Source organism: Dietzia sp. UCD-THP (assembly GCF_000349585.1).
GTDB lineage: Bacteria > Actinomycetota > Actinomycetes > Mycobacteriales > Mycobacteriaceae > Dietzia > Dietzia natronolimnaea_A.
In genome coordinates this window covers 99,181-156,851 of the sequence record NZ_KB714650.1, presented here as the reverse complement: position 1 = coordinate 156,851, position 57,671 = coordinate 99,181, and the positions used below count along the sequence as shown (strand labels likewise).

Genomic DNA, 57,671 nt, shown 5'->3' with positions numbered 1-57,671 from the left:
CCAGCCGGACGCCCCACCGATGTGCCGGCTTCCACAGGAGATCGTCGACGCCGCCGTCCAGGCCGACCCCGCCGAACTCGGGGTGCCCGACTGGGCCATCAACGAGGTCCGCGGCGCCCCGGACCCGGTGCGACGGCTCGAGGGGCTGATCGCACCCGGCGTCCACAACATCAACCCGCAGGCGGAGCCCGTGGAGATCCTGCGCCAGCTGATCGACTCGTCGACCGAGGCCTACGACGCCACCGGCCTCGTCCCCTCCGCCGAGAGGATCGGGTTGACCCCCTACCAGGTGGTCACGGCGGCGTCCCTGGTGGAGAAGGAGGGAACCCTCGAGGACTTCGACAAGATCGCCCGGGTGATCCTCAACCGGCTCGACGAACCGATGCGACTGCAGTTCGACTCGACGGTCAACTACGCCCTCGCCGACCAGGAGATCGCGACGACCGACGCCGATCGGGCCGCGGTCACGCCGTGGAACACCTACGCCATGGACGGGTTGCCCTACGGTCCGATCGGGTCTCCCGGCCTCGACGCGCTCCGGGCGATGGAGAACCCCGCGGAAGGCCAGTGGAAATACTTCGTCACGGTCGACATGCAGGGGACCACCCGATTCGCCGACGAGTACCCGGAGCACGAGCGCTACCAGAGCGAGGCGATCGCGAACGGGGTCCTGTCCAGTGGGCGATAGCGCCGCGGACCGCTCGCCCCGGTCGGCCGCCGTGCTGGGCCACCCGGTCGACCACTCACTCTCCCCGGTCCTGCACGGGGCCGCGTACCGGGCGCTCGGCCTCGACGGGTGGACCTACGAGCGGATCGACTGCACCGAGGGACAGCTGCCCGCCGTGGTCGACTCGTCCCCCGACCACCGTGTGGGCTACTCGGTGACGATGCCGAACAAGTTCGCCGCCCTCGGGTACGCGACCGAGGTCAGCGACCGTGCCCGGATCGTCGGCAGCGCCAACACCCTCGTCCGGCGGGAGACCGGCTGGTTCGCCGACTGCACCGACGTCGACGGGGTGACCGGAGCCCTCGCCGGGTTCGACGGACTACCCGCCGAACCGACGGCGGTCGTCCTGGGCGTCGGCGGGACCGCCCGCCCGGTGTTGGCCGGACTCGCGGCGGCCGGAGCGACCCGCGTGGTGTTGGCCTCCCGCCGCGACAACGCCGGGCCCGCCGCCGACTGCGGCAGAGCGCTCGGTCTGGAGATCCATACCGTGCTGCTGTCCGATGCGACCCTGCCGGACGAGGTGTCGCGGTCGGACGTCCTCGTCAACACCGTTCCCGAACCGGGGGTCGGTGCGCTCACCCACCTGGTGACGGGCGCCAACCGCCTCTTCGACGTCCTGTACGACCCCTGGCCCACCGCGGCCGCCTCCGCCGCGCTGTCCGCCGGGATCCCCGTGGTCGGCGGCGACGTCATGCTCCTGAACCAGGCCTTCGGCCAGGTGGAACTGTTCACCGGGCGACCCGCACCCTGCCAGGCCATGGCCGCGGCGCTCACGGACGCGCTCGGTCGCTGAGCGCGGCGGCGCCCCCGCCGCGCGGTGCCCGATCCGAGCGTAGCCCGGTGCCCTATCCGACCGTCGCCGCCTCATCCGAGCGACGGGGCGCGACGACCTCGTAGTCGGAGGTGTCCACGGCACGGGTCCGGCGCTGGTACTCGTGGACCAGTCCGGGCCAGTTGGTGGTGACCCTGCCCGAGCCGGCCCGGTACCAGGAGTCGCATCCGCTCCAGACGGAGTCGTCGAGGCGCCGCAGGATCTCGGCGTCGTAGGCGTCGTCGACCTCCCCGCGGACCTCGAGGGCCGCCGGCCGATCCGCACCGGCCAGTCGCTCGACGATCTGGCGGATGTAGCGGGCCTGCTGCTCCATCATCAGGATGATCGAGCTGCTCCCGAGGTTGGTGTTGGGGCCGTAGACGAGGAACATGTTGGGAAAACCCTGCACAGCCATCCCGAGGTAGGCGCGGGCGCCCTCACGCCACTGCTCGTGCAGGTCCCGTCCCCCTCGCCCACGCACGGTCATGGGTGCCAGGAACTCGGTGGCCTTGAAACCGGTGCCGTAGATGATGACGTCGGCGGGGTGCAGCTGTCCGTCCACGGTGACGATCCCGTCGGGGACGACCTCGGCGACGCCGTCGGTCACCACGTCGACGTCCGGCCGGGCGAGCGCGGGGTACCACCCGTTGCTGAACAGCATCCGCTTACACCCGATCGGCTCGGTCGGGGTGAGTGCGGCTCGCAGCTCGGGATCACGGACGGTCAGCTTGAGATTGGCTCTGGCCAGACCGCTCAGGATCCGGGCCAGTGGCCGCGCGGAGGTCAGGGCCAGGCCGATCGCCTCGGTGGTCTCCCAGATGACCCCGCGCATAGCGGGGATGAGGCCGGGAACCCGCGCGAAGGCGGCGCGGTGCGCGTCGGTGTAGGCCCGGTCCGGCTTGGGCACCACCCATGGCGCGGAGCGCTGGTAGACCGTCACATGGGAGGCGACCTCGCGGACGCGGGGGACGAACTGGATCGCCGAGGCCCCGGTCCCCAGGACCGCGATCCGCTTGCCGGTGAGGTCGACGTCGTGACGCCACCGAGCGGAGTGGAACGACGGGCCCGCGAACGTCTCCAGCCCCGGGATGTCCGGGTAGGCCGGTCGGGACAGCTGGCCGACGGCCGGAACCAGGACGTCGGCCTCGAAGCTCTCGCCGGCGTCGGTGAGCACCGTCCACGTGGCGGTGTCCTCGTCGAAGGTCGCCGAGGTCACCTCGGTCCCCGTGCGCACCTTGTCGCGGAGGCCGAACCGGTCCGCGGTCTCGCGGATGTAGGACAGGATGTCGGGTTGCTCGGCGTAGCGGCGGCCCCAGTCCGTCTTGCGGTGGAACGAGTACGAGTAGAGGTTCGACGGCACGTCACACGCCGCTCCCGGGTAGGTGTTGTCTCTCCACACCCCGCCCACGTCGTCGGCCTTCTCGAGGATCGTCACGTCGGCGAGGTCGCCACGGGTCAGTTCGTAGGCGACGCCCAGGCCGCCGAATCCCGCGCCGATGATGAGGGCGCGGGGGCGCCGTCGCGTGGTGTCCGCAGGGGAGGGGGAAGGAGTCATGGTGAGACGGTATGACGCCGGCCCGGCGTGGCCACAGACTTTCCCGGACGGATAATCCATAATTCCGGCCATGAACTCCTGGGAGGATCCCGCCGTCCCGCACTGGGACTTTCCTCGATCGGCCACCGGTATCGGTGTACTGGTCGAGGCCGGCGACGCACTCGGCATCGAGGCGGGGACGATCCTGCGCGGGGTCGGACTGGGTCCCGCCGACCTGTCGAATGCGGACCTGTTGGTGGCACCGGAGAGCGAGCTGGCCGCGATCCGCAACCTCCGGACGGCCGCGGGGCACCGTCCCGCGCTCGCCGCCGAGGTCGGGTCCGCCTATCGCTTGACGACCTTCGGGATCCTCGGATACGCCCTGCTGTCCAGTCCCACGCTCCGCGACGTGATCTCCATGACCCTGCGATTCATCGACCTGAGCTACATCTTCAGCACGATCGCGGTGGAGTCGACCGGGGACCGGATCGAGGTCCGCCTGGGGGGCGGGACACTTCCCGGGGACCTCCGCGAGTTCCTGGTGGACCGGGATCTCTTCGCGATCCACTCCGTTCTCGGAGACCTGGTCCCCGGCGGCCTGCCCTTCACCGAGGTCGTCTTCGGCGGCGGCCGATCCGCGCCCACCCTCGCGGCCTACGGTGAGCGACTGGGACCGGTGGCGTCGTCGTCCGAAGGCGAGGTCGGGGCCACGGCGGTCTTCGACGCCGCCCACCTCGACCGTCCGCTCCCACAGGGCAGTACCGCCACGGTGGCGGTGGCAGAGACGCTCTGCAGGGACCTCGCCGCCACCCGACGGACCCGCGGGCCGGTGAGCAGCCGGGCCCGCGTCGCCATCACCGGACGTCTCTCCCAGGGGGCACCCATGCCGTCGGTGGCCGCCGAGCTGGGGGTGAGTCCACGCACGTTGCGAAGGCGTCTGGCGGAGGAGGGCACCTCCTACCAGCGCCTGCTGGACGACGTCCGGGTCGAGCTGGCACACCGCATGCTGGCTACCGGTCTGCTGTCCGTCGAGGACGTCGCCATCCGGCTGGGATACGCCGAGGCGTCGAGCTTCATCCATGCGTTCCGGCGACTCACCGGTACCACCCCGCACCGGGCCTCGGTAGCCTCGCGCACCCGGACGCCGGCGGCACGGCGGGCCTGATGTGCCGGGTGGAACCCGGACGTGGGATGATCGGCGACGTGCTGAAGTGGACCACCGCCGGAGAATCGCATGGCCAGGCCCTGGTGACGATCGTCGAGGGCGTCATCGCGGGCGTCGAGGTGACGAGCGACCAGATCGCGTCGCAACTCGCCCGTCGCCGCCTGGGCTACGGCCGCGGTGCCCGGATGAAGTTCGAGGCCGACGCGGTCAGGGTGCTCGCCGGCGTCCGCCACGGTCGCACCATGGGCTCGCCCATCGCGATCGAGGTCGGGAACACCGAGTGGCCCAAGTGGGACACGATCATGTCAGCGGATCCCATCGACCCCGATGCGATCGAGGACAAGGCCCGCGCGGCCACCCTCACCAGACCTCGCCCGGGCCACGCCGACTTCGCCGGGATGCTGAAGTACGACTTCGACGACGCCCGCATGGTTCTCGAACGCGCCAGCGCACGCGAGACCGCGGCCAGGGTCGCGGCGGGGACGGTCGCGCGGGCGGTGCTGCGCGAGGTCCTGGGCGTCGAGGTGCTCTCCCACGTGATCTCCATAGGCGCCTCCGAGCCCTACGTCGGGCCGGAGCCCGCGTTCGCCGACCTGCCCGCCATCGACGCCAGCCCCGTGCGTGCCTTCGACACCGCGAGCGGGGAGTCCATGATCGCCGAGATCGAGGCCGCCAAGAGGGCCGGGGACACGCTCGGGGGCGTCGTCGAGGTGGTCGTCCACGGGCTGCCCATCGGACTCGGCTCGCACGTGTCCGGCGAGGAGCGCCTCGACGCCCAACTGGCGGGAGCGCTCATGGGGATCCAGGCGATCAAGGGGGTCGAGGTCGGCGACGGTTTCGAGACCGCGCGTCGCCGGGGCAGCGTCGCGCACGACGAGATGGTGCGGGGCGACGACGGCGTGGGACGCCGGACCAACCGCGCGGGTGGACTCGAGGGCGGGATGACCAACGGGCAGGCCCTCCGGGTCCGCGCCGCCATGAAACCCATCTCCACGGTGCCGCGCGCGCTGAGCACCGTCGACATGGCGGACGGGTCCGGCGCCACCGCCATCCACCAGCGCTCCGATGTCTGCGCGGTCCCCGCTGCCGGGGTGGTCGCCGAATCCATGGTCGCGCTGGTCCTCGCGCGCTCCGTCCTGACGAAGTTCGGCGGGGACTCGGTGTCGGAGACCCGGCGCAACGCGCAGGGGTACCTCGACGCCGTGGCGGCGAGACTGGACTGGGACTCGGATCCGGCATGAACCACCCGGCACGGCCGGTCGCCGTCCTGGTGGGTCCGCCGGGTGCCGGCAAGACGACCATCGGGCGCAAGCTGGCCCGCAGGCTCGACGTGCCGTTCCGTGACGCCGACCAGATGATCGAGGAAGCCGAGGGGCGGTCGATACCCGAGATCTTCGCGGACGCAGGTGAGCCCGCGTTCCGCGCGATCGAGGAGAGGGTCGTGGCCGAGGCGCTGGAGACCTTCAGCGGGGTCCTCTCGCTGGGGGGCGGCGCCGTGCTGTCGGCGACCACCCGCGCCCGGCTCCGCGGCCACCGCGTGATCCATCTGACGATCGGGGTGGCCGAGGGGGTGCGCAGGTCCCGGGGTGCCGGTCGTCCACTCCTCGCCGGGGGCGACGTCACAGCCCGCTACCAGGCGTTGTTGACCGAGCGGGCGCCGCTCTACCGGGAGGTCGCGTGGTCGACCGTCAGTACCGAGCGCAGGAGTTCGGGCAAGGTGGTGACGGAGATCGTCGACAGACTCGAGTCCGGTGACCCGCACGCGCGCAGCACGGCGGACCGATCGTGAGTCCGGCGAGAAGTGAGATCAGTCGAACGATGAGCGGGAGCCCTTCATGAACCGAGACGGAGACACCACCGAGCCCGTGGTGGTGGATGTGCGGTCCGCCGCCCCCTATCCGGTGGTGATCGGCCGCGGACTGTTACCGGAGATCCTCGAGGCGTGCTCGGAGTCGCGCAACCTGGCGATATTCCACCAGCCGCCGTTGACGCAGACCGCCGAGCTGCTGCGGGAGCAACTCGCCGCCGCCGGGGTCAACGCGCACCGCGTCGAGATCCCCGACGCGGAGGCCGGCAAGGACCTCGCCGTCGCGGGCTACTGCTGGGACGTGCTCGGCAAGATCGGGCTGGGCCGCAAGGACACCGTGGTGAGCCTGGGCGGCGGGGCGGCGACGGACCTCGCCGGATTCGTGGCCGCCACCTGGATGCGCGGGGTGCGCGTGGTCCACATACCCACCACACTGCTCGCCATGGTGGACGCCGCCGTGGGGGGCAAGACCGGGATCAACACCGACGCCGGCAAGAACCTGGTGGGGTGCTTCCACGAACCGGCCGCCGTCTTCGTCGACACCGCGACCCTCGAATCGGTTCCGCGCAACGAACTGATCTCGGGCATGGCCGAGGTGGTCAAGTGCGGTTTCATCGCCGACCCGGGGATCCTCGATCTCATCGAGGCGGACCCGCAGGCCGCGCTCGATCCGACCGGGGAGACGATCGTCGAACTCATCCGGCGCAGTGTCCAGGTCAAGGCCGACGTGGTGGGCCGCGACCTCAAGGAGTCCGGCCCCCGGGAGAACCTCAACTACGGTCACACGCTCGGGCACGCCGTCGAGCGCCGTGAGCAGTACCGCTGGCGGCACGGGGCCGCCGTGAGCGTGGGGATGTGCTTCGTGGCGGAGCTGGCCCGGCTGGCGGGGCGTCTGGACGACGCGACGGCGGACCGACACGCGTCGATCCTGTCCTCACTCGGGCTGCCCACCGGGTACCACGATGACGCGTTCCCCCGGCTGCTCGAGCTGATGGCGGGGGACAAGAAGAACCACTCCGGATTCCTCCGGTTGGTGGTCCTCGACGGACTGGCCCGTCCGGCACGGATGGAGGCCCCCGACCCGTCCCTGATGACCGCGGCCTACGCCGCGATCTCGGAGGGCAACAAGCCCAGCGGCGGCGGGGTGCTGCTGTGAGTGACCGGTTGGCGGCCCGTCGGCGCGCGGTCGCCTCCGCGACCGCCGAGGCGGGAGCCACCGCGCTCCTGGTGACCGACCCCAGGAACATCGCGTATCTGACCGGGTTCCGCGGGTCCGGGGGAGCCGTTCTGGTGGAGGACGACGGCGAGGCCGTCCTGTGCACGGATTCCCGGTACGAACTCCAGGTCGTCGAGCAGGCCCCGGATGTCGGGCACGTGATCTCGCGGGAGTACGTCGCGGGGGTTCTCGGACGTCGTCGCGGACCCGCCGACGCTCCGCTGGCGGTCGAGGCGGACGCCGTGACCCTGTCCGCGGCGACCGCGCTTCGGCGGGTGCTCGCCGAGCTCGGGGCCGCGGACGCGCCGCTCGTCGAGACCAGTGGAGTGGTGGAGTCTGTGAGGCGGGCCAAGGACAGCGACGAGATCGGACTCATCGAGCGTGCCTGCCGGGTCGTCGACGACGCCTGGACCCATGTGTTGGCCCACGGCGTGCTCGCCACGGGCCGCAGCGAGCGTGAGGTCGCAGCGGACCTCGAACACGCCATGCGGCGGGCCGGTTCGGACGGCGTCGCGTTCGAGACCATCGTCGCCTCGGGCCCCAACGGGGCGTTCCCTCACCACGTCCCGGGGGACAGGCTGCTCGCCCCTGGCGATCTCGTGGTGGTCGACTTCGGCGCGACGGTCTCGGGCTACGCCTCGGACTGCACCCGCACGGTGGCGTTCGCGGGCGCCGCGGACCGGCTGCTCGACGCCTACGAGGTGGTCAGCCGGGCGCATCGCGCCGGTGTGTCCGCGGTCCGGGAAGGACTGGCCTGTGGGGAGCTCGACGGCGTGAGCCGGGGCATCATCTCCGACGCGGGGTTCGGCGAGCACTTCGGCCATTCGCTGGGTCACGGTGTGGGACTGGACGTCCACGAAGCGCCCGCGGTCTCCACCAGGTCCGCGAGTACACTGTCCGACGGCGATGTGATCACCATCGAGCCGGGGATCTACCTCCCCGGGCTCGGCGGGATCCGAATCGAGGACACCGTGGCCGTCACCGGCGGGAGCGGTAGATCCCTGACCACCACGTCGACGGCGCTGACCGTGCTCTGAGCCGCCGTCCCACAGAACATTCGCGCGGCGCCCGTCCACGGCCGCCCGCCGACGACTCGCGAAGGAGAACCGACCATGGCGTCCACCGCCGATTTCAAGAACGGCCTCGTCCTCAAGGAGGAGGGAAACCTGTGGCAGATCCAGGAGTTCCAGCACGTCAAGCCGGGTAAGGGTCCCGCCTTCGTCCGCACGAAGATCAAGAACGTCGTCTCCGGCAAGATCGTCGACAAGACCTACAACGCCGGGGTCAAGGTGGAGACCGCGACGGTGGACCGCCGCGACATGACCTTCCTGTACCGCGACGGGGAGGACTACGTCCTCATGGACGAGAAGGACTTCGAGCAGATCAACGTCTCTCCTGCCGTGATGGGGGACGGTGCCCGCTTCCTCCTCGAGAACACCAGCGTCCAGGTCTCGATGCACGAGGGCGTGGCGCTCTTCGCCGAGATGCCCGTCGCGGTGGATCTGGTCGTCCAGCACACCGATCCGGGACTCCAGGGGGACCGGTCGACCGGTGGCACCAAGCCCGCCACACTCGAGACCGGTGCCGAGGTCCACGTCCCGCTGTTCATCAACACGGGCGACAAGCTCCGCATCGACACCCGTGACGGACGGTACCTCAGCCGGGTGAACGACTGACCATGGCGGACGAGGCAGATCACCGGCGCCGGGGTTCGAGGTTCCGGGCCCGCAAGCGAGCGGTGGCCCTGCTGTTCGAGGCGGAACTCCGCGACGCCGATGTGGTGGCGCTCGCGGAGGAGCGCCGCCGGATGGGCGAGGAGTCGCAGGAGTTCCACGACGTCGCGACGTACACCATGGACATCGTCACGGGCGTGGCTCAGCGGTTGGACCGTCTCGACTCGATGATCTCCGAGCACCTGCGTGAGTGGACCCTCGAGCGCCTGCCGGCCGTGGACCGGGCGGTGCTGCGGGCGGGAGCGTGGGAGCTGCTGTTCGGGACCGAGGACGTGGAGGCGGCGATCGTGATCGACCAGTCCGTGCTGTTGATCTCGGATCTGTCGGCCGAGAAGTCGGTGCCCTACGTCAACGCGGTCCTCGACCGCATCGCCGGTCTCGCCGAGCACATCCGGGCCGCCGAACGCGCGGTGTCCTCGCTCGATCCGGCGCCGACCGCCGACGTGTCGGAGCCCACCCCTGACCCGCGGGGGTCGGGGGCCGGCGACTGATAGAGTTCGACCCGAAAGCTATCCCTTTAACGAGCCGTCCAGAGAGGCGGACAAGGAGGTGGTGATCGGTGAGCACTGACGGTCCGGAGTCGACCCCGGTTTCACTCTTCACGTCTGACGACGTCGCCAGGACGGTATCCCGACTGGCGCACCAGATCATCGAACGCACCGCCGCGGACTCCCCGGAGTCGGGTCCCGTGGTCCTGCTCGGCATCCCGACCCGTGGCGTTCCCCTCGCGCACCGCCTGGCCGAGCGCATCCGCGAGTTCAGCGGAGCCTCGGTGCACGCGGGCTCGCTGGACGTCACCCTCTACCGGGACGACCTCGCCGGGGGGCCGCACCGCCCCATGGGCCCCACCTCGGTCCCGCCGGACGGGGTCGACGGGGCGACCGTGATCCTGGTCGACGACGTCCTGTTCTCCGGCCGCACCATCCGGGCGGCGTTCGACGCGCTCCGTGACCTCGGCAGGCCCGCGCGCGTCCAGCTCGCCGTCCTGGTCGACCGCGGGCACCGCGAGCTCCCGATCCGTGCCGATTACGTGGGCAAGAACGTCCCCACCTCGCGCGAGGAGGGCGTCTCCGTCCGGCTCATGGAGACGGACGGTGTCGACACGGTGGTCCTGCGGCGGCCGACTCCGGAGGACACCCTGTGAAACATCTCCTCTCCGCTGCCGATCTCGACCGCGACGCGGCGTTGTCGATCCTGGACGAGGCGGGCCGTCTCAAGGAGGCGCTCCTCGGCCGGGAGGTGCGCAAGCTCCCGACCCTCCGGGGCAAGACCGTGCTGACCGTCTTCTACGAGAACTCCACGCGGACCCGGGTGTCCTTCGAGACCGCCGGAAAATGGATGAGTGCCGACGTGATCAACGTCTCCGCGAGCGCCTCCTCGGTGCAGAAGGGCGAGTCCCTCCGTGACACCGCCATGACGCTGACCGCCGTCGGGGCGGACGCGCTCATCGTCCGCCATCCGGCCTCGGGCTCCGCCCTCCAGATCGCCGGCTGGGTGGCCCCCGGCGGGGCCGGCCCCTCGGTGATCAACGCCGGGGACGGGATGCACGAACACCCGACCCAGGCACTGCTCGACGCGATGACCATCCGGGAACGTCTGGGAGGGATCGAGGGCCGCCGCGTGGTGATCGTCGGCGACATCCTGCACTCCCGGGTCGCCCGGTCGAACGCCCTGCTGTTGTCGACCCTCGGCGCCGAGGTGGTCCTGGTCGCCCCGCCCACCCTGCTCCCGGTGGGCGTCGGACAATGGCCGGTCAGGGTGTCCACCGACCTCGACGCCGAACTGCCCGGCGCGGACGCGGTGATGATGCTGCGCGTGCAGGCCGAGCGGATGAACGGTGGTTTCTTCCCGTCCGCCCGCGAGTACGCGGTGCGCTACGGCCTGGGACCCGCCCGTACCTCCCGGCTGCCCGAGAACGCGGTCGTCCTGCACCCCGGACCCATGGTCCGGGGAATGGAGATCGGGTTCGACACGGCCGACGCCCCGTCGTCAGCAATTCTCCAGCAGGTCACCAACGGCGTCCACGTGCGCATGTCGGTCCTGCTCCACACCCTCGTCGGAACGGAAGGAAACCCCGAGTGAGTGCCCTCGAACCCCCGACCCTGCTACTGCGCCGGGTCCGGCCCTACGGGGAGGGCGACCCCGTCGACGTGCTCGTCAGGGACGGGCTGGTCGCCGCGATCGGGCCCGACGCCGGCGCCGACCTTCCCGGTGAGGCGGAGATCCACGACCTGGGCGGCGCCGTCCTACTGCCCGGGTTCGTCGACCTGCACACCCACCTCCGGGAGCCCGGCCGCGAGGACACCGAGACCGTGGCCAGCGGTTCGGCAGCCGCGGCGCGGGGCGGCTACACCGCGGTGTTCGCCATGGCCAACACGCAGCCGCCCCAGGACAACCAGACCGTGACCGACTCCGTATGGCGGATCGGCCGGTCCGTGGGGTTGTGCGACATCCACCCGGTGGGAGCGGTCACCGTCGGCCTCAAGGGGGAGCAGCTCACCGAGATGGGCCAGATGGCCTCTGGCGAGGCCGGGGTCCGGATCTTCTCCGACGACGGCATGTGCGTCTACGACCCACTGGTGATGCGCCGCGCCCTCGAGTACTCGGCGGGCCTCGGCGTGCTGATCGCCCAGCACGCGGAGGAGCCACGCCTGACCAAGGGTGCGGTGGCACACGAGGGGCCCACGGCCGCCCGCCTCGGACTGACCGGCTGGCCGCGCTCGGCGGAGGAGTCGATCGTCGCGCGCGACGCGATCCTGGCCCGGGACGCCGGCGCGCGCGTCCACATCTGCCACGCCTCCACCACGGGGACGGTCGAGCTGCTCAAGTGGGCGAAGGCGCAGGGGATCTCGATCACCGCGGAGGTCACCCCCCACCACCTGCTGCTCGACGACACCAGGCTCGAGACCTACGACGGGGTCTACCGGGTCAACCCGCCTCTGCGCGAGGCCCACGACACCCTCGCGCTGCGTGACGCGCTCGTGTCCGGGGTGATCGACTGCGTCGCCACGGACCACGCCCCCCATGCCGCCCAGGAGAAGTGCTGTGAGTTCGCGGCCGCCCGCCCGGGCATGCTCGGGTTGGAGACGGCGTTGCCCATCGTGGCGGCCCTGCTGGTCGATTCGGGGGAGATGACCTGGCGCGATCTGGCCCGCGTGATGAGCACGCGGCCCGCCGAGATCGCCGGTCTCACCGACCAGGGGCGTCCGATCGCGGTCGGGGAGCCCGCTAACCTCGCCGCCGTCGATCCCGACTCCCCGTGGACCGTCGTGGGGGAGGAACTCGCAAGTCTGTCCGCCAACACCCCCTACGAGGGGATGACGTTCGCCGCCCGGGTCGTGGGCACCGTATACCGGGGCCGCATGACCCACCGCGACGGAGAGGTACTCGCATGACACAGGACATCTGGACCCTGATCGTCGTCATCCTGGTCTTTCTGGGCATACTCGCGTTGATGATCCGGGGGTGGCGCAACCGGACGCGGGCCCAGGCAGGTCTGTTCGACTCCCTGCCCGAGGTGCCCGCCGAGACCGGCGAGGTTGTCCTGGGCCCGCTGACCGGCGTGTACATCGGGAGCACCGTCGCGGGGGACTGGCAGGCACGCATCGCCCGCGCGCCACTCGGGCACCGTTCGGCCGGAACCCTCACCGCGTTCACCGGAGGGCTGCGGCTCGACCTCGCCGACGCCACCGTCTGGATCCCCCGCTCCGACCTCCAGACCGTGCGACGCGCCTCGGCCCTCGCCAACAAGACCGTGCCGGGCGGCGGGATCCTCGTCGCCCGATGGCAGGTCGACGGCCCGGACGGCATCACTGAGATCGACTCCGGCTTCCGGGCCGACGACAAGGACACGTACCCCCGTTGGGAGGCGCTGCGCGGAGACGCCGCACCGACCACCCGGCCGGACACCCCCAGCTCCACCACCGAGGAGAACAAGTGACACCGCACCACGGAACCACCGTCGCACCGGGGGGTCGCCACCCCGCCGCGCTCGTCCTCGAAGACGGCCGCATCCACCGCGGGACATCGTTCGGCGCGACCGGGACGACGCTCGGCGAGGCCGTGTTCACGACCGGGATGTCCGGTTACCAGGAGACCATGACCGACCCGTCCTATCACCGGCAGATCGTCGTCAGCACCGCTCCCCAGATCGGCAACACCGGGTGGAACGACGAGGACGGCGAGTCGCTCCTGGACGGAAGGAACGGCGGCGGTCGGATCTGGGTGGCGGGCCTCGTCATCCGTGACCTCTCACGGCGGGCGTCCAACCACCGGTCCGAGCGCACGCTCGAGGACGAGATGCTCGCCCAGGGAATCGTGGGGATCGCCGACGTGGACACCCGGGCGGTCGTCCGCCACATCCGGGAGCTCGGGGCCATGAAGGCCGGCATCTTCTCCGGTGACGCCGTGGTGGACGACGAGACGATGCTCGCGACCGTGCGCGATCAGGAGCCCATGGCCGGGGCCTCCCTCGCCGGGGAGGTCTCGACGGACACGCCCTACGTCGTCGAACCCGAGGGCGACGTGCGCCACTCGGTGGCCGCGCTCGACCTGGGCATCAAGACCAACACCCCCCGCATGCTCACCGCACGCGGCGTGCGGGTCCACGTCCTGCCCTCCGACTCGACCCTGCAGGACGTCCTCGATCTCGACGTCGACGGGGTCTTCCTGTCCAACGGACCCGGGGACCCCGCCACCGCCGACGCGGCGGTCCACCTGACCAAGGAGGTCCTGAGCCAGGGGATCCCGTTCTTCGGGATCTGCTTCGGCAACCAGATCCTGGGCAGAGCGCTCGGACTCGACACCTACAAGATGAGGTTCGGCCACCGCGGCATCAACATCCCGGTGGTGGAGAAGGCCACGGGGACGGTCGCCATCACGTCCCAGAACCACGGGTTCGCCCTGCGTGCGCCGGAGAGCGAGACCTGGGAGACACCCTGGGGCACCGCCACCGTCACGCACGTCTGCGCGAACGACGGGTCCGTCGAGGGCGTCGCCCTCACCGACGGCTCGGCATTCTCCGTCCAGTACCACCCGGAGGCCGCGGCAGGTCCCCGTGACGCCGCCGATCTCTTCGACCGCTTCGTCAGCCTGCTCGACTCAGCGTCCGGCGACGCCGCCGACGGTTCCGCAGACTCCAGAAAGGGCTCGAACTGATGCCCCGCCGCACAGACATCAACCACGTCCTCGTCATCGGTTCCGGACCGATCGTCATCGGCCAGGCGTGTGAGTTCGACTACTCCGGCACGCAGGCGTGCCGGGTGCTCCGTGCCGAGGGCCTGCGGGTCACGCTCGTCAACTCCAACCCGGCGACGATCATGACCGACCCCGAGTTCGCGGACAGCACCTACATCGAGCCGATCACGCCCGAGTACATCGACAAGATCTTCACCAAGGAAGCGGCCGACGGGCACCCCGTCGACGCGGTGTTGGCGACCCTCGGGGGTCAGACCGCCCTCAACGCCGCCATGCAGCTCGATGCCCAGGGGATCCTCGCCAAGCACGGCGTGGAACTGATCGGGGCCGACATCCCCGCCATCAACCGGGGCGAGGACCGGCAGACCTTCAAGGACATCGTCGCGAGTGTGGGGGGTGACTCCGCGCGCAGCGCCGTGTGCCACACCATGGAGGAGGTGCACGCGACCGTCGCCGAACTCGGTCTGCCCGTCGTGGTCCGGCCGTCGTTCACCATGGGCGGGCTCGGCTCCGGCCTGGCCTACACCACCGAGGACCTCGAGCGGATCGCCGGCGGCGGTCTGTCCGCCTCGCCCACCGCGAACGTCCTCATCGAGGAGTCGATCCTCGGGTGGAAGGAGTTCGAGCTCGAGCTCATGCGGGACAACAAGGACAACGTCGTGGTGGTGTGCTCCATCGAGAACCTCGACGCCCTCGGGGTCCACACCGGCGACTCGGTCACCGTCGCGCCGTCCATGACGTTGACCGACCGCGAATACCAGGACATGCGCGACATCGGGATCGCGATCCTCCGCGCCGTCGGCGTCGACACCGGGGGATGCAACATCCAGTTCGCCATCAACCCGGTGGACGGCCGGCTCGTGGTGATCGAGATGAACCCGCGCGTCTCCCGGTCCTCGGCCCTGGCGTCCAAGGCCACCGGGTTCCCCATCGCCAAGATCGCCGCCCGCCTCGCCATCGGGTACTCGCTCGACGAGATCACCAACGACATCACCGGTGAGACCCCCGCGTGCTTCGAACCGACCCTGGACTACGTGGTGGTCAAGGCACCGCGGTTCGCCTTCGAGAAGTTCCCCGGCGCGGACGACACCCTCACGACCACCATGAAGTCGGTGGGCGAGGCGATGAGCCTGGGCCGTAACTTCCGCGAGGCGCTCGGCAAGGTGATGCGGTCCCTGGAGACCAAGGCCGCCGGCTTCTGGACGCTGCCCGACGAGACGATCGCGCCCGGTCGGTCGACCGACGTCGACGCCGTCCTCGCCGATCTCGTGCGCCCGACCGAGGGCCGGATCTACGACGTCGAGCTCGCGCTGCGGCTCGGCGCGACCGTCGACCAGGTCCACGAGGCATCGGGGCTCGACCCGTGGTTCCTCGAGGAGATCTCCGCGCTGGTCGAGCTCCGACAGGAGATCGTCGACGCGCCAGTGGTCGACGCCGCGCTCCTGCGGCGCGCGAAGCACAACGGACTGTCCGACGCCCAGATCGCGGCCCTGCGGCCGGAGTTCGCCGGCCCCGAGGGCGTGCGGCGCCTGCGTCACCGCCTCGAGGTCCGGCCCGTCTACAAGACGGTCGACACCTGCGCCGCGGAGTTCGAGGCCAAGACCCCGTACCACTACTCGACCTACGAACTCGACCCCGCTGCCGAGTCCGAGGTCGCGGCCCAGACCGAGCGCGAGAAGGTCATCATCCTGGGCTCGGGACCCAACCGGATCGGCCAGGGCATCGAGTTCGACTACTCGTGCGTGCACGCCGCGCTCACGTTGTCCGAGGCCGGGTACGAGACCGTCATGGTCAACTGCAACCCGGAGACCGTCTCGACCGACTACGACACCGCCGACCGTCTGTACTTCGAGCCGCTGACGTTCGAGGACGTCATGGAGGTCTACCACGCCGAGTCCGAGTCGGGCACCGTCGCCGGTGTCCTGGTCCAACTCGGTGGCCAGACCCCGCTGGGCCTGGCGGCGCAGCTCGAGGAGGCCGGCGTTCCCATCGTGGGCACCAGCCCGTCGGCGATCGACCTGGCGGAGGACCGGCGAGAGTTCGGCGAGGTCCTCGTCAGGGCCGGTCTGCCCGCACCCGCGTTCGGGACCGCCATCAACGCCACGGAGGCCACGGAGATCGCGGCCCGCATCGGGTACCCCGTCCTCGTCCGCCCCTCGTACGTCCTGGGTGGACGCGGGATGGAGATCGTCTACGACGAGGACTCGCTGCGGTCGTACATCGATCGCGCCACCGAGATCAGCCCGGATCGTCCCGTCCTGGTCGACCGCTTCCTCGACGACGCGGTCGAGATCGACGTCGACGTGCTGTGCGACGGCACCGAGGTCTACCTGGGTGGCGTCATGGAACACATCGAGGAGGCCGGCATCCACTCCGGCGACTCCGCCTGCGCGCTCCCGCCCATCACCCTGGGGCAGGACGACATCGATCGCGTGCGCCGTTCCAGCGAGGCGCTGGCGCATGGGATCGGCGTCAAGGGACTGCTCAACGTGCAGTACGCGATCAAAGACGACGTCCTGTACGTCCTGGAGGCCAACCCCAGGGCCAGTCGTACGGTGCCGTTCGTCTCCAAGGCGACCGGCGTGCACCTCGCCAAGGCGTGCGCACGGATCATGATGGGTGAGACCATCGCCGAGCTCAAGGCCGAGGGACTGCTGCCGTCGGACCGGGACGGCGGATCGCTCCCGGCGGACGCGCCCGTCGCGGTCAAGGAAGCGGTCCTCCCGTTCAACCGCTTCCGCACACCTGAGGGCAACCCCGTGGAGTCACTGCTGAGCCCGGAGATGAAGTCGACCGGGGAGGTCATGGGCATCGGTCCCGACTTCGCCGTCGCCTTTGCCAAGGGCCAGCTCGCGGCCGAGGGGGTGCTTCCGACGTCCGGGACCGTGTTCGTCTCCGTCGCGAACAGGGACAAGCGCTCCATGGTGTTCCCGGCGCAACGACTGGCCGCGCTCGGGTTCACCGTCCTGGCCACCGAGGGCACCGCGCTCATGCTCCGGCGGTACGGGATCGCCTGCGAGACCGTCGCGAAACTCACCGAGGCCGGGGGTGGGCCGGTCGACGACAAGGGTGACCCGGTCCGGACGATCGTCGACAGGATCAACGCGGACGAGGTCGACCTGATCCTCAACATCGCCTCCTCCACCGGGGGCACCCGGGCCGATGGACACGAGATCCGTTCGGCCGCCATCACCCGGCGGGTCCCGTGTGTCACCACCGTCCAGGGCGCGACCGCGGCGGTCCACGGTATCGAGGCCGTCCGGCGCGGGGACGTCACCGTCAGCCCCCTGCAGGAGCTGCACAGCGGGTTCGCCGCCCGATGACCGACGGGACGTCCCGGGTCTCCTTCGGGGCGCGGCTCCACGGTGCGGTGCGTGCCCGGGGTAACCTCTGCGTGGGCATCGACCCGCACCCGGCGCTCCTCGAGGCCTGGGGGCTGGGTGTGGACGCCGCGGGTCTCCGCGAGTTCTCCCGTCGATCGCTGGAGGCGTTCGGGGATCTCGTGCCGGCGATCAAACCCCAGGTGGCGTTCTTCGAGGAGCACGGATCCGCCGGGTTCGCGGTCCTCGAGGAGGTGCTGGCGTCGATCGTCGAGGCCGGCGCCCTGTCGATCGCGGACGCCAAGCGCGGGGACATCGGTTCCACGATGGCCGGGTACTCCCGGGCGTGGCTGGCGGAGGGTTCACCGCTGGCGTGTGACGCGCTGACCGTGTCCCCGTACCTCGGGGTGGGGTCGCTGGAGGCGGCGTTCGACACCGCGTCGGCGAACGATCGCGGGGTGTTCGTGTTGGCCCGCACCTCCAACCCGGAGGCGGGGGGACTGCAGGGGGCCACCGGGCCCTCCGGAACGGTCGCGCAGATGGTCGTGGACGAGGTGGGCCGACGGAACGCCGCGTCGGAGACCGGGACGCCGGGTTCGTTCGGCGTGGTGGTGGGCGCGACGGTCGCCGACCCTCCGCGACTGGACGCGCTCTCCGGTCCGGTTCTCATGCCGGGGGTGGGGGAGCAGGGGGGGACCTCGGAGGACGTCCGGAGGATCGCCGGGCCCGCGTTGCCCCACACCCTCGTCAACGTCTCCCGGCACGTCCTGCGCTCGGGCCCGGACGTCGGGGCGATGCGGGCGGTGGTCCGCGAGCTGGCCGAGACCTACCGGTTCGCCGGGCCCGACTGACTCGTTAGTAGTCCCAGCGGATGGCTGGAGTCACAGGGGCCCCGTGTGCCGCGCTGATCCGTGACGCGGTCGCGCGATTTCGGGCGGTTCGGTTCGCGATTGCGGACGACCGACGTTAGTCTTCTCCTCACCTCACTCGTCAATGCGCAGTTCAGGCGGGGTGCCACGCCGGGCCCCGCACGAGGACGAGGCCACTCGGCCGCGTACTGTTGCTGAGGTCATCAGGCCCGACGCCGTGCCGGTCTCCCGCAAGGGGGGCGGAATCGCCCGGGTACGGTGAGCACGAGGGAGCGCCCGCTCCCGGACGCGCTCCGCAGCCCGCGGACGCGCCGGGGACGGTCACCGCACACCACACGTGGATGTCCTACGGTGGACACCCGCGTGAGTCATGAGACACACACGAACGAGACGGAGGAATTGTGGCCCTTCCCCAGTTGACCGATGAGCAGCGTGCCGCTGCTCTGGAGAAGGCGGCTGCCGCCCGTCGCGCCCGGGCTGAGCTCAAGGAGCGCCTGAAGCGTGGTGGCACCGACCTCAAGCAGGTGCTCAAGGATGCCGAGAGTGACGAGATCCTCGGCAAGATGAAGGTCTCGGCGCTGCTCGAGGCCCTGCCCAAGGTCGGCAAGGTCAAGGCTCAGGAGATCATGACCGAGCTGGAGATCGCCCCGACGCGTCGCCTGCGTGGTCTCGGAGACCGCCAGCGCCGCGCACTGCTCGAGCGGTTCGACTTCACGGTCGACTGATCGACGTATGAACACACCGTCGTCCGGGGACTCGTCCCCGGAAGCGGCGGCGAAGAGGGGCCGGCTGATCGTCTTGGCCGGCCCCTCCGCCGTCGGTAAGTCAACCGTCGTGGCGCGCCTTCGCGATCGCGTCCCGGGCCTCTTCTTCAGCGTGTCGATGACCACCCGGGACCCCCGTCCCGGGGAGGTCGACGGACGCGACTACCACTTCGTCAGTACGGAGGAGTTCCGTCGTGCCGTCGAACAGGGCCGGATGCTCGAGTGGGCAGAGATCCACCGCGGTCTTCAACTCTCGGGCACCCCAGCGGAGCCGGTTCGTGAGGCACTCGCTCAGGGGCGTCCGGTCCTGATCGAGGTCGATCTCGCCGGCGTCCGGCAGATCCGGGACTCCATTCCGGAGGGGCGGACCGTGTTCCTGTCGCCCCCCTCGTGGGAGGAGCTCGAAGTCCGTCTGCGGGGCAGAGGTACCGAACCGCACGAGGTCGTCGCCCGCAGGCTCGAGACCGCCAAGGTCGAGATGGCCGCGCGGGAGGAGTTCGACGAGGTCGTCGTCAACGACGAACTCGAGGCCGCGGTGGATGAGTTGGTATCATTGCTGGTCGGCCAAGACTGACGCCGAATCCGACGCCCGAGCACCACCCAGGCCAGAGCACCACCCAGGCTGGACCCCAGAGGAGAACCCATAGTGGCCACCATCGAAGCCGCACCGGCAGCGCCGTTGTACGACACCCCGATTGGGATCACCAATCCGCCGATCGACGAGCTCCTCGAGCGGGCGTCCTCCAAGTACGCTCTGGTGATCTTCGCCGCCAAGCGCGCTCGTCAGATCAACTCGTACTACAACCAGATCGAAGAGGGCATCCTCGAGTACGTCGGCCCGCTGGTCGACCCGGCGCTCCACGAGAAGCCGCTGACCATCGCGTTGCGCGAGCTCCATTCCGACCTGCTCGACTGCGCCGAGGGAGAGTGACCCCTCCCGGGGGCGATGGGCGCCGCGCCCGCGTCGTCGTCGGCGTCGGGGGCGGGATCGCCGCCTACAAATCCTGTGGCCTGATCAGACTCCTCACCGAGTCCGGATGCCACGTCGACGTCGTCCCCACCGAGGCGGCCCTGAATTTCGTCGGGTCCGCCACCTTCGAGGCCCTGTCGGGCAACCCGGTCTCGACCGGGGTGTTCTCCGACGTGCCGTCGGTCCGCCACGTCGCCCTCGGGCAGCGGGCGGACCTCGTCGTGGTCGCCCCCGCGACCGCAGACCTGCTCGCGCGGGTCGCCTCCGGGCGCGCGGACGACCTGCTCACCTCCACCCTGCTGACTGCCCGGTGCCCCGTCCTGCTCGCGCCGGCGATGCACACCGAGATGTGGGAGCACCCGGCGACGAGGCGCAACGTCGACACCCTCCGGGGTGATGGCGTCCACGTCATGCCCCCCGCGTCCGGGAGACTCACCGGGGCCGACACCGGCGCCGGCCGGCTGCCCGAGCCCGCCGACATCGCCCGTCTGGCGAGGCTGCTGCTCGACGGCGGGACCCTCCCGTGGGACCTGGCCGGAAAGCGGGTCGTGGTGACGTCCGGCGGGACCCGCGAGGAGATCGATCCCGTGCGGTTCCTCGGCAACCGCAGCTCCGGGAAGCAGGGGCACGCGATCGCCGCGGTCGCGGCTGCGCGGGGAGCGCAGGTCACCCTCGTGACCTCCTCCGACTTGCCGGTGCCGGCCGCCGTGGAGGCGATCCGGATCGACTCGGCCCTCGAGATGCGGGACGCCACCCTCTCGGCCGCGGCCGACGCCGATGTGGTGATCAAGGCCGCGGCGGTGGCCGACTTCCGCCCGACCGACGTGTCGTCCTCCAAACTCAAGAAGGACAGTGGATCCGAACCGGCCCAGATCCGGTTGGAACGTAATCCGGACATCCTCGCCGGGCTCGTCGCGGCCCGCGCGTCCGGGGAGATCCCCGCGGGCTGCGTGCTGGTGGGGTTCGCCGCCGAGACCGGGGATTCCACGGGGTCCGTCCTCGAGCACGGTCGGGCGAAGCTCGCCCGGAAGGGGTGTGACCTCCTCGTCGTCAACGAGGTCGGGCGGGGCACCACCTTCGGCCAGGACGTCAACGGCGGCTGGATCCTCGACGCCGCGGGCGGGGAGGTGTCGGTGGACAGGGCGAGCAAGGATCTCCTGGCCAGCCGGATCCTCGACGCCGTGGTGTCCTGGGCCGCGGCCCCATCCGCGCGGACCACCACGGACCGCACCGACTAGTCTGTCCCCACGCGATCGACCGATCACACGCATCCGGCACCAGGAAGAGAGAACCACAGTGACGCAGGCACGTCGGCTGTTCACCAGCGAGTCCGTGACCGAGGGGCATCCGGACAAGATCTGTGACGCGATCTCCGATGCCATCCTGGACGCGATGCTGACGCAGGACCCCGAGGCCCGCGTCGCCGTGGAGACGATGGTGACCACCGGGATGGTGCACGTGGCTGGTGAGGTCAAGACGAGTGGGTACGTCGAGATCCCGCAGCTCATCCGCGAGAAGATCGTGGAGGTCGGCTACGACTCCTCCGACAAGGGTTTCGACGGCGTCTCCTGTGGTGTCTCGATCTCGATCGGACAGCAGTCCCCCGAGATCGCCCAGGGTGTGGACACCTCCCACGAGGCACGGACTTCCAGCGATCCGGTCGAGGACGCGATCGCCCGGCAGGGCGCCGGCGACCAGGGCCTGATGTTCGGCTACGCGTGCTCAGACACCCCGGAACTCATGCCGTTGCCCATCGCGTTGGCCCACCGCCTCTCGCGGCGGCTGACCGAGGTGCGCAAGGACGGCACCCTGCCGTACCTCCGCCCGGACGGCAAGACCCAGGTGACCATCGAGTACGACGGCGAGCGCGCGGTCCGGCTGGACACGATCGTCATCTCCACGCAGCACGCCCCCGAGATCGACCTGGAGACGACGCTGCGCGACGACCTCACCGAACACGTGATCGGGCCGGTCCTGGCCGACGCCGCGTCCGGTATCGAGACCGGTGACTTCCGCCTCCTGGTCAACCCGACGGGTCGGTTCGTCCTGGGCGGCCCGATGGGCGACGCCGGCCTGACCGGGCGCAAGATCATCGTGGACACCTACGGCGGGATGGCCCGTCACGGGGGCGGTGCGTTCTCCGGCAAGGACCCGTCCAAGGTCGACCGATCGGCGGCCTACGCCATGCGGTGGGTCGCCAAGAACATCGTCGCGGCCGGGCTGGCCGAGCGTGTCGAGGTCCAGGTCGCGTACGCGATCGGCAAGGCCGCCCCGGTGGGGCTGTTCGTGGAGGCGTTCGGGACCGAGAAGGTCGATATCGCGGTCCTGCAGGAGGCGGTCACCTCGGTGTTCGATCTGCGTCCCGGTGCGATCATCCGCGACCTCGACCTCAAGCGTCCGATCTACGCCGGAACGGCGGCCTACGGTCACTTCGGCCGGACCGACCTGGACCTGCCCTGGGAGAGGACCGACCGCGTCGACGAACTCAAGCAGGCCGTCGGGCGCTGACGACCGCCCCGGGTGTCGGATCGGGGTGCGAGGATCCGAGACCGTGACCACGACTCGCCCGGCGGCCCGGGTCGCGGCGGCTGACGCCCCCGTGGCCCGGGTGCTGCCGCTGCTCGGAGTTCCGCACCTGGACCGGGAGTTCGACTACCTGGTCCAGGAGTCCCTGGCCGATCAGGCGGTCCCGGGGACGCGCGTCCGGGTGCGGTTCGCGGGCCGTCTGGTCGACGGGTTCCTCATCGAGCGCTCGGACCAGTCGGATCACTCCGGGGACCTGGCCTGGCTGGAGCGCGTGATCTCGCCGGAGCCCGTGCTGACGCCGCAGTTGCTCCGACTCGTCGAACTGGTCGCCCGCAGGTGGGTGGGCATGCGTTCGGACGTCCTCCGGTTGGCCATCCCCCCGCGGCACGCGGCGGCCGAGAAATCGGTGCCCGACCCGCAGCCCCCGCAGGGGGTGACGGAGGGGCCGGTCGAGATACCCACCGGCTGGGCCGACCACCCGATGGTGGTCCGCTTCCTCGACGCGGCGACAGGTGGGGTCCCGGCGCGGGCCGTGTGGACCGTGCCACCGGGACGGGACTGGGCACGGGCGTTGGCCGTGCTGGCGGACTCCGTCAGGCGCAGAGGTCTGCAGGTGTTGCTGATCGTCCCGGACCAGCGGGACGTCGACCGGTTGACCGCCGAATGCCGACAGGTCGTGGGCGGGGGCGCCGCCGGGCGGGACCTCGTGGTCGACCTGTCGGCGGGTATCGGCCCCTCGGCCCGGTACCGGCGATGGCTGCGGGCCGTCCGGGGGCACGCGAGGATCGTGGTCGGGACGCGCAGCGCCGTGTTCGCTCCGCTCCCGGAGCTCGGTCTGATCGTGCTGCACGACGACGGCGACGACTCGTTCGTGGAGCCGCGAGCCCCCTATCCCCATACGAGGGAGGTGGCGGCGCAGCGGTCGGTGCTCGACGGCACGCCGCTGCTCCTGAGTTCGGTGGACCGGACCCCGGAGGTGGCCGAGTACGTGCGGTCGGGATGGGCGCACGAGATCCGGCCCGAGCCCGGCCTCGTCCGCGCTCTCGCCCCGCGCGTCGTCGCGTTCACGGACGCGGATCCGACCCAGGCCCGCGACGTGGCCGGCGGCCGGACCCGACTGCCCGCCGTGGCGGTGACGATGGCCCGGGAGGCCGTCGACGTGGACGCGCCGGTGCTGGTCCAGGTGCCGCGGAAGGGATACATCCCGACCCTGCTGTGCGGGTCGTGTCGGACCCCGGCCCGGTGTCGCCGGTGTAACGGACCGCTGCGAGCGGGGCGGATGGACGCGGTGCACGGGCCCGTGGATCTGGCCTGCGGCTGGTGCGGGGCCCCCGAGCCGGGCTTCCGGTGCGTGGCCTGTGGGTCCCGGGCCCTGCGCGCGGGGGTCGTGGGAACGGGGAGGACGGCAGAGGAGCTCGGCCGGATGTTTCCCGGTGTCAGGGTCCGGACGAGCGGGGGAGGGGAGATCCTCGAGACCGTGCCCGCGGCCCCCGCCATCATCGTGTCCACCCCCGGCGCCGAACCGGTCGCCGAGGGCGGGTACGGCGCGGCGTTGCTCCTGGACTCCTGGGCTCTTCTCGGACGACCCGACCTGCGGGCGGTGCAGAACGCTCTGCGGTTCTGGGTGGGTGCGGCCTCGCTCGTCCGGCCGGCCGCTGACGGGGGCCGAGTGTTCCTGTCGGCGGACTCCGGGTCCCCGGTCGCGCAGGCTCTCGTGCGATGGGACCCTCAGGGGTGGGCTGCACGCGAACTCGCCGACCGCGCCGAGGTGGGGTTTCCGCCCGCGGTCCACATGGTGGCCGTGGACGGCCCGGCCACGGCCCTGTCGGCCATCCTCGACGAGCTCAGGCTCCCGGACGAGGTCGAGGTACTCGGCCCGGTCGATCTCCCCCCGGGAGAGGAGTTGCCCGGCCACGACGGCGTGGTCGACCCCGAGAGGGTGCTGCTCCGCGTTCCGCCCGCCCTCCTCGCCGCGGTCTCCACGGAGCTGCGAGCGGTCGTGGTGGCGCGGTCCGGTCGTCGGAACGCGGAGCCCGTCCGGGTGCGACTCGACCCGGTCCACATCGGCTGAGCGGCCCGTGCGGTGGGTCGGCCCGCGAGCACCTAGAATGGTCATTCACCCTGTCCCCGTCCGCGAGGAGTTCAGATCCGCATGGCCGTCCATCCCGTCCGGCTCTTCGGTGACCCCGTCCTGAGGACCCCGACCGATCCCGTGACCTCGTTCGACGACAGACTGGCCCGGACAGTGGCCGATCTCATGGACACCGTTCGCCACGAGGAGGGAGCCGGGTTGGCGGCGCCGCAGATCGGTGTGTCCACCCGGGTGTTCGTCTACACCTGTGGTGGACGGGAAGGCCACCTGGTCAATCCGGAGTGGGAACCGATCGGTGACGAGAAGACGCACGTCAACGAGGGGTGCCTGTCGATTCCCGGGGTCTCGGAGCCCACGGAGCGCTACGCCCGTGTCCTCGCGCGTGGCGTGGACGTGAACGGGGAGCCGGTGAGCTTCGAGGCGGACGGGATCCTCGCCCGCGCGGTGCAGCACGAGACCGACCACCTCGACGGCATCCTGTTCCTCCAGCGTCTCACCCCGGACCGGCGACGATCGGCGATGGCCGGGATCCGCGCGTCCGGTTGGTTCGGTAGCGACGCCATCCGCGATGGGGTCGTCTACGAGCGGCTCGCCGACGCCATGGCGGTGAGGTGAGCGGTGCGTCTCGTCTTCGCCGGCACCCCGCAGGCGGCCGTCCCGTCACTCGAGGCACTCGTGAGCTCGGACCGACACGAGGTGGTGGCGGTGGTCTCGCGACCCGACGCCAGGACCGGTCGTGGCCGGAGTCTGTCCCGTAGTGCCGTGGCCGCTGCCGCCGACGAGGCGGGCATCGAGGTCCTCACCCCGCCGAACGCGCGTGACCCGCAGTTCGCCGAGCGGCTCCGCGACCTCGCGCCGGAGGCGGTCCCGGTGGTCGCCTACGGGCACCTGGTGCCCCGGCCCGTCCTGGACATCCCCACCCACGGGTGGGTGAACCTCCACTTCTCGCTGTTGCCCGCGTGGCGAGGTGCCGCACCGGTCAACGCCGCCATCGAGGCGGGAGACGAGATGACCGGGGCCACGACCTTCCTGCTCGACGAGGGGATGGACACCGGTCCGGTCCTCGGGACGATGACCGAGACGATCCGGCCTCGCGACACCGCCGGCGACCTGCTCGATCGACTGTCGGCCTCCGGCGCGGACCTTCTCGTGGCCACCCTCGACGCCATCGAGGCCGGGGAGGTTCGCGCCGTCCCGCAGCCGGCGGACGGGATCTCGCGGGCGGGGAAGATCACGGTGGACGACGCTCGTGTGCGATGGGCTGCTCCGGCCCTGGCGGTGGACCGTCACATCCGATCGGTCACCCCGGCTCCGGGAGCGTGGACCACTCTCGCCGGGGAGCGGGTCAAGATCGGCTCCACGGCGTTCCCGGAACAGGGGGAGACGGCCCTGGCGCCCGGTCGGATCCGGCTCGACAAGCGGTCTCTGCTCGTCGGCACGGCCACCACACCGGTGGCGGTGGAGTCCCTACAACCACCGGGGAAGAGGATGATGAACGCGGTCGACTGGGCACGCGGAGCCCGACTCGATGACGGGGCGGAGTTCGTATGAGCGCGGAGGGCGCGCGACGCCGGGGCCCCGGGGGCGGCCGGAAGGACGGCAGCAGGCAGGGCGGCGGCAAGCAGGGTGGCGGCCAGCAGGGCAGGACCAGCCAGGGCGGCGGCAAGCAGGGCAGCACGCGGCAGAGCGGCGGGCGACGGGACGCGCCCCGATCCGCCGGCCCCCGACGTGACAGCCCGGCACCTCGGCAGGTCCGCCCTGACGCCAGGACCGTCGCCCTCAGCGTGATGTCGGCGGTTCGCGAGCGCGCGGCGTACGCGAACCTCCTGCTCCCCTCCGAGCTCACCAAAGCGCGACTCGACACCCGGGACGCGGCTCTGGCCACCGAGCTCACCTACGGCACGCTCCGGACGCAGGGGTTGCTGGACCGCATCATCGCGGAGGCGGCCGGCCGGCCGGTCGAGGAGATCGACCCACCGGTCCTGGACCTGGTGAGCCTGGGCGCCTATCAGTTGCTGTTCACCCGGATCGGGGCGCACGCGGCCGTCGACACGAGCGTGGAGGCGGCGCGGACCCTGGGGCTGGGCCGGGCCGGGGCGTTCGTCAACGCAGTGCTGCGCAAGGTCTCCGCGCAGGATCTGGACAGCTGGGTCGAGGTGCTGCGGAAGGACGTGACCGATCCCGTCGCCCGGTTGGCCGTGGGCACCGCACACCCCGAGTGGATCGCGCGCGCGTTCGCGGAGTCCCTCGGGGCGAACGCTGGGGAGCTTCCCGAGCTGCTGGCGGCCGATGACGCGCGCCCAAAGGTGCATCTGGCGGCACTGCCGGGTGCCATCTCCGCCGAGGAACTCGCGTTGGTGACGGGCGGCAGTGAGGGCGTCGTGTCGCCGTACGCGGTCCACCTCGACTCGGGTGACCCCGGCGCCCTGGACGCGGTCAAAGACGGTCTCGCCACGGTGCAGGACGAGGGCAGCCAGGTCGTCGCGATCGCGGCCTCCCGTGCACCGCTCGTCGGCGAGGACGGGGGCCGGTGGTTGGATCTGTGCGCCGGCCCCGGGGGAAAGGCCGTCATGCTGGGCGCGTTGGCGGAGATCGAGGGTGCGACGGTGACCGGCGTCGAGGTCTCCGAACACCGGGCCGACCTCGTGCGACAGGCCACGCGCGACCTGCCGGTGACCGTACTCACCGCGGACGGCCGGGACCCCGGCCTCGAGCCGGGGTTCGATCGAGTCCTCCTCGACGCCCCGTGCTCGGGACTCGGTGCCCTCCGGCGGCGTCCCGAGGCCCGGTGGCGCAAGACGGCCGCAGACATCCCGGGGCTGGTGATCCTGCAGCGGGAACTGCTGGAGTCCGCACTGCGACTGGTCCGGCCCGGTGGAGTGGTGCTCTACGCCACGTGTTCCCCGCACCTGTCCGAGACGGTGTCGATGATCCGTGAGGCGAACCGGCGCGACGACGTCGAACTCCTCGACGTCCGCGAGATCCTGGAGGGGATCGACGGGACCTCTACCGAGGGCCTCGGAGACGGACCGTGGGTGCAGCTCTGGCCGCACCGGCACGGCACCGACGCGATGTTCATGGCGGGGTTGCGCAGGCTCGAATCGGCCCCCACGCCGGCGACACGAGAGGACTGACAGTCGATGCCGTCAGCAGAAACGGACCAGGGCCGGGTCGATGCGACTTTCCTCTCCGGCGGAACCGAGTGCGCGGCGTGGGTGTACCGCCCGGAGACCTCCACGGACCCCGGTGAGTCCGCCGCACCGGCCATCGTCATGGCGCACGGTCTCGGGTGTATCCGCGATCTCCGACTGCCCGCGTACGCCGAGCGCTTCCGCGAGGCCGGCTTCGTCGTCGTGGTCTTCGACTACCGGCACTTCGGCGCCAGCGACGGGCATCCCCGTCAGCTCCTCGACATCGGCCGTCAACTCGACGACTGGCGGTCCGCGCTCGCCTTCACCCGGTCACTGGCCGGAGTGGACCCGGACCGTGTCATCGCGTGGGGCACCTCGTTCTCGGGTGGCCACGTCATCACGCTCGCGGGCACCGGGGAACGACTCGCCGGGGTCGTCGCCCAGGTGCCGCACGTCAGTGGGCCGGCCGCGGTCCGGGCGACGCCGCTGCGCTCGGCGGTCAGGCTCACACCTGCGATCCTCGGCGACCTCTGGCGCGCGGCCCGGCGCCGGGAACCCCGGTACGTGCCGCTCGTCGCGAAGCCGGGGGAGGCCGGTGCCATGACCAGCCCGGACGCCGATCCCGCGGTCGACCGCCTGGTGGCGGACTCCGGACTGCGGCGCGGGGACTTCCCCGAGTACGTCGCCGGCCGGATCCTGATCCGCATCGGCTTCTATTCGCCGATCCGGCACGCGCAACGGATCACGTGCCCCGTTCTGGTGCAGATCGCCACCCGGGACGCCATCACGCCCGCGGCGACCGCGCGGCGGGCTGCGCAGCGGATGCCGCGCGGGAGGTATCTGGAGTACCCGTGCGAGCACTTCGACCCCTACGTCGATCCTCACTTCGAGCAGATCGTCGCCGACCAGTTGGAGTTCTGCCAGTCGCTGGTACGTCCGGCCTACTGAGAGTCCGGCCTACTGAGAGTCCGGGGCGGCTCCGGGCCACGCCCTGGGAAGTCCGCTCGCGCCCGCCCGCCTAGACTGGCCCGCATGTCGTACCAGCCGCTCATCGCGCCGTCGATCCTGTCCGCCGACTTCGCCCGCCTGGACCGGGAGATCGAGCGGATCCCCGCCGCGGACTGGATCCACGTCGACGTGATGGACGGCCACTTCGTCCCCAACCTGTCCTTCGGCGCCCCGGTCGCGAAGGCGGTCGGCGAGGTCACCGACAAGCCGATGGACTGCCACCTCATGATCGAGGACCCGGCACGGTGGGTGGGCGACTACGTCGACGCGGGTGCGGCCAGCATCACCTTCCACGTCGAGGCCACCGACGATCCGAGGGCCGTCGCGGATCTGCTGCACTCGCGCGGCTGCCGGGCCGGCATCTCCCTCAAGCCGGGCACGGCCGTGGAGCCGTACCTCGACCTGCTCGAGCACGTGGACATGGTTCTGGTGATGAGCGTCGAGCCCGGGTTCGGGGGCCAGTCGTTCATGCCGGAGGTGCTCGACAAGGTCCGCACGCTGCGCGCGGAGATCGACCGGCGCGGGCTCGACGTGCTGATCCAGATCGACGGTGGCATCGACTCGCGCACCATCGGGGACGCCGCCTCCGCGGGCTGCGACGTCTTCGTCGCCGGATCCGCCGTCTACGGCGCGCCCGACCCCGACGCCATGATCGAGACCCTGCGCGCGGGGGCCGCGGCCGCGCGGGCGTGACGATGACGCACGCGCCCGACGGCGGACGGCGCCGCCGCGAGCGCGAGGTCCTGGCCGACGCGATCGCACTGTCCCGATCCGCTCTCGGGGTCAGCACCCCGAACCCCCCGGTGGGCGCCGTGGTACTCGACACCGCGGGTGAGGTGGTCGGCCGCGGGGCGACCGAGGCGCCCGGGGGTCGGCACGCCGAGGTCGTCGCCCTCGACGAGGCCGGCGAGCGGGCCCGGGGCGGCACACTCGTAGTCACCCTCGAGCCCTGTGACCACCGGGGCCGCACCGGTCCCTGTTCCGCGCGGGCCCTCGCCGCGGGCGTCGCGCGCGTGGTCTACGCCGTGCGGGATCCGAACCCCCTCGCCGCCGGTGGGGCGGAGACGTTGCGGCGGGCCGGGGTGGACGTGGCGCTGGCCGACGACGACGAGGTGGCCGCCGCCGAACAGGGTCCGCTGAGGGCGTGGCTGCACCGCCAACGCTCGGGCCGGCCGTACGTCACCTGGAAGTACGCGGCCACCCTGGACGGCCGGGTGGCCGCGGCCGACGGCAGCAGCCGATGGATCACCGGCCCCGAGTCACGCCATCACGTGCACGGACGACGGCAGGAGATCGACGTCGTCGTCGTCGGTTCGGGGACCCGCGCCGCCGACGACCCCTCGCTCACCGCCCGGTCCGACGACGGGGCGCCCACGGATCGGCAACCACTCCGGGCCGTGATGGGACTGACCCCGGTGCCCCCGGACGCCGCCGTGCGGGGTTCCGACGGCCGGTTCCGGCACCTGGCCACCCGCGATCCCGCGGAGGCGCTCGCGATGCTCGGCGACGTCCAGCACGTCCTGGTCGAGGGCGGCCCCCGTCTGGCCGGGGCGTTCCTCGCCGCCGGGCTCGTCGACGAGGTCGAGGCCTACCTCGCCCCGATCGTGCTGGGCGGTGGCCGGTCCGCCGTCGAGGAGGCCGGTGTGGGCACGATGATCGACGCCCACGGCTTCGAGGTGCGCGAGTCCGCGACCCTGGGGCGCGACGTCTATCTCCGAATGACCCGAAGACCCGCATGACCACACCCACGAGAGGACCGCTCTGATGTTCACCGGAATAGTCGAGGAACTCGGCACGCTGGACTCCGTCGACACGGTGGGGGACTCCGCGCGTCTGCGGATCCTCGGACCACTCGTCACATCCGACGCCGGACACGGCGACTCGATCTCCGTCAACGGCGTCTGCCTGACCGTCACGGAGTTCACCCCCGGTGTGGGATTCGAGGCCGACGTGATGGCCGAGACCCTCGACCGCACCGCCCTGGGTGCGCTGCGTCCCGGGGATCCGGTGAACCTGGAGCGCGCTATGCGCGCGGACGCTCGCTTCGGAGGTCACATCGTCCAGGGACATGTCGACGGTACCGGCACCCTGATCAGCAGGACCGAGCACGCCAGGTGGCACGTGCTGCGCCTCTCGATGCCGCCGGAGCTGTCCCGCTACGTGGTCGAGAAGGGATCCATCACCGTCTCGGGAACCTCGCTCACGGTGTCGGCGGTCAGTCCGCTCGAGCAGCGGGAGCCGTGGTTCGAGGTCTCGCTCATCCCCACCACGCTCGAGGACACGATCCTCGGGGGTCTGTCCCGGGGAGGCCGGGTCAACCTGGAGGTCGACGTCCTGGCCAAGTACGTCGAGCGTCTCCTCGGCGGACGCGGTGAGCGGACCCCGTGAGCGGATGAGCCATACTTGTGGCCGTGCCCGCGGACGCCGCCCGGGTGTGTTGAGTACCGAGGAGAACCCGCAGCAGTGACCACCTTCGACGGCATCGACCGCGCCATCGCCGACATCGCGGCGGGACGAGCCGTCGTCGTGGTGGACAGCGAGGACCGGGAGAACGAGGGCGACCTGATCTTCGCCGCCGAACTCGCGACCCCCGAGCTGATGGGTTTCCTCGTCCGATACTCGTCCGGATACGTGTGCGTGACGCTCGAGGCCGAAGACTGCCTCCGCCTCGATCTCCCGCCGATGCGGGCCATCAACGAGGACCGGCACGACACCGCCTACACCGTCACCGTGGACGCCCGCGTCGGTGTCTCGACCGGCATCTCCGCCGCCGACAGGGCGCGCACCGCCCGCATGCTGGCCTCCGCCGATGCCGTTCCCGGAGACTTCACGCGACCCGGCCACGTGGTACCGCTGCGCGCGCGGCCCGGTGGGGTGCTCACCCGGCCCGGCCACACGGAGGCCGCGGTCGACCTCGCGCGACTCGCCGGTCTGCGCCCGGCGGGGGTGATCTGCGAGATCGTCTCCGAGGACGACCCGACCACCATGGCCCGGACCCCGGAACTCCGACGCTTCGCCGATGAGCACGGGCTCGCGATGATCACGATCGAGGCGCTGCAGGACTGGCGCCGCGCGCACGAGGTGCAGGTGGTCCACGAGGCGGCCGCCCGGATCCCCACCCCGGCCGGGACGATGACCGCTCACGGATACCGCGACGTCATCCAGGGGGTCGAGCACGTGGCCATGGTCGCCGGAGACATCTCAGGCGCGGAGCCGGTGTCGGTTCGCGTCCACTCCGAGTGCCTCACCGGAGACGTCTTCCACTCGCTGCGCTGCGATTGCGGTCCACAGCTCGACGCTGCCGTCGCCTCGGTGTGCGAGGAGGGCCGCGGGGTCGTCCTCTACATGAGGGGTCACGAGGGCCGGGGGATCGGCCTGGTCCAGAAGCTCCGCGCCTATCAGTTGCAGGACGACGGCCGCGACACCGTGGACGCCAATCTGGACCTCGGTCTTCCGGCCGACGCCCGGGACTTCAGCCTGGCCGCGCAGATGCTTCGGGATCTCGGGGTGACGCGAGTGCGTCTGATGACCAACAACCCCGCCAAGGCCGACGCCCTCCGTGCGGGCGGCGTCGAGGTGGTCTCACGGGTTCCCATGCCCACCGCGGTGACCCCGGAGAACCTCCGGTACCTGCGGACCAAGCGGGACCGGATGGGCCATCTGCTCGAGGGCCTCGACGACGGCGTCGACATGAACGCGAACGGCCCCAGCGCGAACGACCCCAGCACGAACGGAGAGGATCGGCGATGAGCGGCACCGGTAGGCCGGAGTTGGTGATCCCCGACGCCCGCGGCCTGCGGCTGGGCGTCGTGGCCTCCACCTGGCACGACGAGATCTGTGCGCAACTCATGGAGCGCGCACTCGCGGTGGCCGAGGCCTCCGGTGCGGTCGTGTCCGTCGCCCGCGTCACGGGGGCCGTCGAGCTCCCGGTGGTCGCACAGGAGCTCGCGAGGTCCCACGACGCCGTGGTGGCGCTCGGGGTGGTCATCCGGGGCTCCACACCGCACTTCGACTACGTCTGCCGCTCGGTGACCGACGGCCTGACCCGGATCGCGCTCGACGAGGCGACCCCGGTGGCCCACGGGGTGCTCACCACGGAGAACGAGGCCCAGGCCCGCGACCGCGACGGGCACGACGGCGCCGCGGAGGACAAGGGCGGCGAGGCGGTCGCGGCCGCACTCGGCGCGGCCGTCACCCTGCGCGACCTTCGGGCGGGGCGATGAGCGAGCACCGGGATCTCGAGCACGGGGATCTCGAGTACCGGGATTTCGAGCACCGCCCACGGCGTCTCCGGATCGCCGTGATCGCGCTGGCTGTCCTCATCGTCCTCGCGCACGTCCTCTGGGCAGTCCTGCTGGTCCGTGACGACACCGGGGTCACCATCGGTGTCGCCGACCAGCTCGCCTTCGTGATGATCGGCCTGATCTTCGCCGGCGTCCTGCTCTCCCTCCTCAGGATCAGGGTGCGGGTGGGTGAACAGGGCGTCGAGGTCCGCGGGCCCCTGAGGACCCGGCAGTGGGACTGGCCGGACATCGTGGGGATCACGTTCCCCCGGTCCAGCATGTGGCCACGGCTCGAACTTCCCGCCTACGAGCACGTCGGGATCTGGGCCATCCTGACGGTCGACGGGCAGGAGGCGGTCGACGCCATGGGTTCCCTGCGCGAGACGATCCGCCGGTACAAGCCCTCGGCCGCCGATCCCGAGACCGTCGCCGACCGCTGAGGCGTCGTGGCCGATCCCCGCACGTACCGTCCGTCACCCGGCTCCATCCCCACCGAGCCGGGGGTCTACCGCTTCCGCGACGACCAGGGTCGCGTCATCTACGTGGGCAAAGCCAAGAACCTGCGCAGCCGGATCGGGTCGTACTTCGCCGACCTCACCCTTCTCCACCCGCGTACCAGGCAGATGGTCACCGCCGCGGCGGGCGTCCAGTGGACCGTCGTCTCCACCGAGGTGGAGGCGCTGCAGCTGGAGTACACGTGGATCAAGAAATACGACCCCCGCTTCAATGTCCGGTACCGGGACGACAAGACCTATCCCCTCCTGGCGGTGACGGTGGGGGAGGAGTTCCCCCGCGCGTTCGTCTACCGCGGTCCGCGACGGGCCGGGACCCGGTACTTCGGTCCGTATTCCCACGCATGGGCGATCCGGGACACGCTCGACACCCTCCAACGGGTCTTCCCGGTGAGGTCGTGCACGGCCGGGGTGTTCAGGCGACAGGCCCAGTTGGGCCGCCCCTGTCTGCTCGGGTACATCGACAAGTGCGCCGCGCCCTGCATCGGACGGGTGACGGCTGAGGAACACCGCCGGATCGTCGACGAGCTCTGCGATTTCCTCGCCGGACGCACCGACGTCATCATGAAGCGGATCGGGGCGCGGATGCTCGAGGCGTCCGAGGACCTGGACTTCGAGCGCGCGGCCCGGCTCCGGGACGACCTCGGCGCGATGAGGCGGGCCATGGAGAAGCAGGCCGTCGTCCTGGGTGACGGTACCGACGCCGACGTCGTGGGTGTCGAGGTCGACGAGCTGGAGGTGTCCGTCCAGGTCTTCCACGTCCGGAGCGGGCGGATCAGGGGCCAACGCGGGTGGGTGGTCGAACACGCGCACGGAGTGGACCGCGACGGCCGGTTCGATCCGGTGCTCGCCGTGCCGGGCGTCGTCTCGGACTACCTCGCCCAGTTCTACGGCGGGGAGGCCGAGCTGGCCGGGGCAACCGACTCCGGTGCCGATCTCGCTGCCGCCGTGCCGCGGGAGGTGTTGGTGCCGGCGCTGCCCGAGGACGCGGACGAGCTCGCCGACTGGCTCTCGGGCCTTCGTGGATCACGCGTGTCGCTGCGAATCCCGCGGCGGGGCGACAAGCGGTCGTTGGCGGAGACCGTCCGTCGTAACGCGGCGGAGGCGCTGACCCAGCACAAGCTGCGCCGCAGTGGTGACCTGACCGCGCGCTCGGCCGCCCTGCAGGAGATCCAGGAGACCCTGGAACTCGATACCGCGCCGCTCCGCATCGAGTGCGTGGACATCTCCCACACCCAGGGCACCGACGTCATGGCCTCACTGGTGGTGTTCGAGGACGGGCTCCCCCGCAAGAGTGACTACCGGCTCTACCGCATCCGGGAGGCGGCCGGCGACGGGCACTCCGACGACGTCGCGAGCATCGCCGAGGTGACCCGCCGTCGATTCCGGCGGCACCACGAGGAACCGGTGGTGACCCCGGATGACGCCGACGGGCCCGTCGACGACCGGGCGGAAGCGGGCGAGGGAGCGACCGGGAAGACCGTGCCCACCCGACGATTCGCCTACCCGCCCCAGCTCTTCGTAGTCGACGGTGGCCGACCCCAGGTGGAGGCCGCCGCCGGGGTTCTGTCCGAGCTGGGTGTCAACGACGTCCCGGTGATCGGCATCGCCAAACGTCTCGAGGAGATCTGGCTGCCGGGAGAGGAGTACCCGGTCATCTTCCCCCGGCACGGCGAGGGATTGTTCCTGCTGCAACGGCTCCGCGACGAAGCGCACCGCTTCGCGATCCGGGCCCACAGGGGAGCCAGGTCCCGCCGGATGACGACGTCGATCCTCGACGACGTGCCCGGGCTCGGGCCCTCACGCCGGGCGGCGCTGTTGGAGAAGTTCCCCACCGTCTCGGCCCTCCGCGCCGCCGGGGTGGACGACCTCTGCGCGGTCCCGGGTATCGGCCCCGCGGTCGCGGCGGCGATCCGCGCGACCCTGGGATCGCCGGACGCCCCGCCCGCGGACGCGCCGGGTACAGACGGGCCGGGTACAGACGGGCCGGGTACGGACGGTGCACGCGCGGACATGGGAGACTCGGACCGTGAGGTCGACGACGACCAGACGAGCGACTCGAGGTGAACCATGGGCGTGAACGATGAGGGACGCGAACTCCTGCTCATCTGCGGGATGTCCGGCGCGGGCAAGGGCACGGCGTCGAAGGTGCTCGAGGAGTTCGGCTGGTACGTCGTGGACAACCTCCCGCTCCGGTTCGTCGGGGAGCTGGTGGATCGTCTCGCCGAGGCCCGCGAGGAGCCCAGGAGGTTCGCGATCGTCGCGGACGTCCGCAGTCTGGGATTCGACGAGCACATCGGAGAACTGTTGGGGCGCTTCGACGGTCGCCCCGAGGCGAGGATCCTCTTCCTGGACGCCTCGGACGAGGCCCTGGTCAAGCGGTTCAACAACGTCCGGCGATCCCACCCGTTGCAGTCGGGGGACGGTCTGATCGACGGCATCCAGCGGGAGCGCAAGGTGCTGGAGGGGATTCGCGGACGCGCGGACGTGGTGGTCGACACCACCTCGTTGAGCGTCCACGATCTCCGGCACCGACTCGAGAAGCCGTTCGGCGACCTGGGCTTCGATTTCCACCTCACCGTCGAGTCCTTCGGCTTCAAGTACGGGGTGCCGGTCGACGTGGACATGCTGCTCGACATGCGGTTCTTGCCCAACCCGCACTGGATTCCCGAACTCCAGGCGCACACCGGCCGCGAGAAGCCGGTCCAGGATTACGTCCTGGCGGATCCGTCGATCGAGGAGTACCTGCGCGCGGCGGTCTCGATGATCGGTCTGGCGATGACCGGCTATCGGCGCGAGGGCAAGCGGTACATGACCATCGCGGTGGGGTGCACCGGCGGCAAACACCGCAGCGTCGCGATCTCCGAATCCCTGGCCGGGAGACTGACCGGCCTCGATTCCGTCGACGTCCACGTCCGCCACCGTGATCTCGGACGCGAGTGATCAGATGACAGGTCAGACCACGGCGGGAGGGCCGGACCGGCTGGGGTCGCTCGTCGCCCTCGGCGGGGGTCACGGGTTGTCCGCCACCCTCCGCGCCGGGCGTATGGTCGCCGACCACGTGACCGCGGTGGTGACCGTGGCGGACGACGGTGGCTCGTCCGGCCGCCTTCGTCGCGAACTCGACATCCTGCCGCCCGGCGACCTCCGGATGGCGCTGTGCGCACTCGCGGCCGAGGACGACGAGCACGGACAGCTGACGAGCCTGTTCCAGCACCGCTACGGGGGAACCGGGGCGCTGGCGGGACACGCTGTGGGGAACCTCGTCTTCGCGGGGTTCTGGGAGCTGCTCGGGGACCCCGTCAAGGCGCTCGACGCCGTCGGGGCGATGCTCGGGGTGACCGGCCGTGTGCTCCCCATGTCACCGGTCGCCCTGGACATCGCCGCGGAGGTCGTCGGACTGGAAGCCGACCCCCGCGTGGTGCGCACGATCATCGGCCAGGTCGCGGTGGCCACCACGCCCGGGAGTGTGCGCCGGGTGCGGCTCATCCCCGCCGACCCGCCCGTGGCGGACGGCGTCGTGGAGGCGATCGAGGCCGCGGACATGGTCGTGCTGGGGCCGGGCTCGTGGTTCACGAGTGTCATCCCGAACGTGTTGGTCCCGGACATCGCCTCCGCATTGGCCCGCACGTCTGCGACCAGGGCGCTCGTGCTCAACCTGGCGCCGCAGGTCGGCGAGACCGCCGGGTTCTCCGCCGAGCAGCATCTCCACGTGTTGCGCCAGCACGCACCCGCGGTCGACGTGGACGTGGTGCTGGTGGACCCGCGGATGCCACTGAGCGACACCGAACGTGAACACCTCGACCGGGCGGCGGCGGGCCTGGGGGCGCGGGTCATGGTGGCGGACATCGCCCGGACCGCACCGGATGGGACGATGAAGCCCGTGCACGACCCCGCTCTGCTCGCCCGGGCGCTCGCCGCCACGGTGACGGCGGGGGCCGACGGATGACCGGAGAACGAAGGAGCAGGGCGTGTCACTGACCGCACAGGTCAAGTCCGAGCTGGTGAGGGTCCCGGTCGGGAACTCGGAGACCAGGAAGGCGGAGATCGCCTCGCTCCTGCGTTTCGCGGGCACCCTCCAGGTCCTCTCCGGCCGCCTCGTGATCGAGGCGGAGGTTGATTCGGGGGAGATCGCGGAACGACTGTCCGGCGAGCTCGACTCGCTGTTCTCCGTGCCCTGCGAGATCCACCCGATCGGGGGAAGCGGCGGCAAGCCGGCCCGGAAGTTCGTCCTCCGGGTGATCGACCGGGGAGCGGACCTGACCCGCCAGCTCGGACTGGTCGACGCCGCCGGCCGCACCGTCAGGGGACTGCCCGCCGCCGTGGTCGGGGGATCCGTGGCGGCGGCGGAGGCCTCGTGGCGGGGGGCGTTCCTCGCCCACGGTTCCCTCACCAAACCCGGGCGGTCGTCGGCGCTGGAGGTCACGGCGCCCGGCGCGGAGGCGGCGATGGCCCTGGTCGGCGCAGCGCGTCGCCTCGGGGTGACGGCCAAGGCCCGCGAGGTCCGTGGTGGTGACCGGGTGGTGATCCGCGACGGGGAGGCGATCGGCATCCTGCTCGCGCGGATGGGGGCGTCCGCGACCAGGGACATCTGGGAGGAGCGGCGTTCCCGCGGAGAGGTACGGGCGACCGCCAACCGACTCGCCAACTTCGACGACGCCAATCTCCGCAGGTCGGCCCGGGCAGCGGTGGCGGCGGCCGCACGCGTCCAGCGGGCACTCGAGATCCTCGCCGAGGACGTGCCCGACCACCTGCTGGCCGCGGGCGAGCTGCGGGTCCAACACCGTCAGTCCTCCCTCGAGGAACTGGGGCAGCTCGCCGACCCCCCGATGACCAAGGACGCGGTGGCCGGTCGGATCCGCCGTCTGTTGTCCATGGCCGACCGCAAGGCCGCCGATCTGGGTATCCCGGACACCGAGTCCGTCGTGACCGAGGACATGCTGGACGAAGACTGATCCGCGGCCTGTGGACCCTGCACAGCCCCCACCTGGGGCGGGTAGTCTGGGTCACGCCCCGGGCACCACCCCGCCCTTCAGGGTTCTTTCTCGCACCACCTATAAGGAGACATCACGTGACCGTGCGCGTAGGCATCAACGGATTCGGACGTATCGGCCGCAACTTCTACCGCGCGGTGGAGGCGCTGAAGGCCGAGGGCAAGACCGATATCGAGATCGTGGCCGTCAACGACCTCACCACGAACGACATGCTCGCTCATCTGCTCAAGTACGACTCCATCCTCGGTCGCCTCGGCAAGGACGTGACGTTCGACGACGAGTCCATCACGGTCGGTGGGGCCAGGATGGGCGCGCTCGCGGTCAAGGAGGGCCCCTCCGCGGTGCCGTGGGGCGACTACGACGTCGACGTCGTGGTCGAGTCCACCGGCATCTTCACCTCCGCCGAGAAGGCCCGCGGGCACCTCGAGGGCGGGGCGAAGAAGGTCATCATCTCCGCGCCGGCCTCGGGCGAGGACATCACGATCGTCATGGGTGTCAACGACGACCAGTACGACGGTTCGCAGACGATCATCTCCAACGCGTCCTGCACGACCAACTGCCTCGCACCGGTGGCCAAGGTCCTGTCCGACGAGTTCGGGATCGTCAAGGGCCTCATGACCACGATCCACGCCTACACCCAGGACCAGAACCTGCAGGACGCCCCCCACAAGGACCCGCGTCGTGCCCGCGCCGCCGCGATCAACATGGTGCCCACCTCCACCGGTGCCGCCAAGGCCGTCTCGCTGGTCCTGCCCGAGCTCAAGGGCAAGTTCGACGGGTACGCCGTGCGCGTCCCGCTGCCCACCGGCTCCCTCACCGACCTCACCGTCGAGCTCGAGAAGAAGGCCTCCGTCGAGGAGGTCAACGCCGCGATCAAGGCGGCCGCCGAGGGTCCGATGAAGGGGATCCTCAAGTACACCGAGGACCCGATCGTCTCCTCCGACATCGTGACCGACCCGCACTCCTCGATCTTCGACGCCCAGCTGACCAAGGCCATCGACGGCCAGATCAAGATCGCCTCCTGGTACGACAACGAGTGGGGCTACTCCAACCGCCTCGCCGACCTCGTCGGCCTGGTCGGCAAGTCGCTGTAAGAGCCCTCGGGCCTGACGACCCCGCACCACACCGGGCCCGGCCCGGGAACGCCCAGAGCGTCCCGGCCGGGCCCGCTGTACATCAGCCCGCACCACCGCATCCAGACCACACCATCACCGTCCACCCGACAGGAGCCCCACCCCATGGCAGTGAGCACACTCCAAGACCTGCTGGACGCCGGCGTCGAAGGTCGCAAGATCCTCGTCCGCTGCGACCTCAACGTCCCGCTCGACGGATCGACCATCACCGACTCCGGCCGGATCTCGGCGTCACTGCCCACTCTGAACGCGCTGCTCGACGCCGGCGCCGCGCTGGTGATCACGGCGCACCTCGGTCGGCCGAAGGGTGAGGCGGATCCGGCGCTCTCGCTGGCTCCCGTCGCGGAGAAATTGGGCGACGAGCTCGGCCGCTACGTGCAGCTGGCGGGAGACGTGGTGGGTCCCGATGCCCGTGAGCGCGCCAACGGGCTGACCGACGGCGACGTGCTCCTGGTCGAGAACATCCGCTTCGATCCGCGGGAGAACAGCAAGGACTCCGCGGAGCGTGCCGCGTTGGCGGCCGACCTGGCGAGCCTCGTCGGGCCGGACGGAGCGTTCGTCTCCAACGGGTTCGGTGTGGTGCACCGCGCGCAGGCCTCGGTCTGCGACATCGCCGAGGTCCTCCCCGCCTACGCCGGTGATCTAGTGCAGAGCGAGGTCGAGGTCCTCGCCGATCTGACCGGCGACACCGCGCGGCCCTACGCGGTGGTCCTCGGTGGGTCCAAGGTCTCGGACAAGCTCGCGGTGATCGAGGCACTGGCCCCCAAGGTCGACACGCTGGTCATCGGTGGCGGCATGTGCTTCACCTTCCTCGCCGCCCAGGGGCACGGAGTCGGATCCTCCCTCCTCCAGGAGGAGATGATCGACACCTGCAAGGACCTGCTCGACAGGTTCGGCGACGTGATCACCCTGCCGGTCGACGTGGTGGCGGCCGACGGGTTCTCCGCCGATGCCGCGCACACCACGGTGCCGACCGACGCGATCCCCGACGGCACGATGGGACTCGACATCGGACCGGCGTCCGTGGCGCTGTTCACGGAGAAGCTGTCCGCCGCCAAGACCGTCTTCTGGAACGGCCCGATGGGCGTGTTCGAGTTCGAGGCGTTCTCGGCCGGCACCCGGGGCGTCGCCGAGGCGATCATCGCCGCGACCCGTGACGGTGCGTTCTCCGTGGTGGGGGGCGGTGACTCCGCGGCGGCCGTCCGGACGCTCGGGCTCGGGGAGGAGAACTTCTCCCACATCTCGACAGGGGGCGGCGCCTCGCTCGAGTATCTCGAGGGCAAGGAGCTCCCGGGGGTCACCGCCCTCGAACGCAGCAACTGATCCGCTATCGCCTACGCACAGGAGAGACCATGGCACGCACCCCGCTCATCGCCGGCAATTGGAAGATGAACCTCAACCACCTCGAGGCGATCGCCCTCGTCCAGAAGGTGGCCTTCGCCCTGCCCGAGAAGTACCTCGAGAAGGTGGAGGTGGCCTTCATCCCCCCGTTCACCGACATCCGCGGTGTCCAGATCGTAATCGAGGGGGACAAGCTCGGCTTCGCCTACGGTGCGCAGGACGTGTCGGTCCACGAGTCCGGTGCGTACACCGGTGAGATCTCGGCGGGGATGCTCGCGAAGCTGGGGTGCACCTACGTCGTGGTCGGACACTCCGAGCGGCGCGAGTACCACTCCGAGACCGACGAGATGGTGGCCGCCAAAGCCGCGGCGTGCCACAAGCAAGGCCTGAGCCCGATCGTCTGCGTGGGGGAGAAGCTGGAGATTCGGGAGGCCGGCGACCATGTCGGCGTGGTCGTGGAACAGCTCAAGGGGTCTCTCGCCGGCCTGAGCACCGAGCAGCTCGCCTCCACCGTCATCGCCTACGAGCCCGTGTGGGCCATCGGGACGGGCAAGACCGCCTCCGCCGCGGACGCGCAGGAGGTCTGCGCCGCCATCCGCGAGGCACTGGCCGAGCTGTCCGATCCCGGGACCGCGGATCAGATGCGGGTGCTCTACGGCGGCAGCGTCAACGCCTCCACCGTCGGTGAACTCCTCGAGCAGCCCGACGTCGACGGCGGTCTCGTGGGCGGGTCGTCGCTCAAGCCCGACGAGTTCGCCCAGCTGTCCGCCATCGCCGCAGGCGGCCCGCTGCCCTGAGCCCGGCGGCGCGCCTGGATTCACCCTGGAGATCCCACCGGGTAGTCTGGACCAGTCGTCCTCCGACCACCCGACCCGACGTAAGGCCCGATCCGCACATGAAGCTCGCCCTGGACATCTTCCTCCTCGCCACCAGCCTGTTGTTGATGCTGTTCATCCTGCTGCATCGCGGTAAGGGGGGCGGACTGTCCTCGCTGTTCGGCGGCGGGGTCCAGTCGAGCCTCTCCGGGTCGAGCGTGGTGGAGCGCAATCTCGACCGCGTGACCGTGGTCGTCGCCATCCTCTGGCTCATCGCGATCGTCGCGGTCGGTCTCCTGGTCCGTTTCGGCTGACATCCGGGCCCTGCGCCACGCGGCGCGGCCACACGGGGTGCGCTCCTCCGCGAGGAGGAGCGCACCCCGTCGTCGTCGAGCCCCGGGGATCAGTCCAGGGCCGATGCCGCGCCCTCGTCCAGGTGATAGGTCGTGGATTCGACACCCACCGCGCCGGCCACCGGCCAGTCCGAGGGCGACGCACCGCCGAGCCCCTCGGCGACGGCCTCCGCCTTGCCCTCTCCCGCGGCGATCACCAGCACGTGCCGCGAACGGCGAACCGCGGGGAGGGTGAAGGTCAGCCGCTCGGGAGGAGGCTTGGGGCAGTCCCGGACCCCGACGACCAGCCGCTCCGTCTCGGCGACCGCGGGGGTGTGCGGGAAGATCGAATCGACGTGGCCCTCCGGACCCATTCCCAGAATGGTCACGTCGAAGATCGGCTGCTCGCCGTCAGGGACGTCGAGTGCCTCGAGGAAGCTGGCCGCGGCGGCGTCGACATCGTCTTCCCGGGCGGTCCGTGCGGGCCAGCGGTGCACCGTCGGACGGTCTCCCAGTGAGTCGAGCAGGGCCTCGTCCAGCTGGCCGTCGTTGCGTTCCGGGTGGTCGGCGGCAACGAAGCGTTCGTCCCCGAAGTAGATCGTGACCCGATCCCAGTCCACGGTCTCCCCGGCGAGGGCGGCCGCGGTCTTGATCCCGACCGACCCCCCTGTGAGGGACAGGGTGGCCCGGCCGGCGGCGGCGATCCGCGCCGAGAGAAGCTCCGCGGCGGCCCGGGCCGCCGCCGAGGCCAGCGCCTCTGAATCGGTGTGGACAACGTGGCTGAGGTTCGTCATCGGTTCTCCTGGTCTCGTGATTCTCGGTGCTGGTCCCCGGGCGTCCCCGCTCAGCGCACGGATGCCGAGGTGTAGATCACCCGGTCGTGGCTCGCCAGGGCGTCGGCGTACACACCGTCGGTGTCCATGCGGCGGAGCTCCTCGGCGAGGCAGTCCGCCACGCTCCGCTTGACCAGTGTCACCCGCGTGGGAGTCTGGCCGGTGATCCGCAGCTCCGCGGAGGTGGGGCTCACCTGCTCGATGACGATCGATCCGGAGGCGCGCTCCAGGACCACCATGCGCGGCCCCACCGCGCGGTGGACGTCGATCCCCAGACGGGAGGCGAGCCACCCGCCTGCGAGGTCCACGGAGGCGGCCCGTTCGGGCCCACACACCGTGGCGCCGGTGATCGTCTCGAACGGGGGGCGGTCCAGGGTCGCGGCCAGGAGCGAGCGCCAGTGCGTCACCCTGGCCCAGGCCAGATCGGTGTCACCCGGAACGTAGCCGGCCGCCCGCTTGGCCAGCGCGTCCGTCGGGTGACCCTCGGCATCGGAGTCGACGATCCGCCGCCGTGCCAGACGGCCGACCTTGTCCTCCGCCAACAGTGTCGGCGAATGCCTGGGCCACCACACCGCGAGCGGGGTGTCGGGCAGGAGCAGCGGGGTGACCAACGAGGCCGACTGCGACGCCATCGCCCCCGATGTCCGCAGCACCACGACCTCGGCCGCCCCCGCATCGCCTCCGACACGGATCTGACCGTCGAGCCGGTCCGCCCTGGCGCGGTTGCCACGGATCACGACGATCACACGACAGGGGTGCTCGCGGCTGGCGTCGTTGGCGGCCTCGATCGCGGATTCGCTGCCGCCGACATGATCGGTGAGGACGATGAGCGTGAGCACCCGGCCGATCGTGCTCAGTCCCGCGTCCTCGCGGATCTGCACGAGCTTCTTGGATATCTCGCGGGTCGAGGTGTCGGGCAGGTCGATGATCACGGTCGCCTCCATGCGCGGCCACTGCGGGCCAGGATCTCGTCGGCACCACGCGGGCCCCACGTCCCGGCCTGGTACTTCTCCGGGGTACCCCCGGCAGCCCATGCGTCGAGGACGGGATCGAGCAGCATCCAACTCAACTCCACCTCCCGCGAGACCGGGAAGAGCGACGGCTCGCCGAGTAGGACGTCCAGGATCAGCCGCTCGTAGGCCTCGGGGGACGACTCGGTGAACGCCTCGCCGTAGGCGAAGTCCATGTTGACGTCGCGGACCTCCATCGCCGTCCCGGGCACCTTGGACCCGAAGCGCAATGTCACGCCCTCGTCCGGCTGCACCCGGATCACCAGGGCGTTCTGACCCAATTCCTGGGTCATCGTCGCGTCGAAGGGCAGGTGCGGCGCACGGCGGAAGACCACCGCGATCTCGGTCACGCGACGGCCCAGCCGCTTGCCGGTGCGCAGGTAGAACGGGACCCCGGCCCAGCGCCTGTTGTGGACCTCGAGGGTGATCGCGGCGTAGGTCTCGGTGGTCGAGGACGGATCGTAACCGTCCTCGTCGTTGAGCCCCACCACCTGCTCGGACCCCTGCCAACCACCGGAGTACTGGCCCCGGGCCGCGGTCTCGGAGATCGGGAGCGCGAGTGAGGTGGACTCGAGGACCTTGGTCTTCTCCGCCCGTAGTGCGGCGGCGGAGAAGTCCGTGGGTTCCTCCATGGCCACCAGTGCCATGAGCTGGATGAGGTGGTTCTGGATGACGTCGCGTGCCGCCCCGATCCCGTCGTAGTACCCGGCCCGGCCGCCCAGGCCGATGTCCTCGGCCATAGTGATCTGGACGTGGTCGACGTGATTGGCGTTCCACACCGGTTCGAAGAGCTGGTTGGCGAAGCGCAGTGCGAGGATGTTCTGGACCGTCTCCTTGCCCAGGTAGTGATCGATGCGGAACACCGAGTCCTCGGGGAAGACGGCGCCCACCACCGCGTTGAGCTCGCGAGCACTCGCCAGATCGTGGCCGAAGGGCTTCTCGATCACCACCCGGCGCCATGACCCGTCGGCCGACCTGGTGCACCCGGTGCGGTCGAGGTGCCGACAGACCGTGGGGAAGTCGTCAGGGGGGACGGACAGGTAGAACGCGTAGTTCCCGGCCGTGCCCCGTTCTGACTCCAGGGCGGTCAGCTGCTGCGCAAGGTGATCGAAGCCCTCGTCGTCGTCGAAGGTCCCGGTGACGAACCGCAGTCCCGCTGCCAGTTGCTCCCACACGTCCTCACGGAACGGGGTACGGCACCGCTCACGCGCGTGGTCTCGGGCGAATTCGGCGAACTCGGCGTGGGTCCAGCGACGTCGACCGAAGCCGATGAGACAGAATCCCGGCGGGAGCAGACCCCGGTTCGCGAGGTCGTAGACGGCGGGGATGAGCTTCTTCTTGGAGAGATCACCCGTGACCCCGAAGATCACGAGACCGGACGGGCCGGCGATCCGGGGCAGGCGGCGATCCCGAGGATCGCGGAGCGGGTTGGCCGACCCCTCCGGCCCGCCGACGGTGTCGCCGACGGTGGGGGAGGACCGACCGGCCGGTTCGGTCACGACCCCGAGGGGATCTCGTCGATCCGCGCGGTGACCGTGGAGATCAGGTCGTCCCACGCGCTGACGAACTTGCTCACGCCCTGCCGCTCGAGCAACGAGAAGACCTCGTCGAGGTCGATCCCCTCCGCGCGGAGCGCCTCGAGGGTCTCCCGGGAGGCCTCGCCGGTGCCTCGCACCGTGTCACCCTGCAGCTGACCATGGTCGGCGAACGCCTCCATCGTCGCGAAGGGCATCGTGTTGACGGTGCCGTGGGTGACCAGGCCGCTGATGTAGAGGGTGTCCGGGTAGGCCGGATCCTTGACCCCGGTGGACGCCCAGAGCAACCGCTGGGGGTGGGCACCCCGCGCGGCCAGATCACCGAAGCGGCCGGTGGTGTCGTAGACCTCGTCGTACACGTCCTGACACAACCGCGCGTTGGCGAGTCCCGCCCTGCCCCGCAGGGCGGAGTCGCCGGGAAGGCGGGAGTCGATCTCGGTGTCGAGGCGGCTGACGAACACCGAGGCCACCGAGTGGATGCGGGACAGATCGTGACCGGCGTCGGCTGCTCTCTCCAGTCCCGAGAGGTACGCCTCCGCGACCGCGCGGTACTGCTCGGCCGAGAAGATGAGGGTCACGTTGACATCGATCCCGCGCCCGATCACCTCCGTGATCGCGGGCAACCCCGCCGTGGTGGCCGGGATCTTGATCATGAGGTTGGGCCGGTCGACCACGTCCGAGAGCTCGACGGCCTGGGCCACCGTGCCCTCGGTGTCCTCCGCCAGCCGGGGATCGACCTCCAGCGAGACGCGTCCGTCGACCCCGTCGGTGGCCTCGAACACGCCGGCCAGGAGGTCGCAGGCGTCCCTCACGTCGGCCGTGGTGAGCGAGCGCACCACCGAATCGACGTCCCTGTCCGCGCGGACCGCCTCGGTGAGCGCGGACTCGTAGGCCGAGGAGTCGGCCAGCGCGGCCTGGAAGATCGCGGGATTGGTGGTGACTCCCACGACCGAATAGGTCGACATCCGCTCCTCGAGTTCCCCGGAGGTGAGCAGCTGGCGTGACAGATCGTCCAGCCAGACCGAGACGCCGGCGGCGCTCAGTGCGGCGAGATTCGCGTTGGTCATGATGACTCCCCGGTGACGGCCGCGAGGGATTCGCGGGCGGCGGTGACCACGGCGTCGGCGGTGATCCCGAATTCGGTGTACAAGGTCTGGTAGGGGGCGGAGGCGCCGAAGTGTTCCAACGACACCGCCCGGCCCGCGTCGCCGAGGAAGCGGTACCACGGCATCGAGATCCCGGCTTCCACACTCACCCGGGCGCGGACCGACCGGGGGAGGACCGACTCGCGGTACTCCGGGTCCTGCTGGTCGAAGAACTCGATGCACGGCATGGACACGACCCGGGTCGCAACGCCCTCCGCCTCGAGAACCTCGCGTGCCTCGACCGCCAGGTGCACCTCGGACCCGGTGCCCATCAGGATGACCTCGGGGGACCCGGTCGACGCCTCGGCGATCACGTAACCGCCGCGTTCGACGCCCTCCCGGGCCGACTCGGCCGTGCCCTCGAGGACGGGGATGTCCTGCCGGGTCAGGCAGAGCCCCTTGGGGCCGTCGAGAGCGACGAGCATCGCGCGCCACGCGGCCGCCGTCTCATTGGCGTCCGCCGGCCGCAGGACGGCCAACCCGGGGATGGCCCGCAGTGCCGCGAGTTGCTCGACCGGCTGGTGGGTGGGGCCGTCCTCGCCCAGACCGATCGAATCGTGGGTCCAGACGTAGTAGGCATTGCTGCCCTGGAGCGCGGCGAGCCGGACGGCCGGACGCATGTACTCGCTGAAGATGAGGAAGGTCCCGCCGTAGGGCCGGGTCGGGCCGTGCAGGGCGATCCCGTTGAGGATCGCGCCCATGGCGTGTTCGCGGACGCCGAAGTGGAGGTTGCGACCGTATGGGGACGCCGTCCACGTCCCGGTGGAGATCGACGGTGGACCGAAGGAGTCGGCCCCCTCGATCTGGGTGTTGTTGGAGCCAGCCAGGTCGGCTGATCCGCCCCACAGCTCCGGGAGGGTCCCGGCGAGCGCCTGGATGGCCTTGGCTGACGCCTTACGGGTGGCGACACCCTTGGGGTCGGCCTCCCACCTCGGGAGGTCGGCGTCCCACCCCTCGGGCAGCTGGCCGGAGTAGAGCCTGTCGAAGAGGTCCTTCGCACCGGGGTTCGCCTCAGCCCACTCGTGGAACATGTCGCTCCACTGCGCGTGGACGCGGGCGCCACGGTCGCGCGCCGCGCGGGTGTGGGCGATCACCTCGTCGTCGACGGTGAACGGCTCGGTGCCGCCCATGCCGAGGGCCTCCTTGACCGCGTCCACCTCCGCCTGTCCGAGGGCCGAACCGTGCGAGGCCCCGGTATTCATCTTGGTGGGGGCGGGGTAGGCGATCACCGTGCGCAGGACGATGATCGACGGCTTGTCGGTGACCGCGCGCGCGTCGGCGATGGCGTCCTCGATGGCCTCGATGTCCTCACCCCCGTGGACCGTCTGGACGTGCCAGCCGTATGCCTCGTAGCGGGCGGCCACGTCCTCGGTGAAGGCGATCTGGGTGTCGTCCTCGATCGAGATCTTGTTGTCGTCGTAGATCGCGATGAGGTTCCCGAGCTGCTGGGTCCCCGCCAACGAGCAGGCCTCGGCGGTCACACCTTCCTGGACGTCGCCGTCCGAGGCGATCACGTAGACGAAGTGGTCGAACGGGCTCTTGCCGGCCGGGGCGTCAGGGTCGAACAGGCCCCGCTCGTACCGGGCGGCCATGGCCATCCCCACGGCGGAGGCCAGCCCCTGTCCGAGCGGCCCGGTGGTGATCTCCACCCCGTCGGTGTGGTTCCACTCGGGATGCCCCGGGGTCTTGGAGCCCCAGGTGCGCAGCGCCTTGAGATCCTCGAGCTCCAGGCCGAAGCCGGCGAGGTACAGCTGGATGTACTGGGTGAGCGACGTGTGGCCACAGGACAGGACGAAGCGGTCCCGCCCCACCCACTTCGGGTCCGACGGGTCGTGGCGCATCACCCGCTGGTAGAGCGTGTAGGCCAGGGGCGCCAGGCTCATGGCGGTGCCCGGGTGACCGCTACCGCAGTTCTGCACGGCCTCGGCGGCCAGGACGCGCGCGGTGTCGACCGCACGGGTGTCCAGTTCGGTCCAGTCCGACGGGTGGCGGGCGGTGGTGAGCTCGGTGATCTCCGACGCGCTGGTCACTTGTGGTTCTCCCGGGTCGAGGGTGCGGCGCGGATCCGCGCGGATGTCGTGGACCACCTTAGTGGTCACCGTCGCCCGGGGTCGGGCGGTCCCCGCCCCCGCTCTTTCGCGGAGCGTGCAGGGGGGACGTAGTATCGGCCGGGTAGTGCGTTGACATCTGCTGCGAGGAGTTCCGGTGCACGATTCCACCCCGACCCGGAGTGGGGGGCCGTCCGTCTCCCCTCCAGAGTCCTCGGGGCGGCCGGCTCCGGCGAGCGGGAGCGCCCGCGCAGCCGATGTGGTGATGTCGTACATCGCCCTCACCAAACCGCGCGTCATCGAGTTGCTCCTGGTCGCCGCCATCCCCGCGATGCTGCAGGCCGACCGCGGGCAGGTCCACCTGGGACTGGTGCTGCTGACGCTGGTCGGCGGTTGGCTGGGTGCCGCCAGCGCCAACACCCTCAACATGGTGGTCGACGCCGACATCGACAAGGTCATGAAGCGGACCGAGCGGCGCCCCCTGGCCCGCCACGCCGTGACACCGCGAGCCGCGTTGGTCTTCGGTCTGGTGCTCGGCGCGTCCAGCATGCTCTGGTTGGGTCTCCTGGCGCAGAGCTGGCTGGCGGCCGCGTTCATCCTGGCCACGATCTGCTTCTACGTCTTCGTCTACACGATGATCCTCAAGCGACGCACCGCCCAGAACGTGGTGTGGGGTGGCGCCGCCGGATGCATGCCCGTACTCGTGTCCTGGGCGGTCATCACCGATCACCTCCCCGAGGGCCAGCCGCACAACTGGTGGCAGGCGATCGTCCTGTTCCTCATCATCTTCTTCTGGACGCCGCCCCACACCTGGGCTCTCGCGATGCGGTACAAGGAGGACTACAAGGCGGCCGGTGTGCCGATGCTGCCCGTGGTGATGTCGGCTGAAGGCGTCACCCGCCGGATCACCCTCTACACCTGGGCCACCGTTCTGTGCACTTTCGCACTCATCCCCGCGGCGGGGTGGATCTACGCGGTGGGCGCGGTCGGCTTCGGAGTGTGGTTCATCGTCATGGCGCACCGCCTCGAGGCCGGTGTGCGCAGAGGTGTCGAGGTCAAACCCCTCAAGCTCTTCATCCTCTCGAACAACTACCTGGCCGCGGTCTTCGTTGCCCTGTCCATCGACGCGGTTCTCGGCCTCGAGACCCTGTCGGGGGCGTTGGCCCTGTTCTGACCCTTACCGGGAGGGGTCGAGTGTGATCGACCCAGTGGTGCGCCGGGCCTGAAGGGCACGGTGCGCCTGCGCCGCATCGGTGAGCCCGAAGGTCGCACCGACGTCGAGGACGAGCGAACCGCCCACCAGACCTTCCATCACCTCCGCAGCACGTTCGCGGTACTCCTCCGTGGTCGCGATGAAGTCGCCGAGCGTGGGACGGGTCAGGAACACCGAGCCGGCCGCATTGAGTCGCTGCGGATCCACCGGCGGTACGGGACCGCTCGCGGCGCCGAACAGGACCAGGGTCCCGCGTCGCGCGAGTGACGCCAGACTCGTGTCGAAGGTGTCCCGCCCGACCCCGTCGAACACCACCTCCACACCACCGCCGGACAGTTCGCGGATCCGATCGGGCGTGGCCTCCGGATAGAGCAGCACCTGATGTGCACCCAGGTCCCTGCATATCCGGGCTTTCGACTCCGTCGAGGTCGTGGTGATCACCCGGTAACCCCGCGCCACCGCCATCTGGATGAGGAGCTGACCCACACCTCCGGCGCCGGCGGTGATCAACACGGTGTCCCCTCCATGCGCGCGATGGGTGTCGGTGATCAGGTAATGGGCGGTGAGCCCCTGGAGGAGCATCGACGCGGCGACACCATCGGGCACCTCCTCGGGGACAGTGACCAGCGCCTCGGCCGGAGCCACCACGTACTGGGCGTAGGAACCGGGGATCTGACACCAGGCCACCAGGTCCCCGGCCACGATGTCGGGCGTGCCCTCGCCGACCGACTCGACGATCCCGGCTCCCTCGCTTCCCGGGATGTACGGCAACGCGGACTGGTAGACGCCCTCCCGGAAGTAGGTGTCGATGAAGTTGACGCCGATGGCCGTGGTCCGGACGAGGACCTCGCCGGGACCCGGCGAGGGCGTCTCGACCTCGGCCGGCCGAAGGACGTCGGGGCCACCGTGTTCTGAGATCCGGATCGCACGCATGCTCCCAGTATCCGGGACGACCGGGGGCGGCGCAGCCCGGATATCGCCGAGCCATATGGCAGCTCCCCGGGAGCGGCAGGCGGTCGCGGGAACCGGAGGCGATAAGGTACCACCATGAGCCTGCAGATCCTTTCCCAGTACGCCGGGGGACCGCGAGCCCGGGCGACCGGTCGGTCCGCCGTCACCATCGGTGGGTCCGGTGCCGTCTCGGAACCCGATCAGGCACCCGCCGCCGTCGACGAGATAGCCGATCAGGCACCCGCCGCGGCCGACGAGGCACCCGCCGCCGACGAGGCACCCGCGGCCGACGAGGCTGTCGCCGGGGAAGAAGCCGCAGCACAGTCCGAGGATGCACCGGCAGAGGACGCCACAGCGCAGGAGGCCGCCGCCAGCTCGTCGCCGGCCGGGTCGGCGCCCTCCGGCACTGCTCCCGCCGAAGCAGCCGCGACTCCCTCCGTCGGATTGAGCCTGGGACGCCGCGCCCCCAAGGCCCCGGGAGGCGGCGCATCGTCCCTGCACGGATCTCGGATCAAGGAGATCGAGGGCAGCGGGACTCCTGCCCCTGCGAGCTCGCCCACGTCCGCCGCACCCGAGCCCGCAGCCGCGTCCGAGGCGGGCGCCTCCGACTCCGCGGATGACCAGGCGAATACCCCGGTCACAGAGTCCACCAACTCGGAGCCCACTAGCTCGGAACCCACTGCCTCGGAGCCCGCGGCCGAGGGCGGCCCCGCCGCACCCGCCGGTGGCGGCCTGACGCTCGGTGGCCGCACGACGGCCAAGGCCCCGGGTGGAAAGTCCGCCGGCTCACTGGTCCTGGGCGGCGGCGCGGGTGCCGCGGCCGCCTCCGCCGCATCCAAGGCCGCGACGTCGAGCGAGCCCGCCACCACGCAGGCCCCCGACGCCGCCGCGCCAGCCGGCGACAAGACAGATGCGGTCAAGGCCGAAGAGGTCAAGGCCGCTGGCGCGGCTGAGACGACCGAGGAGGCAGCGGCGAGCACCGATCAGGCGCCGGCGGCCAAGAAGTCCGGCGGGCTCACCCTCGGCGGCGGTTCGGGCGCCAAGGCCCCCGGCGGCGGCAAGCAGGGTGGACTCACGCTCGGTGGCGGATCCAAGGCCAAGGCCCCCGGGGGCGGGTCCGCGGGCCTGACCCTGGGTGGCGGATCCGAAGCTCCCTCAGCGGACACGACCGAGGCCCCCGCGACGAAATCCGCCGCTGCCGAGGCACCCGAGGAGACCACGGCGCCCTCCGCCGCCTCACGACCCGCCGACGCCCCGGCCGCGTCTCAGCCGGTCGCCACACCCCCGGCGGACGAGCCGGCTCCCGACGACAAGTCCCCCGAGGCGGCCGCTGCGCAGAAGGCGTCGGCGGAGAAGATCGATCCGATCACGGTCGAGAAGGTCCCCGCAGGACCCACCCCGCCCCCCGCGGCCGTGAAGTTCGTGGAGAAGTTCCTCGCCCGACACGGCGGCAAGGCCGACCTGGTCCTCCAGCCCACCGGCCGGACGGGCGTCCGCCTGACGTTCGTGGGCGCCGACGGCGTCATGGACGACTACATGGTCGACACCCTGGCCGAGGCCGAGGCGGTACGGGACGGGGTCCCCGGGCTGACCGGGTCGGACTGGACGCGCGAGCTGGTCTCGCACACCGATGTGCCCGCCGGCCACTGGAAGCGGATGGCCGGTTCCGGATCCCTGCTCTGACGCCCCGGTAAGACGACAAGGCTCCGATAGGACGAGAACGGCCCCGCCCGGGGCGGGGCCGTTCTCCGTGTGATCGTGTCCGCGGGTGCGAGCCCGCCTCTCGGGCGGGCTACGCGGCCCGTGCGCTCGCGACCGCGGGTTCCCGGATGACGGCCGAGGCCCAGAGGGCTCCGGTCACGGCGGTGATCGCCCCGGCCAGCGTCACGTGCAGCACCACCAGCATCTCCGGCACACCCAGCTGATACTGGGTGATCCCCACGACCGCCTGCGCCGCGATCAGGGCGATCAGGATCAGGCAACGCCGGATCGCCGGTCCCTCCGCACGCAGTGCGAGGAGGCCGAACGCGAGGCCGATGAGCAGGCAGACGTACCCGACCATCAGTTCCGCGTGGAAGTGGACCAGCCACTGGATCGGCATCTGGAGACGGTCCGCGGCCCCGATCCGGGCGTCACCGGCGTGGGGGCCCGCTCCGGTGACCATGGTGCCGGTCACCAACACCCCGGCCAGGAGCACGGCGGAGAGCACGATGAGCCAGGACAGCGGTGGGGGCAGGACGCGGCGGGCGGGGGAGTCGTCGGACTCACCGACCCGCACGAACAGGACGGCCGCGAGCCAGGCCAGGATCATGGACGGCAGCAGGTGGAGCGCGACGGTCCACCACACCAGGCCCGCCAGGACGGTGATGCCTCCGATCACCGCCTGCGCCACGATCCCCGCGGGCATGGCGAGGGCGAGCCAGATGAGCTCGCTGCGTCGCCCCGCGCGGAGCAGCGCGAGCAGCAGCGCGGCGGCCACCGCGACCAACACGAAGGTGAGCAGCCTGTTCCCGAACTCGATGGCCTGGTGCAGCGCGGGGCCCGCCCCGGCGACGGGGACAAAGCTGTCCTGATTGCACCGTGGCCACGTCTCGCAGCCCAGACCCGACGCGGTCACCCGGACGGTCACCCCGGTGGTCATGATGCCGATCTGGGCGAGCACGTTGGCCAGCGCGAGGCCCTTCTGCAGCCGGATCGACGGGAGCGGCAGCCGGGCCAGCGGCCCCCTCGGTCCGGGGGGTTCGCTCGTGGCCGGGCTGCCGGATTTCGGGGCGCGCGAAGTCGAGGTCACGCACCCGATTCTAGGCGGGCGCTCCGGGCAACCCGCGATCAGGTGAAGGAGAAGTGCCGCACGGCCAGACCGGCGCAGACCGCGGTCCACCCGGTCAGCACCACGGCCGCCAGGGCGGGGAACCCTCCCTCGATCGAGGTCACGAGCGCGCTGGTCAGGGCGTATGACGGCACGACGACGAGGATGTCGTGGAGCCAGCCGGGCAGCGTCGCCACCCCGATGGCCAGACCGGCCGCACCGATCAGGACGAACCAGATGAGATTGGCCAGCGCCAACACGATCTCGGCACGCAGAGTGCCCCCGAGCAGCAGCCCCATCGAGGAGAAGGCGACGGATCCGAGTGCGATCATCACCGCGCCCACCGCGAGGCCGGCGGCGCCGGGGCGCCACCCGAGCCCGGCCGCGATCACGCCGAGAAGGACGGCCTGGCCGGCGACCAGGATCAGTGTGGCCAGGATCTTGCCCCCGATGATGACGGCGGTCGGCAGAGGAGTACCACCGAGTCGTTTCAGGGCACCGTAGCGACGATCGAAGCCGACGGCGATGGCCTGGCCGGTGAACGCGGTACCCATGACGGAGAGTGTCAACACCGCGGTGATCGCGTAGTCGATCCTCGGCTGCGGGATCGAGCCGAATTCGATCGCGGTGAGCGCGAACAGGACCGCGACGGGAATCACGAGGGCCACCAGGAGCTGCTCGCCGTTACGCAGGAAGAGCGTCAGCTCCATGCGGGTCTGCGACGCCGCCATCCGGGGGAGGGGGGCGGGTGCGGACGGTGGGGCGAACGTCCCCGGCGCGAAGCGGTTGGTTCCCGTGGGGGTGTCGGTCATCGCAGATCCCGTCCGGTCAGGTCGAGGAAGACCTCTTCGAGGCTCCTGGCGCGGGTGGCCAGGGAGGTGAGTTGGACTCCGGAGTCCTCCAGTGCCGCGCAGAGGCTGGTCATGAGTGCGGGGGACACCGGGCCGTGGACCTCGAGGATCCCGGCCGCGGCCCCCGCCGTCACCGTGTGGTCCGGTCCGAGGGCGCGGCTCAGAAGCGTCGGCGAGGCCTCGCCGTCGACGACCAGGGTCACGCCCTCGGAGGTCCCCGCCCGCGCGAGCTCGGTCGGCGTCCCGGCAGCCACTCGGCGACCGTGGTCGATGATCACCACCTCGTCGGCCAGGGCGGCGGCCTCGTCCATGAGGTGTGTTGTCAGCAGGACGGCTGCGCCGTCCCGACGCAGTGCCCGGACCAGGTCCCACACCGCCCGCCGGGACTGTGCGTCGAGTCCGGCGGTGGGCTCGTCGAGGAATACCAGTTCAGGTCGGCCGATCACCGCGATGGCGAGGGAGAGCCGCTGTTGCTGGCCACCGGACAGACGCCGGTAGGGGGTGGTGAGGTGATCGCTGAGTCCCAGCTCGTCGAGCAGCCAGTCCGGGTCGAGGGGGTCCGCGTAGTACGAGGCGACCAGACGGACCATCTCGCCGACACGCGCGGCGGGGTAGGCCCCGCCGCCCTGGAGCATCATCCCGATGCGACTGCGAACGCGCTGACGATCGGACACGGGGTCCAGACCCAGCACACGAAGGGTTCCGCCGTCCGGCCGCAGAAACCCTTCGCAGACCTCGACCGTGGTGGTCTTGCCGGCTCCGTTGGGACCGAGGAGCGCCATCACCTCACCGCGGTCGAGGCGAAGGTCCAGTCCTGCCACGGCGGTGGTCTGCCCGAACCTCTTGACGAGTCCCTCGACGAGTAGCGCGGGGGAGTCGGTGGGTGAGGTCACGGGAGCATTCTAGGTCGCTCCGACGACCGGAAGCGCAGCAGCCCCGGCCAGCGGAACATCGCGATCAGCAGTATCGACACCGCGACGACGGTGGCCACCCAGGCCTGGACGGTGACGAACGGCGGCAGGCCCGCACCCGGCGGGAGGGTGAAGCAGGCGAGCACGGCGCTGACCGCAACCACGGGAACCCGGAACCCCACCGTCGACGCCCACGCCGCAAGGGGCACCAGGGCCCACAGGACGTACCAGGGCTGCACCACGGGGAAGCACAGGACGATGGCGGCCATCGACACTCCGAGTCCGCCGACCGGATCGATCCGTCCCGCGGAGACCGCGAACAGCATCCGGATGGTGACCACGCCGGCGATCACGAGCGCCGCGGTCTGCACCATCACCAGGATCTGGGCCGTGTGGTCACCCAGCCCCAGGTACTGCCCGATCCCGCCGACGATCACACCCGTGGCGGTGGGTGGTGAGAGCCAACTCCGCAGCGACGTGGCCGCCCCGAGCTTCGTGATCCACCCGAGGCCGGAGGAGGTGGCGAGCATGGCCAGCCCGGTGGTGGCACCGCTGATCACGACCATCACCAGAGCGGCCCGCACGGTGGCGACGGCGCCGCCACCCCACCGTCGGGCGAGCGCCATCCCGACGAAGCCCAGAGCGACGACGGTGGGCAGTTTCACCAGCGCCGAACCGGTGACCAGGACGGTCCCGACGACGAAGAGCACGGTGGTCCGCGGCCCGGACTCGAGGGAGTCCACGGCGCGCAGGGCCAGGACGAGCCCGACGGCCAGCAGTCCCATCATGAGGGACTCGGAGTGGATCCCGGACACGAGATGGAATAGGACGAGGGGATTGGCAACCGCCAACCAGAGTGCCGCCACGTCCGACACGCCGCAGTATTCGGCCAGTCGTGGAACCGCCCACCCGAGCATGAGGATCCCGACGATCGCCACCACCCGGTGCAGGATCGTTCCGGCCACCACGTCGTCCCCCGTCAGGGCGTGGATCACCTTCTGCACCCCGAGGAACAGCGGACCGTACTGATTGGGGGTGTCCCGCCAGATGTCCGGGACGTTGACCGTCAACGCATGGGAGGTCCCGAGCGCCGACACGGGGCCCAGTTCGTACGGGTCGTCGAGGGTGTTGCCGATGGCGCCCTGGGCCAGGTAGCTGTAGACGTCCTTGCTGAACATGGGCGGGGCGAGGGCGAGCGGTAGGGCCCACGAGGCGATGATGCGGTCGAGCGTGGCGCGGTCGATCCGGCCGCTCAACCGTCCCCGGCGGTCCCTGCCCAGGACGTACGGGGCCAGCAGTAACCAGCACAGTGTCACGACCACCATCCCGGTCATCACCACCGTCATGGAGGACTGCTGCAACCTGAGCCACAGTCCGATCAACCGCTCGCCGGCGACGGGGTTCTGCAGTACGGGCAGCGCGCCCGCGCCGAGGGCGCCGACCGCCATGGCGACGGCGGCGGTGGTGCCGATCGTGCGGATCCGTCCGAGGCGGGCCAATTCCGCCGACGGTGGTGTCCCGGTGGATCGCTCCTCGGTGTGCAGCCGGGCGGTGACCGCTCCCGCGCCGCGGACCGGGAATCTGGGTGCCACTGGCCTCAGCCTCTCTCCGCGGTGGGTGTAGGAGGACGGCGTCCGGCCGACAATGCCGGGCTCGCGGGGGTGGGAATATTTCCGTCACGAAGGTGTTGCGTAATATGACGTGGTACGTCCCGGACGGGGCGCACCGAGCATAGCCGGAAGGGAGAGTCAGTTGAGCGTGCAGCACGTCTACGAGAACAGCACGCGACCCGACACCCGCTCGGCCGTCCGTGAACTCCTGCTGGAACGAGGAGCTCTCACCGCCGCCGAGATCGGGCAGGAGCTCGGGTTGACGGCGGCAGCCGTCCGCCGCCATCTGGATCACCTGGTCGAGTCCGGACAGGTCGAGGCCACCCGGACCCGCCCGGCGGGCACCCGTGGGCGCCCGGCCAAGGCCTTCCGGGTCACCGCGAGGGGCCGCAGTTCGGCTCAGCACGGGTACGACCACCTCGCGGTGGAGGCCCTGTCGGCCCTGCGGCGCATCGGCGGGGCCACCGCCGTGGCGT

54 protein-coding genes (1 of these 54 running past the window's edge) are annotated in these 57,671 nt (G+C 70.8%); 43 read left to right on the top strand and 11 right to left on the bottom strand.

All coding sequences use genetic code 11. The features are described from left to right. A protein-coding gene (gene mltG, locus H483_RS29250) for an endolytic transglycosylase MltG (RefSeq protein WP_017836859.1) crosses the window boundary here: on the top strand, positions 1-688 show its 3' portion. Its footprint begins 485 nt before the window's first position; only the last 688 of its 1,173 coding nucleotides appear in the window; its start codon lies off the left edge, out of view; the stop codon is at positions 686-688. Beyond that, positions 678-1,520 carry a shikimate dehydrogenase gene (locus H483_RS29245; RefSeq protein ID WP_017836858.1) on the top strand — a complete coding sequence of 281 codons (843 nt, stop codon included), beginning with the start codon at positions 678-680 and terminating at the stop codon, positions 1,518-1,520. The genes mltG and H483_RS29245 overlap by 11 nt, the downstream gene beginning before the upstream one ends. A 52-nt stretch (positions 1,521-1,572) precedes the next feature. Here the strand turns inward: H483_RS29245 and H483_RS29240 are convergent, their stop codons facing one another. Next, the gene (locus H483_RS29240) at positions 1,573-3,093 is read right to left on the bottom strand and encodes an NAD(P)/FAD-dependent oxidoreductase (RefSeq protein ID WP_017836857.1); all 1,521 of its coding nucleotides are present in this window, start codon (positions 3,091-3,093) and stop codon (positions 1,573-1,575) included. A 70-nt stretch (positions 3,094-3,163) separates the two neighbouring features. On the opposite strand from H483_RS29240, the gene H483_RS29235 reads away from it, so the two are divergent. From H483_RS29235 to secG, 38 genes are all read left to right on the top strand, one after another. Then, positions 3,164-4,237, top strand: a complete 1,074-nt coding sequence (locus tag H483_RS29235; protein WP_017836856.1) for an AraC family transcriptional regulator — start codon at positions 3,164-3,166, stop codon at positions 4,235-4,237. Positions 4,238-4,275: 38 nt separating this feature from the next. Beyond that, positions 4,276-5,478: a chorismate synthase gene (aroC, locus tag H483_RS29230; protein WP_031264869.1), complete on the top strand. Its 1,203-nt coding sequence runs from the start codon at positions 4,276-4,278 to the stop codon at positions 5,476-5,478. Next, entirely contained in the window at positions 5,475-6,026 is a 552-nt protein-coding gene (locus H483_RS29225; protein WP_017836854.1) for a shikimate kinase, read from the top strand. Before aroC ends, H483_RS29225 begins: the two co-directional genes overlap by 4 nt. A gap of 46 nt (positions 6,027-6,072) precedes the next feature. Continuing rightward, positions 6,073-7,200 (top strand): 3-dehydroquinate synthase, encoded by a 1,128-nt coding sequence (gene aroB / locus H483_RS29220; protein ID WP_017836853.1) that lies wholly within the window; start codon positions 6,073-6,075, stop codon positions 7,198-7,200. Next, a complete protein-coding gene (locus H483_RS29215; RefSeq protein WP_017836852.1) occupies positions 7,197-8,297 on the top strand; it encodes a Xaa-Pro peptidase family protein in 1,101 nt (366 codons plus the stop codon). The genes aroB and H483_RS29215 overlap by 4 nt, the downstream gene beginning before the upstream one ends. A 75-nt stretch (positions 8,298-8,372) precedes the next feature. Next, complete coding sequence (efp, locus tag H483_RS29210) at positions 8,373-8,936, top strand: elongation factor P (protein ID WP_017836851.1); 564 nt, start codon at positions 8,373-8,375, stop codon at positions 8,934-8,936. A 2-nt stretch (positions 8,937-8,938) separates the two neighbouring features. Then, positions 8,939-9,484: a transcription antitermination factor NusB gene (gene nusB, locus H483_RS29205; RefSeq protein WP_017836850.1), complete on the top strand. Its 546-nt coding sequence runs from the start codon at positions 8,939-8,941 to the stop codon at positions 9,482-9,484. Between the two features lie 68 nt (positions 9,485-9,552). Then, a complete protein-coding gene (gene pyrR / locus H483_RS29200; protein WP_017836849.1) occupies positions 9,553-10,137 on the top strand; it encodes a bifunctional pyr operon transcriptional regulator/uracil phosphoribosyltransferase PyrR in 585 nt (194 codons plus the stop codon). Then, entirely contained in the window at positions 10,134-11,075 is a 942-nt protein-coding gene (locus tag H483_RS29195; protein ID WP_017836848.1) for an aspartate carbamoyltransferase catalytic subunit, read from the top strand. Before pyrR ends, H483_RS29195 begins: the two co-directional genes overlap by 4 nt. Beyond that, on the top strand, positions 11,072-12,388 hold the full coding sequence (locus H483_RS29190; RefSeq protein WP_017836847.1) for a dihydroorotase: 1,317 nt from the start codon (positions 11,072-11,074) through the stop codon (positions 12,386-12,388). Before H483_RS29195 ends, H483_RS29190 begins: the two co-directional genes overlap by 4 nt. Further along, entirely contained in the window at positions 12,385-12,933 is a 549-nt protein-coding gene (locus H483_RS29185; RefSeq protein ID WP_017836846.1) for a hypothetical protein, read from the top strand. The genes H483_RS29190 and H483_RS29185 overlap by 4 nt, the downstream gene beginning before the upstream one ends. Further along, on the top strand, positions 12,930-14,150 hold the full coding sequence (gene carA / locus H483_RS29180; RefSeq protein WP_017836845.1) for a glutamine-hydrolyzing carbamoyl-phosphate synthase small subunit: 1,221 nt from the start codon (positions 12,930-12,932) through the stop codon (positions 14,148-14,150). Before H483_RS29185 ends, carA begins: the two co-directional genes overlap by 4 nt. Further along, on the top strand, positions 14,150-17,512 hold the full coding sequence (gene carB, locus H483_RS29175) for a carbamoyl-phosphate synthase large subunit (protein WP_017836844.1): 3,363 nt from the start codon (positions 14,150-14,152) through the stop codon (positions 17,510-17,512). Before carA ends, carB begins: the two co-directional genes overlap by 1 nt. Next, the gene (pyrF, locus tag H483_RS29170) at positions 17,509-18,360 is read left to right on the top strand and encodes an orotidine-5'-phosphate decarboxylase (protein ID WP_017836843.1); all 852 of its coding nucleotides are present in this window, start codon (positions 17,509-17,511) and stop codon (positions 18,358-18,360) included. Before carB ends, pyrF begins: the two co-directional genes overlap by 4 nt. Before the next feature lie 419 nt (positions 18,361-18,779). Further along, on the top strand, positions 18,780-19,103 hold the full coding sequence (gene mihF, locus H483_RS29165; protein WP_007631925.1) for an integration host factor, actinobacterial type: 324 nt from the start codon (positions 18,780-18,782) through the stop codon (positions 19,101-19,103). Between the two features lie 7 nt (positions 19,104-19,110). Next, on the top strand, positions 19,111-19,716 hold the full coding sequence (gmk, locus tag H483_RS29160) for a guanylate kinase (RefSeq protein ID WP_017836842.1): 606 nt from the start codon (positions 19,111-19,113) through the stop codon (positions 19,714-19,716). Between the two features lie 72 nt (positions 19,717-19,788). Beyond that, complete coding sequence (rpoZ, locus tag H483_RS29155) at positions 19,789-20,073, top strand: DNA-directed RNA polymerase subunit omega (RefSeq protein ID WP_017836841.1); 285 nt, start codon at positions 19,789-19,791, stop codon at positions 20,071-20,073. After that, positions 20,070-21,350 carry a bifunctional phosphopantothenoylcysteine decarboxylase/phosphopantothenate--cysteine ligase CoaBC gene (gene coaBC, locus H483_RS29150; protein ID WP_017836840.1) on the top strand — a complete coding sequence of 427 codons (1,281 nt, stop codon included), beginning with the start codon at positions 20,070-20,072 and terminating at the stop codon, positions 21,348-21,350. Before rpoZ ends, coaBC begins: the two co-directional genes overlap by 4 nt. 58 nt (positions 21,351-21,408) lie before the next feature. Further along, entirely contained in the window at positions 21,409-22,620 is a 1,212-nt protein-coding gene (gene metK, locus H483_RS29145; RefSeq protein WP_017836839.1) for a methionine adenosyltransferase, read from the top strand. Positions 22,621-22,663: 43 nt separating this feature from the next. Continuing rightward, on the top strand, positions 22,664-24,709 hold the full coding sequence (locus H483_RS29140) for a primosomal protein N' (protein WP_017836838.1): 2,046 nt from the start codon (positions 22,664-22,666) through the stop codon (positions 24,707-24,709). Positions 24,710-24,790: 81 nt separating this feature from the next. Next, complete coding sequence (gene def, locus H483_RS29135; RefSeq protein ID WP_017836837.1) at positions 24,791-25,345, top strand: peptide deformylase; 555 nt, start codon at positions 24,791-24,793, stop codon at positions 25,343-25,345. Positions 25,346-25,348: 3 nt separating this feature from the next. Beyond that, positions 25,349-26,281, top strand: coding sequence for a methionyl-tRNA formyltransferase (fmt, locus tag H483_RS29130; RefSeq protein ID WP_017836836.1), 933 nt, complete (start codon positions 25,349-25,351; stop codon positions 26,279-26,281). Continuing rightward, positions 26,278-27,864 carry an RsmB/NOP family class I SAM-dependent RNA methyltransferase gene (locus H483_RS29125; RefSeq protein ID WP_081615177.1) on the top strand — a complete coding sequence of 529 codons (1,587 nt, stop codon included), beginning with the start codon at positions 26,278-26,280 and terminating at the stop codon, positions 27,862-27,864. The genes fmt and H483_RS29125 overlap by 4 nt, the downstream gene beginning before the upstream one ends. Positions 27,865-27,870: 6 nt before the next feature. Then, positions 27,871-28,809, top strand: a complete 939-nt coding sequence (locus H483_RS29120; RefSeq protein WP_017836834.1) for an alpha/beta hydrolase — start codon at positions 27,871-27,873, stop codon at positions 28,807-28,809. 84 nt (positions 28,810-28,893) lie between these two features. Next, on the top strand, positions 28,894-29,562 hold the full coding sequence (gene rpe / locus H483_RS29115) for a ribulose-phosphate 3-epimerase (RefSeq protein WP_017836833.1): 669 nt from the start codon (positions 28,894-28,896) through the stop codon (positions 29,560-29,562). 2 nt (positions 29,563-29,564) lie between these two features. Then, positions 29,565-30,608: a bifunctional diaminohydroxyphosphoribosylaminopyrimidine deaminase/5-amino-6-(5-phosphoribosylamino)uracil reductase RibD gene (ribD, locus tag H483_RS29110; protein ID WP_031264868.1), complete on the top strand. Its 1,044-nt coding sequence runs from the start codon at positions 29,565-29,567 to the stop codon at positions 30,606-30,608. Positions 30,609-30,633: 25 nt separating this feature from the next. Further along, entirely contained in the window at positions 30,634-31,257 is a 624-nt protein-coding gene (locus H483_RS29105) for a riboflavin synthase (RefSeq protein WP_017836831.1), read from the top strand. A 75-nt stretch (positions 31,258-31,332) separates the two neighbouring features. Then, positions 31,333-32,619, top strand: coding sequence for a bifunctional 3,4-dihydroxy-2-butanone-4-phosphate synthase/GTP cyclohydrolase II (locus tag H483_RS29100; protein WP_017836830.1), 1,287 nt, complete (start codon positions 31,333-31,335; stop codon positions 32,617-32,619). Then, the gene (gene ribH / locus H483_RS29095; protein WP_017836829.1) at positions 32,616-33,092 is read left to right on the top strand and encodes a 6,7-dimethyl-8-ribityllumazine synthase; all 477 of its coding nucleotides are present in this window, start codon (positions 32,616-32,618) and stop codon (positions 33,090-33,092) included. Before H483_RS29100 ends, ribH begins: the two co-directional genes overlap by 4 nt. Continuing rightward, the gene (locus tag H483_RS29090) at positions 33,089-33,592 is read left to right on the top strand and encodes a PH domain-containing protein (RefSeq protein WP_017836828.1); all 504 of its coding nucleotides are present in this window, start codon (positions 33,089-33,091) and stop codon (positions 33,590-33,592) included. The genes ribH and H483_RS29090 overlap by 4 nt, the downstream gene beginning before the upstream one ends. Positions 33,593-33,598: 6 nt before the next feature. After that, a complete protein-coding gene (uvrC, locus tag H483_RS29085; RefSeq protein ID WP_017836827.1) occupies positions 33,599-35,731 on the top strand; it encodes an excinuclease ABC subunit UvrC in 2,133 nt (710 codons plus the stop codon). A gap of 3 nt (positions 35,732-35,734) precedes the next feature. Beyond that, complete coding sequence (gene rapZ / locus H483_RS29080; RefSeq protein ID WP_017836826.1) at positions 35,735-36,607, top strand: RNase adapter RapZ; 873 nt, start codon at positions 35,735-35,737, stop codon at positions 36,605-36,607. Between the two features lie 4 nt (positions 36,608-36,611). Continuing rightward, the gene (gene yvcK / locus H483_RS29075) at positions 36,612-37,613 is read left to right on the top strand and encodes a uridine diphosphate-N-acetylglucosamine-binding protein YvcK (protein ID WP_031264867.1); all 1,002 of its coding nucleotides are present in this window, start codon (positions 36,612-36,614) and stop codon (positions 37,611-37,613) included. A gap of 22 nt (positions 37,614-37,635) precedes the next feature. Next, entirely contained in the window at positions 37,636-38,619 is a 984-nt protein-coding gene (gene whiA, locus H483_RS29070) for a DNA-binding protein WhiA (RefSeq protein ID WP_017836824.1), read from the top strand. Positions 38,620-38,735: 116 nt separating this feature from the next. Continuing rightward, positions 38,736-39,752, top strand: coding sequence for a type I glyceraldehyde-3-phosphate dehydrogenase (gene gap / locus H483_RS29065; RefSeq protein ID WP_017836823.1), 1,017 nt, complete (start codon positions 38,736-38,738; stop codon positions 39,750-39,752). A 144-nt stretch (positions 39,753-39,896) separates the two neighbouring features. Further along, positions 39,897-41,114, top strand: a complete 1,218-nt coding sequence (gene pgk, locus H483_RS29060; protein WP_017836822.1) for a phosphoglycerate kinase — start codon at positions 39,897-39,899, stop codon at positions 41,112-41,114. A gap of 29 nt (positions 41,115-41,143) precedes the next feature. Next, positions 41,144-41,929 (top strand): triose-phosphate isomerase, encoded by a 786-nt coding sequence (gene tpiA, locus H483_RS29055; RefSeq protein ID WP_017836821.1) that lies wholly within the window; start codon positions 41,144-41,146, stop codon positions 41,927-41,929. Positions 41,930-42,027: 98 nt separating this feature from the next. Then, a complete protein-coding gene (secG, locus tag H483_RS29050; protein WP_017836820.1) occupies positions 42,028-42,261 on the top strand; it encodes a preprotein translocase subunit SecG in 234 nt (77 codons plus the stop codon). Positions 42,262-42,350: 89 nt separating this feature from the next. Here the strand turns inward: secG and pgl are convergent, their stop codons facing one another. Genes pgl through tkt form a run of 5 tightly spaced genes read right to left on the bottom strand, consistent with a single transcriptional unit; the run spans position 42,351 to position 48,832 of the window. Then, the gene (gene pgl / locus H483_RS29045; RefSeq protein WP_017836819.1) at positions 42,351-43,073 is read right to left on the bottom strand and encodes a 6-phosphogluconolactonase; all 723 of its coding nucleotides are present in this window, start codon (positions 43,071-43,073) and stop codon (positions 42,351-42,353) included. A 50-nt stretch (positions 43,074-43,123) separates the two neighbouring features. Further along, a complete protein-coding gene (locus tag H483_RS29040; RefSeq protein WP_371204317.1) occupies positions 43,124-44,044 on the bottom strand; it encodes a glucose-6-phosphate dehydrogenase assembly protein OpcA in 921 nt (306 codons plus the stop codon). Next, the gene (zwf, locus tag H483_RS29035) at positions 44,041-45,621 is read right to left on the bottom strand and encodes a glucose-6-phosphate dehydrogenase (protein ID WP_017836817.1); all 1,581 of its coding nucleotides are present in this window, start codon (positions 45,619-45,621) and stop codon (positions 44,041-44,043) included. Before zwf ends, H483_RS29040 begins: the two co-directional genes overlap by 4 nt. Further along, on the bottom strand, positions 45,618-46,724 hold the full coding sequence (gene tal, locus H483_RS29030) for a transaldolase (protein ID WP_017836816.1): 1,107 nt from the start codon (positions 46,722-46,724) through the stop codon (positions 45,618-45,620). Before tal ends, zwf begins: the two co-directional genes overlap by 4 nt. Next, complete coding sequence (gene tkt, locus H483_RS29025; RefSeq protein ID WP_031264866.1) at positions 46,721-48,832, bottom strand: transketolase; 2,112 nt, start codon at positions 48,830-48,832, stop codon at positions 46,721-46,723. The genes tal and tkt overlap by 4 nt, the downstream gene beginning before the upstream one ends. A 160-nt stretch (positions 48,833-48,992) precedes the next feature. Between tkt and H483_RS29020 the strand changes: the two genes are divergently transcribed. Then, positions 48,993-50,024 carry a heme o synthase gene (locus H483_RS29020; protein WP_371204449.1) on the top strand — a complete coding sequence of 344 codons (1,032 nt, stop codon included), beginning with the start codon at positions 48,993-48,995 and terminating at the stop codon, positions 50,022-50,024. 3 nt (positions 50,025-50,027) lie between these two features. Here the strand turns inward: H483_RS29020 and H483_RS29015 are convergent, their stop codons facing one another. Continuing rightward, on the bottom strand, positions 50,028-50,996 hold the full coding sequence (locus tag H483_RS29015; protein ID WP_017836813.1) for a quinone oxidoreductase: 969 nt from the start codon (positions 50,994-50,996) through the stop codon (positions 50,028-50,030). Between the two features lie 114 nt (positions 50,997-51,110). On the opposite strand from H483_RS29015, the gene H483_RS40105 reads away from it, so the two are divergent. Continuing rightward, the gene (locus tag H483_RS40105; protein WP_017836812.1) at positions 51,111-52,697 is read left to right on the top strand and encodes a hypothetical protein; all 1,587 of its coding nucleotides are present in this window, start codon (positions 51,111-51,113) and stop codon (positions 52,695-52,697) included. A gap of 109 nt (positions 52,698-52,806) precedes the next feature. Here the strand turns inward: H483_RS40105 and H483_RS29005 are convergent, their stop codons facing one another. From H483_RS29005 to mptB, 4 genes are read right to left on the bottom strand one after another with little or no spacing between them, the layout of a single operon-like run. Continuing rightward, positions 52,807-53,805: a heme A synthase gene (locus H483_RS29005; RefSeq protein ID WP_017836811.1), complete on the bottom strand. Its 999-nt coding sequence runs from the start codon at positions 53,803-53,805 to the stop codon at positions 52,807-52,809. A 38-nt stretch (positions 53,806-53,843) separates the two neighbouring features. Further along, positions 53,844-54,635, bottom strand: a complete 792-nt coding sequence (locus H483_RS29000) for an ABC transporter permease (protein WP_017836810.1) — start codon at positions 54,633-54,635, stop codon at positions 53,844-53,846. Beyond that, a complete protein-coding gene (locus H483_RS28995) occupies positions 54,632-55,567 on the bottom strand; it encodes an ABC transporter ATP-binding protein (protein WP_017836809.1) in 936 nt (311 codons plus the stop codon). Before H483_RS28995 ends, H483_RS29000 begins: the two co-directional genes overlap by 4 nt. Next, positions 55,564-57,177: a polyprenol phosphomannose-dependent alpha 1,6 mannosyltransferase MptB gene (gene mptB / locus H483_RS28990; protein WP_017836808.1), complete on the bottom strand. Its 1,614-nt coding sequence runs from the start codon at positions 57,175-57,177 to the stop codon at positions 55,564-55,566. The genes H483_RS28995 and mptB overlap by 4 nt, the downstream gene beginning before the upstream one ends. A gap of 166 nt (positions 57,178-57,343) precedes the next feature. On the opposite strand from mptB, the gene H483_RS28985 reads away from it, so the two are divergent. Then, positions 57,344-57,671, top strand: a 328-nt coding sequence (locus tag H483_RS28985) for a metalloregulator ArsR/SmtB family transcription factor (protein WP_017836807.1), incomplete at its 3' end; no start/stop codon positions are given.

Coding starts and splice junctions, on each gene's coding strand:
- H483_RS29240 (WP_017836857.1), bottom strand. CDS start 3,093: ATGACTCCTTCCCCCTCCCCTGCGGACACCACGCGACGGCGCCCCCGC.
- H483_RS29235 (WP_017836856.1), top strand. CDS start 3,164: ATGAACTCCTGGGAGGATCCCGCCGTCCCGCACTGGGACTTTCCTCGA.
- H483_RS29225 (WP_017836854.1), top strand. CDS start 5,475: ATGAACCACCCGGCACGGCCGGTCGCCGTCCTGGTGGGTCCGCCGGGT.
- aroB (WP_017836853.1), top strand. CDS start 6,073: ATGAACCGAGACGGAGACACCACCGAGCCCGTGGTGGTGGATGTGCGG.
- efp (WP_017836851.1), top strand. CDS start 8,373: ATGGCGTCCACCGCCGATTTCAAGAACGGCCTCGTCCTCAAGGAGGAG.
- nusB (WP_017836850.1), top strand. CDS start 8,939: ATGGCGGACGAGGCAGATCACCGGCGCCGGGGTTCGAGGTTCCGGGCC.
- H483_RS29185 (WP_017836846.1), top strand. CDS start 12,385: ATGACACAGGACATCTGGACCCTGATCGTCGTCATCCTGGTCTTTCTG.
- carB (WP_017836844.1), top strand. CDS start 14,150: ATGCCCCGCCGCACAGACATCAACCACGTCCTCGTCATCGGTTCCGGA.
- pyrF (WP_017836843.1), top strand. CDS start 17,509: ATGACCGACGGGACGTCCCGGGTCTCCTTCGGGGCGCGGCTCCACGGT.
- gmk (WP_017836842.1), top strand. CDS start 19,111: ATGAACACACCGTCGTCCGGGGACTCGTCCCCGGAAGCGGCGGCGAAG.
- def (WP_017836837.1), top strand. CDS start 24,791: ATGGCCGTCCATCCCGTCCGGCTCTTCGGTGACCCCGTCCTGAGGACC.
- H483_RS29125 (WP_081615177.1), top strand. CDS start 26,278: ATGAGCGCGGAGGGCGCGCGACGCCGGGGCCCCGGGGGCGGCCGGAAG.
- H483_RS29120 (WP_017836834.1), top strand. CDS start 27,871: ATGCCGTCAGCAGAAACGGACCAGGGCCGGGTCGATGCGACTTTCCTC.
- rpe (WP_017836833.1), top strand. CDS start 28,894: ATGTCGTACCAGCCGCTCATCGCGCCGTCGATCCTGTCCGCCGACTTC.
- ribD (WP_031264868.1), top strand. CDS start 29,565: ATGACGCACGCGCCCGACGGCGGACGGCGCCGCCGCGAGCGCGAGGTC.
- H483_RS29105 (WP_017836831.1), top strand. CDS start 30,634: ATGTTCACCGGAATAGTCGAGGAACTCGGCACGCTGGACTCCGTCGAC.
- ribH (WP_017836829.1), top strand. CDS start 32,616: ATGAGCGGCACCGGTAGGCCGGAGTTGGTGATCCCCGACGCCCGCGGC.
- H483_RS29090 (WP_017836828.1), top strand. CDS start 33,089: ATGAGCGAGCACCGGGATCTCGAGCACGGGGATCTCGAGTACCGGGAT.
- rapZ (WP_017836826.1), top strand. CDS start 35,735: ATGGGCGTGAACGATGAGGGACGCGAACTCCTGCTCATCTGCGGGATG.
- yvcK (WP_031264867.1), top strand. CDS start 36,612: ATGACAGGTCAGACCACGGCGGGAGGGCCGGACCGGCTGGGGTCGCTC.
- pgk (WP_017836822.1), top strand. CDS start 39,897: ATGGCAGTGAGCACACTCCAAGACCTGCTGGACGCCGGCGTCGAAGGT.
- tpiA (WP_017836821.1), top strand. CDS start 41,144: ATGGCACGCACCCCGCTCATCGCCGGCAATTGGAAGATGAACCTCAAC.
- secG (WP_017836820.1), top strand. CDS start 42,028: ATGAAGCTCGCCCTGGACATCTTCCTCCTCGCCACCAGCCTGTTGTTG.
- pgl (WP_017836819.1), bottom strand. CDS start 43,073: ATGACGAACCTCAGCCACGTTGTCCACACCGATTCAGAGGCGCTGGCC.
- tal (WP_017836816.1), bottom strand. CDS start 46,724: ATGACCAACGCGAATCTCGCCGCACTGAGCGCCGCCGGCGTCTCGGTC.
- H483_RS29015 (WP_017836813.1), bottom strand. CDS start 50,996: ATGCGTGCGATCCGGATCTCAGAACACGGTGGCCCCGACGTCCTTCGG.
- H483_RS40105 (WP_017836812.1), top strand. CDS start 51,111: ATGAGCCTGCAGATCCTTTCCCAGTACGCCGGGGGACCGCGAGCCCGG.
- H483_RS29000 (WP_017836810.1), bottom strand. CDS start 54,635: ATGACCGACACCCCCACGGGAACCAACCGCTTCGCGCCGGGGACGTTC.